We start from the raw sequence: 56,551 nt of genomic DNA, 5'->3' as shown, positions 1-56,551 counted from the left end.
GATCTGGCGTGCCAACAAGGTTTCGACCAAATCACTCAGTTCAGTGCCGGGCATGTCGTGGGAGCTGACACTGACGATCAGAATCGGACTGTCCGCCGGGTTTACCTTGCGCCAGGTCGGCAGACTCGGCATATCGCTCGGCAGTTTGCCGGCAGCGGTATTGATAGCTGCCTGCACTTCCTGCGCAGCCGTATCGATGCTTTTATCGAGGGTGAATTGCAGGGTCAGCAGAGTGGAGCCCAAGGCACTGCTGGAGGTCATCTGAGTCATGCCAGGGATTGCGCTGAACTGCACTTCCAGCGGGGTCGCAATCGACGATGCCATGGTGTCGGGGCTGGCGCCTGGTAACTGTGCGGTCACCTGAATGGTGGGAAACTCAGCCTGTGGCAGTGGGGCGATGGGTAATTTTGGAAAGGCAATCAGCCCGAGCAGCACCAGGGCGAAGGTGAGCAGCAGGGTGGCGACCGGGCGGTCGATGCACCAGGCGGAAATCGAGCCCCGGGATGTCGTCATGGCTGCACCTTGACGTCAGCGGTCTGGATCACTTGGGGTGGTTCTTTGAGAACCTCTATCTTGGCGCCCGCCTTGAGCCGCGACTGACCATCGCTGACCAGCACATCGCCCGCCTGGATGCCCTTGAGAATGTTGCGTTCACTGTCCTGATACACCACTTGCACCGGCACGATTTCAACCTTGTCACCGTTGACGCGGTACACAAAGTGCGAGTCCAGGCCGCGCTGCACCACGCTTGGCGGAACCGCCAGGGCGTTGCGGTCGAGGGCGGTCTGGAGCTTGATCGTCACCAGTTGGCCCGGCCAGAGTTTCTGTGTGCTGTTGCTGAATTCGGCCTTGGCGCGGAGGGTGCCGGTGGTACTGCTGATCTGGTTGTCGATCAGGCTCAGGCGGCCCTGGCCCAGCAGGTCGGCGTTGTCGCCTTCGGTATCGGCACCCAGGTAGGCATCCACGCGGGCGGGATAAGCGGCTGCGATCAGGCCCTGCAACGTCGGTAACATCTGCTGTGGCAGGGAGAATTCGATGCCAATCGGGTCGATCTGGGTGACCGAGAACAGCCCTTGGGCATCGCTCATGCGCAGGAAGTTGCCTTCATCCACACTACGGATACCGACGCGGCCGGTGACGGGCGAGCGAATCTGTGTGTAAGACAGTTGCACCTGGGCCGCGTCGATGGCGGCCTGATTACCCTGTAACGTGGCTTTCAGCTGGTTGACAAGCGCTTGTTGCTGGTCGTAGGTCTGCTTGGAGATACCATCATCAATGCTCAGCTCCTTGTAGCGCTTGAGGTTGACCTGCGCCACGTGCAGTTGCGCCTGGCTTTCGCCCCGTTGTGCCTTGGCCTGGTCGAGGCTGGCACGGATCGAGCGGTCATCGATGCTCGCCAGCAGATCACCAGCCTTGACCAGTTGCCCCTCCTTGACCAGCAATCGAGTGAGGATGCCGTCGATTTGCGGGCGAATGATCACGCTGTGCAACGACAGCACCGAGCCGATTCCGGTCACGTAGCGCGGCAAGTCCTGCTCCACCACCTTCACGACCCTTACCGGCACGGCGGTGGAGGCAACCAGTTTGGGCTTGCCAGGTCGGGTCAGCGCCCAGGCCGCGACAGCCAGAATTGCGAGGACTCCCACGGTCAATACAGTTTTTCTTTTAATGTGCATGCTGTAAGGCGCCAAGGCAGGGGTTGAGGTAGGTGGGAGTATTTATAGCCTGCTGACCCAGTCAGTAAAGTGACCGCTATCTGACAGCTGCGTCAGTTAACTCCTGACCATTCGTACGACGTTGGTCAAAGATCTGAGTCGCACAGGTATACTTCCTATCTATGTGGCCCTTCACCTGGGGCTACATCATTTTCTGCATGCCCCGGAGCTTTCATGAAATCCCCGACACCCCCCTCTGTTGAAGCGGCCGAACTCGTCGATTCGGCCAACGCCGACGGCGTTGAAAAAGCCGAGATCCCGGCGTTCAAGTTTCCCTTCAAACCGGGTGAACTGGGCGGCAGCAAAAGTGACGCCCAGCCCTGGTACAAAAACGGTGCCAAGAACGGCCACACCAAGACCCCTGGCATGGCGCCGCCGGGTACTCGTCGTTCGATGGGTAAACGTTAGGAATAATCTGCAACACGCATTGCAGGATGCTACCTACAGCGCCCGCTGAAATTTCCGCTTGTAGGCCCGCGATCGTTTCTTGAAAGCTTGCACCGCTTCTGTTCTGCCTCGACTTTTTACCGAGGCTGAACAGACGGCGCTCTTTCCGGAAAAGGATGTTTCCTGTGGCCCTGATACAGCTCTGTGTAGCGCTTGCCCTGTTGCTCGCGGTGGATGCCGTTGCTGGCATTGATCAACCGCGACGCGAAATCCGCTTCGCCGTTGCCGCGCAATTCCCCCCCTTCCAGAGCCGTAACCCGAAAGGGCAGTTGGTCGGTCTGAATATCGAGCTGGGCAATGCTTTGTGCCAGGAGTTGAATGCGCGCTGCACCTGGGTCGACCAGGTGTTGGTCGAGAACTTCGAAGACCTTGATGCCCGCCAATTCGATGCAATCATGGGGATCGCGCCCACCCCCAAGCGGCGGCGCTGGGTGAGCTTCAGCGATATCCTCTACCCCTTCACCACGCGCCTGGTCGCGCATCGAACCTCAGGCCTGATGCCAACGACAGCGTCGCTCAAGGGCAAGCGCGTTGGCGTATTGTTGGGCAGCAATCGCGAAGCCTTTGCCCGGTCGCAATGGGCGCGCAACGGGGTGATCATCAAGAGCTTCTGGCTCAACGACGAATTGGTGCGCAGCCTGGTGGCAGGCGATATTGATGCCACTCTGCAGGGCACTGTGGAAATCCGCAACGCCTTGCTCGACACGGTCGCTGGTGCGGATTTCGACTTCCTGGGCCCTGCCGTGTCTGCCGAACTGCTGGGCGAGGGCGTGGCGATTGCACTGCGCAATACCGATACAGCGTTGCGTACTGAGCTTAATCGCGCCCTCGAACACCTTATGCACAACGGCGAGTATCAGCGGATTCTTGCGCCTTATCGGCTGAATGCACCGTGAGCGTCCAACAGGCCCAGCATGCTGGCGTCGCACTGGACGGTGCCAGCCCCAGCCAGTGCGTCACGCAAATCAACGGTCTCGTGTTGAAAGCGCCATCGCTATCGCGGGCAAGCCCGTCTCCCACAGGGGCACGCAGTCTGCTGTGGGAGTCGGGCTTGCCCGCGATGAGGCCGGAACAGTCTAAGCCGCCCGCAACGAAATAAACGCATAGTTGGCCGGCACCTCAGTCGCAACCAGCGCGCCGGCGTCCAGCACCTGTTCGGCGATGTCCAGGCCCGACACATGGAACACCCACTCGCTGGCCACGGGTGGCTGATTCGCTGCGGACTCAAGCGCCTGGCCAAATGCGCCCATGTCCGGCAGGTACGCGGTAAACCCATCCCCCTTGAGCGCCGTGGTCCGTATGCCCAGCAAGGCGCACACCGTTTCCTTGGTCTGCACGTCATCGCGATCGGCCTGACGTGAACGGCGGATCAACTCAGCCAGCTCCAGGTCCATCAACTCACCGCCCACGATCAGCGCAGGGCCCTGTTCCCAGGATTCCGGTGGGCAGTCCTTGGCGGCAGGGTTCAGCGGGATGTGCGGGTTGATCTCCATCGGGTAGATGCGGCACACCAATGGCCGGCGTTCATAGATGCGGCACAGGTTGTCTTCGTCAAGATTCCGGCAGCGTCCGGCGTTGTAGGCGGCAAAGGTGATCGCCACAAACGCCTCGGTGTTACCGCTGGGTACCAACACCGAACGGCGCTCGGCATGTTCGCGTTGCTGCTGGGGCAGGCCCAGGCCATTACCCAGGAACCCTTCCACCAGGACGATGACGTTACCGCCGTCCGCCGCCCACAGGCGGGCCTCGTCGAGTGTCAGGGGCACGTGATGGTCGGTGCAGCATTTACCGCAACCGACGCAGGAAAAGTGAGTGTTCATGGCAGATCTGTCACCAGGCTAGGTCAGAAGGCACGCAGGAACGGTGACGGGTTTTTACCTCTGTTCACCGTTAAGGGACTCTGGAAGCAAGTTATGCGCCAGCGACTGTCAGTCGTCTGCGACCACATCCCGTAGGACAAATACCATGCCCGCGCTTTCATACAGTTGCCGGGCACGCAGGTTGCTCTCCAGCACCTTGAGGTCCACGTAGGGTTCGCCGCGCTGCTTGAATACCTGGAAGCTGTGCAGCAACAACGCACGGCCCACTCCCTGGCCCTGGGCGCAAGGGTGTACGCAAAGGTTCTTGATAAAGGCGCTGGTCCAGCACTGCGCCACGCCGAGAATGCCCTCGCCGTTGCTGGCCACCAGGCACAGCGTGGGGTCGAACTCGGCATCGGTGGTGAATTGGCGCTGCCAGGTTTCCAGGTTGGGAACGCGGCCACCGCCCTGGTCTTGGGTCATGCGCAACACCGCGTGAATCGCCGGGCCGAGGTCTGCGCGGTAATGATCCAACTGTGTATTGGCCGGCCACTGCGGGGCGGGCAGGCTGCGCCTCAGGTCGCGGCGCAGTAGTTGGAAATACTCGGTCACAGACCCTGTTGCGCCACGGTTTGGGCGGCCACTACCAGGCACTTGGTCAGCTCGGGCGAGGAAAACTTGGTCAGCACCGAGTTGGCCCCGGCCAGGCGGGCTTTTTCGCTGTTCATCGCGCTGTCCAGGGAGGTGTGCAGCAACACATACAGGTGCTGGAAGTCCGGGGTTTCACGCAGGGTGCGGGTGAGGGCGTAGCCGTCCATTTCGGACATCTCGATGTCCGACACCACCACATTGATCTGCTCGGCCGTGCCTTGCAGCTCCAGCAGCACATCAATAGCTTCCTTGGCGCTGCGCGCGGTGTGGCAGGTGAGGCCGAGGTTGCGCAGGGTGTGCACCGATTGCTGCAGGGCGACCTGACTGTCGTCGACCACCAGGATCCGCGCATGGCCGAGTACTTCGGCTTCTTCCATGGTCAGGTCGGTAGGCGCCACTTCGACCGGTGCCGGCGCGATACCGTGGATGACTTTTTCGATATCCAGTACCTGCACCAGGCCGCCTTCCACCTGGGTGACCCCGGTGATGAACGCACGGTTACCGCCGGAGCCATAGGGCGGCGGGCGGATGTCGGTGGTCAGGCAATGCACGATCTTGCTCACCGCCTGCACATGCAGGCCCTGCTTGGAACGGCTCACATCCGTGACGATCAGGCAGCCGCCGTTGGGGTCTTCAAGGGGCATTTCGCCTAGGGCACGGCTCAGGTCGATCACTGCCAGCGAGGCACCGCGCAGGGTGGCAATGCCTTTGACGTGCGGGTGAGACTCCGGCAGCTTGGTCAGCGGCGGGCACGGAATGATTTCGCTGACTTTCAGCAGGTTGATGGCCATCAGCTTGCCGCTGCGCAAGGTAAAGAGCAGAAGCGAAAGTGAGTCTGCGCGGGCTTTGGTGGTGGACATAAAAACCTTCTGTGGATCAGGGAGGACGATCTATGGAAGGTTATCGACTTGGGCGCGCCAGGCTTTAACCGTATTTTGTGTGGTACATGGCCCGCTCCCACAGGGGATTTGTGTCAACCCTTCCACACCTGCGGGTTCACCAGGTCCTGCGGACGTTGACCCAGCAGGGCGCTGCGCAGGTTGTCCACCGCACGGTTGGCCATGGCTTCACGGGTTTCATTCGTGGCCGAGCCAATGTGCGGCAGGGTCACGGCATTGCTCAGTTGGAACAGCGGCGACTCGGCCAACGGCTCTTGTTCATACACATCCAGCCCGGCGCCACGGATGCGCTGGGTTTGCAGTGCTTCGATCAGCGCCGGCTCGTCGACCACCGGGCCTCGGGAAATGTTGATCAGGATCGCGCTGGACTTCATCAACCCCAGCTCGCGGGTGCTGATCAGGTGACGGGTCTTGTCGCTCAACGGCACCACCAGGCAGACGAAGTCCGCCTCGGCCAGCAGTTCATCCAGGCTGCGAAATTGCGCGCCCAGTTCCTGCTCCAGCGCCGGCTTGCGGCTGTTGCCGCTGTACAGGACCGGCATGTTGAAACCCAAGCGTCCACGCCGTGCCACGGCCGCGCCGATATTGCCCATGCCGACGATGCCCAGCGTCTTGCCATGCACATCGCAACCGAACAACGGCGCGCCCACGCTGGCTTTCCACTGGCCGGCTTTGGTCCACCCGTCCAACTCGGCCACACGGCGGGCGCTGCTCATCAGCAGGGCGAAGGCCAGGTCGGCGGTGCTTTCGGTGAGGACGTCGGGGGTGTTGGTGAGCATGATCCCGCGCTCGTTGAAGTACGGCACGTCATAGTTGTCGTAACCCACCGACACGCTGGACACCACTTCCAGTTTGCCCGCGCCTTGCAACTGCTCGCGGCCCAGCTTGCGTCCCACGCCGATCAGGCCGTGGGCGTGGGGCAGGGCTTCATTGAATTGAGCGTTGATATCGCCCAGCTTGGGGTTGGGCGCAATCACCTCGAAATCCTGTTGCAGGCGTTCGATCATTTCCGGGGTGACACGGCTGAAGGCGAGGACAGTCTTTTTCATTGCAGGCGGGCTCATCGACTACGGAAGAATGCCAAGCACGCTAACATTCCTGCCAACAATTGTCAGGGCACCGCCGACCTAAAGTGGGCAGGCAAGCTCCCACATTGAATCGGTGTTGCGTGAGAGGACTCAGTTCGCCAACCGAGCGCCGCTGAGGCTGCCACTCAACTCATACGCCACCAACTCCGCCTGGTGCGCCGCCAGAATCTCCGGCAGCGAGCCGCGCAGGTATTCCACCCAGGTTTTGATCTTCGCATCGAGGTACTGGCGCGACGGGTAGATGGCGTACAGGTTCAACTCCTGGGAGCGGTAATTGGGCATCACCCGCACCAGGGTGCCGTTGCGCAAGCCCTCGATGGCCGCATACACCGGCAGCAAGCCGATGCCCATGCCGCTGGTGATCGCGGTTTTCATCGCATCGGCCGAGTTCACCAGAAACGGTGAGGTGTTGATCGCCACGCTTTCCTGGCCTTCGGGGCCGTTGAAGGTCCACTTGTCCAGCTGGATCACCGGGCTGACCAGGCGCAGGCAGGCATGGTTGAGCAGGTCATGGGGGCGATGCGCGCAGCCCTTGGCCTTGACGTAATCCGGCGAGGCGCAGGCGATGCTGTAGGTGATGCCCAGGCGCTGCGACACGAAACCCGAGTCCGGCAGCTCGCTGGCGAGCACGATCGACACGTCATAGCCCTCGTCGAGCAAGTCCGGCACGCGGTTGGCCAGGGTCAGGTCGAAGGTCACGTCCGGGTGGGTACGGCGGTAGCGGGCGATGGCGTCAATCACGAAATGCTGGCCGATGCCGGTCATGGTGTGCACTTTCAGCTGCCCGGAAGGGCGCGCGTGGGCGTCGCTGGCTTCGGCCTCGGCTTCTTCGACGTAGGCCAGGATCTGCTCGCAGCGCAACAAATAACGCTTTCCGGCTTCGGTCAGCGCAATGCGGCGGGTGGTGCGGTTGAGCAAGCGGGTTTGCAGATGGGCCTCAAGGTTGGAGACCGCGCGCGACACGTTGGCCGTGGTGGTATCCAGTTGCACGGCGGCGGCGGTGAAGCTGCCAGCTTCGGCCACGCAACTGAAGGCGCGCATGTTTTGCAAAGTGTCCATGGAGTGTTCTCAAGGGAGATAACAAATTGTGACAGAAAGTTACGCCGTCCAGTGATCCCTACCAACGGATTATCGCTGGAACGGTAACAAAGATTCACAGGAATACCAGCTTATCGTCTCTCATGGCGCCGCCTAGAATTGCGCCACCTCCCTCGCACCACCACCTCAGGAATTCGCTTGCCGTGCCGCGTCGCATCAGCAGAGAGCTGAAGACTCTCATTAACAGAGGGCTGAAGGCTCTCAGTGTTTGCGCTTTATCGTTAGCAATCAGCGGCTGCATCGGAACCGGAGGAATCGCCCCCCAAGGCCAGTCCCTCAACGTCAACAACCTGGCCGCCGACGAAGCGATCCAGAGTGCCGCCAAGGATGCTCATTTTCCCACCGCGCAATGGTGGCAGGCCTACGGCGACCCTCAACTCAACCGCTGGGTCGGCCTCGCCACTCAAAACAACCCGAGCATGGCCATGGCCGCCGCACGCGTACGTGAAGCAAGGGCGATGGCCGGGATTGCCGAGTCAGCCGAGTCGTTGCAGGTCAACAGTGACACCACCCTCAAGCGCCACAACTGGCCGAAGGATCAGTTCTATGGCCCAGGTGAATTGAGTGGCGCCAACACCTGGGACAATAATTCGTCCCTCGGCCTGAGCTATGCCCTCGATCTCTGGGGCCGCGAAAGCAATACCACCGAGCGTGCCGTCGACCTGGCGCATGTGAGCGCCGCCGAAGCACGCCAGGCCCAGCTCGAACTGCAAAATAACGTGGTGCGCGCCTATATCCAGCTGTCATTGCACTACGCCAATCGCGATATCGTCGCGGCCACCCTGGCGCAACAGCAGCAGATTCTCGACCTGGCCAACAAACGCCTGAACGCCGGGATCGGCACGCACTTCGACGTCAGCCAGGCTGAAACCCCGCTGCCGGAAACCCACCGCCAACTTGACGCCCTGGACGAAGAAATTGCCCTGAGCCGTAACCAGCTGGCGGCATTGGCGGGCAAAGGCCCGGGGGAGGGCGTGCAATTGCAACGCCCGACACTGTCCCTGGCCGCACCGCTGACATTACCCTCAAGCCTGCCCGCGCAATTGCTCGGCCAACGCCCGGATGTGGTCGCCAGCCGCTGGCAGGTTGCGGCCCAGGCGCGTGGTATCGATGTGGCCCGCGCCGGCTTTTATCCCAACGTGGACCTGCTCGGCAGCCTCGGCTACGTGGCCACCGGCGGCGGCATGCTAGCGTTCCTGGCGGGCAAGAAATTCAACTACAACGTTGGCCCGGCGATCACCTTGCCGATCTTCGACGGCGGTCGCTTGCGTGCGCAACTGGGTGAGGCCAGTGCCGGTTATGACATCGCGGTGGCGCGCTATAACCAAACCCTGGTGAATGCGCTCAAAGCCATCAGCGATCAATTGATCCGCCGTGAATCGATGGATAAGCAATCCTCTTTCGCCGCGCAATCGGTGGCGTCGGCGCAAAAGACCTACGACATCGCGATGATCGCCTACCAGCGCGGCCTCACCGATTATCTCAATGTGCTCAATGCCCAGACTTTGCTGTTCCGCCAGCAGCAGATTGAGCAACAAGTACTGGCCGCACGCCTGACCACCCATGCCGAACTGGTGACCGCCCTGGGCGGCGGTATCAAGGCCGGCGACGACGTACCGCCAGATACCAAGACCCTCCCGAGCAAGACCCCGGCGGCGCTCGCCGTGTTTGATCACTGAGTAGGATTAGATGACCCCCTTGCCTGCACCGCTGCGCTGGCTGCATTCCCTTGAGTGGCGCCGTGGTTTTTTCGACTGGGCACGCAGCGACGGTGTGACCTGGGTGTATATCTTTAAGGTGCTGATCGCCGCGTTCCTCACGCTGTGGTTGGCCATGCGCCTGGAGCTGCCGCAACCGCGCACGGCAATGATCACCGTGTTTATCGTGATGCAACCGCAGAGCGGCCAGGTGTTTGCCAAGAGTTTCTACCGCTTCCTTGGCACCCTGGCGGGGTCGGCGGTGATGGTGTTGTTGATTGCCCTGTTTGCGCAGAACACCGAGTTGTTTCTCGGCGCGCTGGCGATCTGGGTCGGCGTCTGCACCGCGGGTGCGACGCGCAACCGTAACTTTCGCGCCTACGGGTTTGTACTGGCCGGCTACACGGCGGCGATGGTCGGCTTGCCAGCCCTGGCCCACCCGGACGGCGCCTTTATGGCGGCGGTGTGGCGCGTGCTGGAAATCTCCTTGGGGATTTTGTGTTCCGCGCTGGTCAGCGCGGCGATCCTGCCGCAAACAAGCAGCGCCGCCATGCGCAACGCCTTGTACCAACGTTTTGGCGTGTTCGCGCTGTTTGTCACCGATGGCCTGCGCGGGCGCAGTGAACGCGACGGTTTCGAGGCCAGCAATGTACGCTTTATCGCCGAAGCGATCGGCCTGGAAGGGCTGCGCAGTCTCACCGTGTTTGAAGACCCGCACATGCGCCGGCGCAATGGTCGGCTGAGCCGCCTCAACAGCGAATTCATGAGTATCACCACGCGGTTCAACGCCTTGCACCAGTTGCTTGAACGCCTACGCACCGACGAGGCGGACCACGTGGTAGCGGCAATCAAACCCGGCCTGCAGGATCTTGCCGAAGTGCTCGACGGTTTCTCCGGTCGCGCACTCACCAGCCCTGACGCGGCGCGCCTGGTTAACCAATTGAGCGCCTACAAGGACGGCCTGCCCGCCAAGGTCCGCAGCCTGCGCGCGACCTTCCAGGAACAGAGCCCCAGCGAAGCCGAACAGCTGGATTTTCATACCGCCTACGAGCTGCTTTACCGCTTTGTCGATGACCTGCACAACTACGCGCAAACCCACGCCTCCCTCGCGGATCACAGCCATGCGCGCGAGCAGTGGGACGAAACCTTCATACCGAAAACCAATTGGCTGGCCTGCGCCGCCTCGGGGATTCGTGCGTCATTCATCTTGATCGTGCTCGGCAGCTATTGGGTCGCCACCGCCTGGCCCAGCGGCGCAACCATGACCTTAATCGCGGCGGCCACCGTCGGCTTGTCCGCCGCCACACCCAACCCCAAGCGCATGGCATTCCAGATGGCGTGCGGCACCTTGATCGGTGCGCTGGTGGGTTTTGTCGAAATGTTCTTCGTATTTCCCTTGATCGACGGCTTCCCGCTGCTCTGCGTGATGCTCGCCCCGGTGATCATCTTTGGCGCCTTCCTCGCTTCACGCCCGCAATACGCTGGCGTAGGCGTGGGCCTGCTGATCTTCTTCAGCACCGGCTCGGTGCCGGACAACCTCACGGTCTACAACCCCTACACCTTTATCAACGACTACATCGCCATGGTCATCGGCATGCTGGTGTGCGCGGCGGCGGGGGCGATCATCCTGCCGCCCAACAGTCGCTGGTTGTGGCGCCGCCTGGAGCAGGACCTGCGTGAGCAAGTGGTATACGCGATCAGCGGCAAGCTCAAGGGCCTGGCCTCGAGTTTCGAAAGCCGCACCCGCGACCTGCTGCACCAGGCCTATGGCCTGGCCGTCGGCCAGCCACACGTGCAGCGCGACCTGTTGCGCTGGATGTTCGTGGTGCTGGAAGTCGGCCACGCGATCATCGAGTTGCGCAAGGAACAGGCGATTTTGCCAGTGCACCCGGCGTACGCCGAATCCCAGCCCTGGCGCCAGGCGATCCGCGTGATGGGCCGCTCGCTGGTACGCCTGTTCCTGCAACCCAGCGCGAGCAACCTGGAGCGTGGCCTGATCGCTGTGGACCACGCGATCAGCCGCGTGCAGGCCACCGACGAACCCTTCGCCCCGCACTTTGACACCTCGGCCCTGCGCCGGGTGAAGAGCTATCTGCACTTTATCCGCACCTCGCTTTTGAACCCGCAATCACCACTGGCAGCCCTCGAAGGCGCCACGCAAGGATCTCCGCATGCCCCGTGAAATCGCCTTCCACGGCGTGTACATGCCGACCATGACCCTGATGTTTTTGATCGCGGCCGTGCTGGCCTGGGCGCTGGATCGCTTCCTGGCCGGGTTCGACCTGTACCGTTTTTTCTGGCACCCGGCGTTGCTGCGCCTGAGCCTGTTCGTTTGCCTGTTTGGCGCCCTGGCGCTGACCGTCTACCGTTGAGAATGCCCCGATGAAAAAGTTTTTCAGCCTGCTTGCGACCTTGCTGGTACTGGCCTTGGCGATCTGGATTGGCCGTACGCTGTGGGTGCATTACATGGAGACCCCGTGGACCCGCGACGGCCGCGTGCGTGCGGACATCATCAACGTGGCGGCTGACGTAACGGGTGAAGTGGTCGATGTGCCTGTACGTGATAACCAACGGGTAAAAAAGGGTGACCTGCTGATGCAGATCGACCCCGAGCACTACCGCATTGCGGTCAAGCAGGCGCAATCGCTGGTGGCGTCGCGCAAGGCCACCTGGGAGATGCGCAAGGTCAACGCCCATCGCCGAGCTGACCTGGATGCGCTGGTGATTTCCAAGGAAAACCGCGAAGACGCCAGCAACATCGCTGACTCGGCACTGGCGGATTACCAGCACGCGTTGGCGCAATTGGAAGCGGCCGAACTCAACCTGAAACGCACTCAAGTCGTGGCGGCGGTCGATGGTTATGTCACCAACCTGAATGTGCATCGCGGCGACTACGCCCGCATCGGCGAAGCCAAGATGGCGGTGGTGGATATGAACTCGTTCTGGGTCTACGGGTTCTTCGAAGAAACCAAACTGCCTCACGTCAACGTCGGTGACAAAGCCGACATGCAATTGATGAGCGGCGAGACCCTCAAGGGGCACGTAGAAAGCATCTCGCGCGGCATCTACGACCGTGACAACCCCGAAAGTCGCGAGCTGATTGCCGATGTGAACCCGACCTTCAATTGGGTGCGTTTGGCGCAGCGCGTGCCGGTGCGGATTCACATTGATGAAGTGCCGGAAGGGGTGTTGTTGGCGGCAGGCATTACCTGCACCGTGATTGTTCGAGAGTTGCAGGTCGATTGAGTCTGACTAATACGCGAGTGCTCTGGCCCTCACTTTGCGCCGGCGTCTGACGCGCAACATACCGACGAAGCGGCGATGGTTTTTTGTATTGAGCAACAGTAGGCAGAACAGAGATTGAAACAACGGAAATAGCGCGAACATAGTAACGCGGTGGTTGCCCAGGTAGTCTGCCGCCAGCAAAGCGTTCAGGGCGGCGGCGCCGACAAGTAGAACAGGCCCCAAGCGTAAGCCTGCCGCTACCAGGGTCAAACCAGCGCAAATTATCATTAACAACATCAGGCTCGCCGCTATCGAGTATTCGCTGGGGAGATAATTTATTCGGGAGTAATACGACAGGCTATGTGAAAGGTTGCCTGAGAGACTGACCAAGTTCATGGACACTGCGGTACCCACCGTAAAAGCAAAACGCTGGGTGTAACGACGCACTGTTTGAGGCGCCCGAGTGGGTTCGTTTTTACTGCTCATGGTTGTCAAACTCCTCATATAAGGCGATGACGATTTGGTTGATATTCCCAGAGAGGCTGCTGCCAGTTATCGCAATAACCGCCCCCACTTGATCGGCTAGTTGAATGAGAATATCCCGACGTAGTTGGGGATTGCTGAACCGCTTTGGACGCTTTCCAGCCAATTGCTTCAACCGGATCATTTCGCGAGCATGGCGGGGATTTGCAGGCGCAGAACTTCATGAGTCAGGTTTGCGCGTTCCTGTCGACTCATGCGTCTTAAAATGTCAGTGACGCTGCGGCCTGTGGTGTTTTTGATCGTCATGACGGTTTTTACCGTGACAAACGTCGTGCTGCCCGCGCCCACCAGCGAAATACCGTCCAAGGCTGAAGTCATTGCCTGGTAACAGCTCAGGCTGTCGTAATAATCGTTCTCTGCCGGGTTGGTAAGTTCTTTGTAGGTTCGCCACAGACCGTTGGCACATTGCACACCGCATGCAGCCGCGGCTGTATAAGCAATGTAAGTGATTGCAAGAGTGGAACCCGCACTTAGCGCAGCCGTCGCGATCCCTGCCTTGGCCACGATGATTCCAATCGCGGCCCCACTGCACGCCGGCGCCATTCCCGACGCCTCCTTCCACAGCTGAGACTCTCGCGGTGAACTTGCCGCCAGTTGCGCGTAGTCATCGGCGGTCATCAACACCCCGGCCACCTCCCGCAAAATCACCCGTTTGGGCTTGACGCCACATAACGGTAAAAACTCACGCAGCACCGTCACACGATAATCACTGCCGATATGCACCACCCCGGCCCCGACGATAGCCGGGTCGGCATCGATTGTTCGATAGAGCTTAGGCAAGTCCAGCTGACTGGTCAGTCGCTGGCGGGTCGTGGTGTGCGCATCCGGCGACCGCTTCGCAGGAAATCGCTGGGCATCCTTTCACCTGTGAGTAAACAGAGGTGAAAGAGCCTGGGGATTGGTTAGTTGTAATGCTGTCAGGCATTTCGCTGTTTTTTGTAGGACCCGGCCTGGCAGAGGGGGGGTTGCTGGCAGCGGGGATTACTTGCACGGTGATTGTCGGTGCAGTGCAAAAATGAAGAGGTGGGTCTAGGTAAATAGTGCTTTAAACCTGATTTTTCGTCGGCGCTTTACCCTGAGCATGCTGGTATAGCGGCGGTGGTTCTTTGAGTGGAGGACCAAGATGTAAAGCAGGGATGTGAACAAAGGGAATAAGTTGAACAGCGTCGCCGGGTGATTGGCCAGGTAGCTAATCGCGAGCCAGGTATTAACGATGGCGACGGGTGTGAGTATTCGGAATGCGTGACGCAAGCCTTCAAATAGCATTATCTGACCTGCTAAAAAAATCAGACAAAGTGCCATACCTGTCCCGAAAGAAAACTCAATCGGTAAATGATTGGCCTTTGCGTAATAAGACAAGCTAAGCGCCATGTTGATCGCTATGTTGTTCAGGCTCAGCAGCAGAGCACTGCCCCATGAGGGTAAGAACCGATAGGCGTAACGGCGCCAAATTCGATATTCACGGGAGGGGTCGACGCTATAAGTCATGGTCGGAAAACTCCTCATAGAGACCAATGACTATGTGATTGATATTTCCGGAATAGGTGCTGCCTCCAACGCTCAATGTCGCTCCAACCTGGTCTTTTATTTGAGTGAGAATGCCCAAACGCAATTGGGGGTTGCTGTAGCGTTTGGGTAGCTGCCCCGCCAGCTGCTTCAGGCGAAGCATTTCGCGGGGATGGCGAGGGTTCTGCAGTCGCAGCACTTCGGTCGTTAACTTTGCACGTTCCTGGCGACTCATGCGTCTCAAGATGTCTGTCGAATTACGCCCAGTCGCACGCTTGATGGCCATTACTGTTTTGACGGTAGCGAAGGTGGTGGTACCTGCCCCGACCAATGAAATGCCATCCAGGGCGACGGTCATTGCCTGGTACCAGCTTAGGCTGTCGTAATAGTCGTTTGTGGCGGGATTGGTCAATTCGTTGGCGACTCTCCATGAACCATTGACACACTGGAGGGCACTGGCAGTCGCAGCGCTGTAAGCGACGTAGCTTAATGCAAGGCTGGTACCCGCGCTGAAAGGCGCTGCTGCGATTCCTGATTTCGCAATGATGTAGCCAATTACGGCCCCTCCACAGGAGGTAGCCATCCCCGATGCCTCTCGCCATAGCTGCGATTCACGCGGCGAGCTTGCCGTCAGCTCCGCATAGTCATCGGCAGTCATTATCGGCCCAGCCACCTCCCGCAAAATCACCCGTTTGGGCTTGACGCCACATAACGGTAAAAACTCACGCAGCACCGTCACCTGATAATCACTGCCGATATGCACCACCCCGGCCCCGACGATAGCCGGATCGGCATCGAGTGTTCGATAGAGCTTAGGCAAGTCCAGCTGACTGGTCAGTCGCTGGCGGGTCGTGGTGTGCGCATCCGGCACACCGCTTCGCAAGAAATCGCTGGGCATCCTTTCACCTGTGAGTAAACAGAGGTGAAAGAGCCTGGGGATTGGTTAGTTGTAATGCTGTCAGGCATTTCGCTGTTTCTTGTAGGACCCGGCCTGGCAGTTACCTCATTGCGCTATAAAAGTCTCATGCAAATGCCGCCACAACAGCGCGCCGCTGGCTTGCTTCTCGAACACCACCGTGGCGCGGCGATCGGTCTGGGTGCCGCTGTCGTCGATCTGATGTTCACGATAAGTCACCGTGGCGCCACGTGCATGCCGGTCAATCCCGGTCATCTCGCTCAACGTGATCTTCAACCCTGGACGCATGCCGCCCAAACGGGTGAATAGCGCATTGACCCCGGCCGTATTGACCCGGGTACCGGTCGCCGGTGCAACCATGCTGAACGCCGGCGAGAAACGCGCGAGCAAACTCTGCAAAGTGCCCTCCGGCGCAACGCCGGCAAACCATTGCTCGATCTCGACATGGGTCTGGATCACTTCATCAAAAAAGTCGCTGTAGTCGATCATTACAAACTCCGCTCCAATCCAAAGCGCTTTTTCAAGACGCTCTCTAATAAACCTTTGGGCAGCAGTGCCGCCATCAACGGCAGCGCTCGGCTGCCATTGCCCGAACGCAACAGGCGTGGAGGCTGAGGTTGCTGCACGGCCTTGAGCACCTCGGCCGCGAACTCGCTGGCCGGCGTCGGCTTGTCCTGGGAGGCCTGGCTGCGCGCACGGATGTTGTCGCGCAACGGCCACCACGGCGACTGTTCATTGATCAACAGTTCGGCCTGGGCCCCGGCATTTTTTGCGAAGTGGGTGTTGATTGCGCCAGGCTGGACCTCCATCACGCGCACACCAAACGGTGCCAACTCCATACGCAGCGCATCGCTCAATGCATGCACGGCCGCTTTCGACGCGCAGTAGGCGCCTGCGAAAGGCGTTACCAGTACCCCGGAAACGCTGCCGATATTCACCACCAGGCCCTTACTGCGCCGTAGGGTTGGGAACAACGCCTGGGTCACGCCGACGATGGAGAACACGTTGGTCTCGAATTGGCGCTGCATTGCCTCGGTGCCGCCGTCAAGCAGCGGTCCCATGGCGCCATAGCCAGCGTTGTTGATCAGAACGTCCAGCTCTCCCAATTGCTCGGCCAGGTGCATCAAGGCGACCCGATCGTTGACGTCCAGTTCGACGGCATTGAAGCCAGCGGCGGCGAGAGCGGTGACATCTTCCGGGCGGCGGGCGCTGGCCCACACGGTGTAGCCAGCCGCTTTGAAAGTATCTGCCAGAGCACGGCCAATGCCGCTTGAACATCCGGTGATGAGTACGTTGGGCATGGGTCAGTCCTTTGTCAGTCCGAGAAACTGCCTTGCAGGTGCTCGGCACGAAATGCCAGGGTTTGCGGGCGGTAGCCGGGGCGCAAAGGCGGTGTGGGCAGGCAATCGTCCCAGGTGGCGCCGGCCTGCAACTCACCAGGGCCGCGATAGCGCGGGGCGGCGTAGACATTGTCGGCGAGGTTGACCGTGTCGCCCGGCGCATAAGCGGCGACGCGCCAGCGCAGTTCGGTGAGGGGCACGTCGTTGCCGTTGTTCAGGGTCAGTTTGAGCGGCCGGTCGGCCGGGCATTCTTCGGCGGCGTAGGCAATACGTAATTCCAGGCGGGCCAATTGCGACGCTTCTCGATTGTCCAGCCATACCACCCAAACGGCGACCAAACCCAGGCCGACGGCGGCAGCCAACGACACCGGCAAGGCCTTGGCCGGGTAGCGCAGCAGCAGAATCAACCAAGTGACGATGAGCAGGACGCCGAAGAACATGATGACAACCTCATAAGCAGATAAAACATCCTACCTGCGGGGTGGCCTCGGTGCCTATCGCGGGTATCGGTTTTCGTTTACAGGGAACCTGATAACTCATTTTCTCCACAGAGCCAGCATAGGGAAATACCGACTGACCAGGAGGGTTATCAACCGCAGTCTGATTTAGTGAGAAAAACTATGATTGCAGCAGCCCTTCTTGTGCCGGCCGTCAGCACCGCCCTGGCGTCGGCGGTGACCTCTCTCATCACGGCTCAGCGAGCACCAGCGCCGAATACGGCTGGAGCGTCCAGGCAAACGAACGAAGAGCCGGGTTCACGCCCGTCTGGTCGTATGCAGAATCAGAAGCTTACAAACTTGGGGCAAACCTTGCTGCAAGCGCCTTCAGCAGATCTGCGCAACAGCGGTATGAACGCCCGGCACGCCAAGGGGTTTGGTATTGACATGGGCGGCATGGCCACCCAGGAGGCTGGGCAAAAACTGGCCACCAGCGGTGGGACGTTGTCCAAAGTCCTCGGCGCCGCGATGAGCGTGGGGGGCAAGGTTGTCCAGGAGTGTGATGCCGACACATTCGATCACGCCAGTCGCAGGTAACGGCAATCAAAACCCCGGATTGCGTCTGTTCAGCAGCCGCAAAGCACGACCCGGGTGTGTACGCATTTCCTTTGATACGGGAACCGGTTTCGAGCTTTTTCCCACAGAGTTTGAGCACGGAGTTGCGCGCTTAGCCATGAAGGAACTCAACCGTAGACTTACGAAGTGAGATGTTCTATGACCGTATTAAATACCCTTGCCCCTGTACCGACGCCTTTTGTTTCGCTGGCATCCACGCCAGCGCCTGCGGTGCTGGGAACACCCAATCAAGTGGTCAAGCAGGAGGTCAGCTCGAACGGGTTACCCCGTATGCAAAACCTGGGGCTTACGAATCTGCGCCAGACGCTTATGCAAGGCATCAGCAATCGCGTCAATTCGCATTTTTCAACGGCGCTTCACGTTAAAGATGATTCGAATAACGGCAAGGCCGCAGGGGCCGCCATAACGGTGGCAGGTGCGGCGATGCAGGGGGCTGGCGCGAGAATTGCGACCAGTGGTGGCGCAGGTGCGAAAGTTTTCGGAGGGGCTATGGTCTGGGGCGGTAGGACTATGGAGGAATATGGCAAGAACAAATATGAAGTGGCGGGCGCCAGCACTAACAATACGGGCAATTACAATGCCTATAGCCCGAATAACTGGGGCGGTCGCGCATAGGCTTGAACGGCCTGTGAACTAAAAAGCCCCCGCCCAACCGGCTGCGGATAGGGGACGCAGTCGGCTGGACGGGGGCTTCTTGTACGACTGTTTTACTGCGCGATAGTTTTCACCGACACGCCACGCTCAACTGGCGTCGAGCGGCCGTAGATATCTTCAAACCGCTCGATATCGTCTTCGCCCAAATAGCTGCCCGATTGCACTTCGATGATCTCCAACGGGATCTTGCCTGGGTTGCGCAGGCGATGCACCGAGGCGATCGGGATGTAGGTGGACTGGTTTTCGGTGAGCAGGAACACGTTCTCGTCACAGGTGACTTCGGCCGTGCCGCTGACCACGATCCAGTGTTCGGCGCGGTGGTGGTGCATTTGCAGCGAGAGGCACGCGCCCGGCTTGACCGAAATGTGTTTGACCTGGAAGCGGCCGCCCATGTCCACCGAGTCGTAGGAGCCCCACGGGCGATAGACTTCACAGTGGTTCTGGGTTTCAGTGCGGCCCTGGTCGTTCAGGGTGTTGACCATCTGCTTGACGCCCTGGACCTTGTCCTTGTGGGCAATCATCATCGCGTCCTTGGTTTCAACGACCACGATGTTGTCCAGACCAATCACCGACACCAGTTTGCCGTTGCCGTGGATCATGCAGTTGCGGCTGTCCTGGATCACCACGTCGCCTTTGCTGACGTTGCCGTGGATGTCTTTGTCGTTGACAGCCCACAGCGACGCCCAGCAACCCACGTCGCTCCAGCCGGCGCTCAGCGGCACCACGCAGGCGCGCTGGGTTTTTTCCATCACGGCGTAGTCGATGGAGTTGTCCGGGCAGCAGGCGAAAGTGGCTTCGTCTAAGGACACGGTGTCGGCATCTTGCTCGCTGCGTTCCAGGGTCAGCACGCAGGTGTCGTAGATGTCCGGATCGTGCTTTTTCAGCTCTTCAAGGAAGCGGCTGGCGCGGAACAGGAACATGCCGCTGTTCCAGAAGTAACCGCCGCTTTTGACGAACTCGACGGCACGTTTTTCATCGGGTTTTTCCACGAACTGTTGCACGCGGCTCACGCCTTCGGGCAGTAGCGAATCGGCGGTGGACTTGATGTAGCCATAACCGGTTTCCGGACGGGTCGCCGGCACGCCGAACAACACCATCTCACCACGCTCGGCGGCTACGGTGGCCAGGGCCAGCGCACGTTGCAGGGCTTTCTGGTCGTCGATCACGTGGTCGGCCGGCAGCACCAGCATCAGCTCGTCGCGGCCTTCGTTGACCAGCATCATCGCGGTGAGAGCCACGGCCGGCGCAGTGTTGCGACCGAACGGTTCCATCAGGATGCGCTGGCATTCCAGCTTACGGGTCGCCAGTTGTTCGTTGACGATAAAGCGGTGGTCCTTGTTGCAGACCACGATCGGGGCGTCCATGCCTTCAAACACCAGGCGTTCCAGGGTTTGCTGGAACAGCGTGTGTTCGCCGGTCAGCGCCAGGAATTGTTTAGGGAACTGTTTACGGGAAAGCGGCCAAAGACGTGAGCCGCTACCACCGGAAAGGATTACTGGGATCATGTGTTTCTCCTTGAATCAATTTGGGTCAGAGCTACGAAGGTTTGTCGTTTCACTCTTGTTTTTGTCTCGGTCCGACCAGACTCCTCGGTGCCTGTGGGCGCCGGGCTTGCCCGCGGTGCGAACGACTCGGTTTGTCAGTTACACCGAGGTGATGCCATCGCAGGCAAGCCAGCTCCCACAGGGGAACGGAGTCAGGTCGAAAAATTGATCAGCGGGTCGACACTGGGCGTTTCACCCAGACTGGTGACAGGCTCGAACCGGAACCCGTAACGTACAGCACGGCGGCTTCACCGCGCTCCAGCGTAACTGGCTTCAGGTCGCTGACTTTCTTGTCGCCGTCATACAAGGCCAGGCTCACTTTCACCGGGTTGATTTCGCGCTCGCCGCGGCCTTTGGCAGCCACGGTCTTGACCACGTCGGTCTTGCCGTCAGCGGTTTTCAGGGCCAGGGCCTTGTCGCTGAGGTTCTGCACGCGCACCAGGGACTTCTGCTTATTCTTGAACGGTGGTTCTTCGATCAGCTGTGGCTGGCCGCTGCCGTTGTTGACCAGGGTGTAGTAGTGGTCGGCGGCGAGTTTGACCGGTACGGTCTGGCTGCCCACCTTGGCGCTGTAGTCACCGCCCGGCATGAAGCTGAAATCACTGCTCGCCAGTGGCGCGACGTCGCTCAGGTTGGTGCTGCCAACGGTGGCGCTGACTTCTTGATTGGAGGCGTTGTAGACGCGCACGAAGCTTGAACCTTTCGGTGCGACGGGGCCGTACAAGGCGGCATCACCGGCGAAGGCCGACATCGAAGCGATGCTCATGCCAGCGGCGAGGGCCAAGGTTTTGGCGAGACGACGAGGAGTTGTAGTGAAAGTCATGTGAGTTACCTCTCTTTCAGTTTTGCGCCCGGTCGGGCGTCTCGGATTTTTGATGTTTAACTGGGGTGTTCTGTGCCATGTCTTGTTGGCGCGTACCGGCTTGTTTAAGTTGCGCAACCCACTTGGGGTCGGCATCGCCGATTTCGTTGTTCACGGGCAGATAACGTTCAGGAAACTCCCAGATCAGCACCTGTGGCGGGCTGTTCTTGAAGTCATCGCTTTTGAGGTAGCTGAGCATCGGCAGGATCGGGCCATGGCCGTCTTCGGCGTAGCTGACTACGTCGCTGCCCAGGGCTTGCTTAAGGGCACCGACGAAGTTCCAGTTGGGGTTGGCGCTGTAGCTGGTGCCTACCAGTGCCACCGGGGTTTCGCTGTCGCTGAACAGCGCGTCGTCACCTTTGGTTTCGGCCAGGTGCGTGACGCGTTTTTCCAGCGGCTCTTTAGGTGGCATCAGGTTTTCGAACAGCGGGTCCAGGGGCAGGAACAGGCGCAGGTCGCCTTTGTGCGGCTCGGTTTTCTCAGCTTCGGTGACAAAGCGTTGTGGCTCGCCGCTCAGCGGGGTCTTTTCGGTAATCGTCTTGGCCAACTGCTTGGCGGCAATTTCAGCACCGTCCGGCGTCCAGTGAGTGTCGGTGCGCAGGAACACTTGCTTGCCAGCGAGCTTGGCCTGTTGCAGTGGGCCAAGCAGGTCGGGGGCGATGATCTTGTCGGCGGCGACACGGGCGTGGAAGTCCTGGTACAGGTTGGCGTGGATGCTGGCCGGTTTCACCTCACCCAAGTGTTCCGGGTACAGGCGCACCTTGGCCGGCACGATCGCCATCACCAGTTGAATGCCCTGCGCCTTAAGCTTCTGGCGTACGCCTTCGACCAGCGCGTAGTTGCCTTCAAGGTTCTGGTCTTCGTTGACGGTGGGGTTGAACTCCTCGTCGCTGTACAACCAGTGATCGCGACCCAGTACCACGCCAGGGCGACCTTCATTGAACAGCTTATAGTCCAGCGCTGCCCACAGGTTGGTGCCCAGGCGTTTGATCGGGAACTCTTCGTCGTAGTGTGTCTCGACAGCCTTGGTCCAACGGCCGTTGAGCACGGTCGCGTCGGCATTGGTGCTGAATCCGAAGAAACTGCGCAGCGACCAGGCACCCAGGGCCAGCAGCAGCACCAGGAACAGGCCGATATAGAGGACGCGTAATGAACGGGTCATGGTCGGCTCCCTCAGAATTGGAAGTAAAGGAACGGCGAGAAACTCTGCGCCGACAATTTGAGAATCGACGCCACGAACAACAGCAGCACCGCAGCGCGCATGGCGTAGCGTGGCCAGTCAGCGGTCCAGTAGGCCGGTTGCACGGCGGCATCTTGGCCCACGGTGAAACCGGGCTCGTGGATGCTGCCAGGGTTGTCGCCCGGTACGGCCTTGATCAGGCTCGGGTCGGCTGGCTTGGTCTTCTCGGCAGGGCGATTTGTGTAGAAGTCGCGCAGGCCAAAAAACGCCAGGGTTGCATAGGCCACCACCAGAGTTGCCACTTGCAGGCCGGTGAGGTTGGCGCGGTTGAGTTCCGACAGCGACCACTCGCCAAAGCTGAACATCGCACCGTACATGCGGCCGGCGACGTGCAGGTTCTCGGCGCGGAAGATCACCCAGCCCATTACCACCAGCAGGAAGGTAAAGGCCCACCGCACGGGGTTGAAGCTGCGCGGCGAGGTGTTGAGGCCGATGGCTTTTTCAATCGCCAGCCACATGCCGTGCCAGGCGCCCCACACGATGTAGGTGATGTTCGCACCGTGCCACAGGCCACCGAGCAACATGGTCAGGAACAGGTTGCGGTAGGTGGTCAGCGTGCCTTTACGGTTGCCGCCCAGGGTGATGTACAGGTAGTCACGCAGCCAGGTGGAGAGGCTGATGTGCCAGCGACGCCAGAACTCGGTGATCGACTGGCTGATGTACGGCTGCTTGAAGTTTTCCATGAAGCGGAAACCCATCATCAAGCCCAAACCAATCGCCATGTCGCTGTAGCCGGAGAAGTCGAAGTACAGCTGTGCGGTGTAGGCCAGCGCGCCGAGCCAGGCATCGCCCGTTGTCGGGTTTTGCAGGGCGAAGCAATGATCGGCCACCACCGCCAGGGTGTCGGCGATGAAGACCTTCTTGATGAAACCCTGCATGAACCGCGTGCAGCCCTCGGAGAACTTGTCGAGGGTGTGGGTGCGGTTGTTGAACTGGTCGGCCAGGTCGCGAAAGCGCAACACAGGGCCGGCAATCAAGTGCGGGAAGATCGCCACGAACGCTGCAAAGTCGATGAGGTTGCGCGTGGCCGGGGTGTCGCCGCGATACACGTCGATGATGTAGCTGATGGACTCGAAGATGTAGAACGAGATACCGATCGGCAACAACACGTGGGTCAGGATAAACGGCTCCAGGCCCGCCGACTTCATCATCACATTGATGCTGTCGACGCCGAAGTTGGCGTACTTGAAGTAGCCGAGGATGCACAGGTCGACCACCACGCCCAGCAGCAGCCAGCGCTGGGCCGGCTTGGTGCGCACGCCTGCCGCACCGACCTTGAGGCCGATCCAGTAGTTCCACAGCGTCACCGCTGCGAACAGCGCCAGGAAGTCCACTCGCCACCAGGCGTAGAACACGTAGCTGGCCAGTAGCAGCAGCAGGTTGCGATAGCGTTGCCCGCTCAAGTAATACAAACCGAGAAAGATCGGCAAGAACAGAAACAGGAACACATTGGACGAGAAAACCATCCCGATCTCTCCATGTTTAACAGACAGTCAAGGGCCAGAGCCCCCCCAAACCCCCCCACGAAATTCGGGGGAGGGCGGTACAACAATTTCACTGTCGGAACTGGGTCAGTGTGGGAGCTGGCTTGCCTGCGATAGCGGTGTGTCAGACGACATCAATGTTGCATGTCATATAGCTATCGCGGGCAAGCCCGTTCCCACAGGGGACCGAGTCCGGTCAGGAACCTTTGTCGCCTTTCTCATGCGCCGGGTCGTACACCTTGGTCAGGTCGCCCCCGAGGCGGAACGTCTTGAACGGCTGCATCCCGTGTTTGCGCGCGATCACATCCGGCGCGCAGGTGTAGAGGGTGCAGAACGGCTCAAGCCAGGCATATTTCATGTCTTCCTTGAGGTCCTTCATGTCTTGCTCTTGGCCATTCTTCTGCTCGAAGATTTCCGGGTCTTTCACCCCGGCCAGCACTTTGTCGCCCAGGCGCTTGAGCGCGCTGTTGTTTTCCTGGCGCAGATCAACACCGTTGACCAGGGCAAAACTGGCGATCATTGACAGCGGCGGCAGGGCGTAGTTGTGGTACGACAAGGCGCGTTGCTGGCGTTTCAATTCGTTCGGCAAGAAGCCTTGGTCATCGACCTGGTTGACGCCGACCTTGTATTCCTTGACAGCCCAATCAAACAGGTCGCGGCGGTTGGTGGCGACGGACGTTGCCATCACCGACCAGGCGGCCCAGTAGGAGTGGTTGTTGGTTTTTTCCAGGGGCAGGTTGTCCCAGTCGCTGACTACCTGATCGGCCAGTTTGTTGAACCAGGCTTCGATCAGTTGCGATTCCTGCTGGTGGTTGGCCAGCGGGTGCGAGTCGGAGAACTTCAGGCGCACATAGGCCGAGGCCATGCTGCCCAGCGCCCACTTGCGCATGGATTTGCCGGTGTGGTTGAAGTCCTTGGACATCAATGCATCGGCCTTGGCCCACGATACCAGCCAGTTCAGGGTGCATTCGAGTTGCTCGGGGCGACCGTCGCGCATGAACTGCATCACGCGTTTGCTGGTGTCTTTTTCCAGCTTGGTGATGTCGGCAGTGCTGTCGCGGAAGGCTTTTTCGGATTGCACATTCAGCGTGGAACGCGCCTTGTCGGAGCCTTCGTACTTGCTGCGAAACTGCAACGGCCCGGTGTACGGCGTCGGCATGGTGTCGCAGTTTTTCTTGAAATCGCCAGTCTTGAACGCTTCAATCGGTGCGAAATAGCCTTGTGGTGGACGCAGGGGTGCCGCGGCGTTGACGGAGCCTGCGAACATCGCCAGGCCCAGTAACGTAGGGATCAATAACTTCTGCATAGGTAACCTCATTGCACGCTTATTTCAATGCGTTGATGCGGTTTTTTGACCGCCGCTTGGGAATACGTTGCGTGTGCAAATTTTCGCTTCGACTTTCTGCGCGGCAGCGCCTGCTTCGGGGCCCTGCACTTCCACGGCCAGCAAGTTCTGAGAGGCCCAGTCTTCATCGGTGCGCAGTTCAAAGGCGAAACGCCCGTCTGTATCGGATGTTTCGGGTTTCTCGATCTTGATGTCCTCGTGGCGACCGTTCATGTACCAGAGGGTGGCTTGCAAGGTTTTCACCGACGGGTCGGCAAAGCGGATATCAACCTGATGGTTGGCGTTGCGCAGGTCTTTGTTCGAACTGTTCACCAGCAATTCGTTCTTGCCGGGTTTCAAGGTGGTGCTCGCGGCCATCTGCGCGGTCTTGCCTTCGCAGCCGTTATCGAGCAGGGACATCATCTGGCGATAGATGGTCTCCTGGTCGAGGCGATACAGCGGCGAGAACTCCCAGATCAGAATCTTTGGCGGCGACTTCTGGAATTCGTCGCTGCCCAGGTACTGGAGCATCGAGCCTTCAAGACCACCACCGGGGAAGGCGACGTTGAGGATATCGGCGCCGATTTCCTGTTGCAGGAAGCCGGCGAAGTTGTAGTTCTTGCCGCTGTGACTGGTGCCCACCAGGGTGATCTGCGGGTTGCTCGAATCGCCGAACAGGTCGCCGTCACCGGCTTCGCCCTTCGGCTCGGTGGTGAACTGGTCCATGTACTGGATCGCGTAGCTGGTGCCGCACAGTTGCCCGGCCATGTTATGCAGGGTGCCGGTCTTGCCCATGCGCCCGGAGCGCTTGGTTTCGAATTCGCGCTTGGGAATATCGGCGAATTCAGGCATGGCACGCACTTTGGCGCCGACGATTTTCGCGGTGCGCTGGGCGCCGTACGGGGTCCAGTGCTGGTCGCCACGGAAGTAGAAATCGTGGGCCGGCAGCTCATCCGGCAGTTGCTCGTTGGTCAACGGCGACAGGTCCGGCACCACGTAGCCCATCTTGGCGAAACGGCCAAGCATGGTCTTGTAGTTGGCCAATGCCTTGTCGAAATCGAACTTGGCTTTTTCCTCGGGGTTGAGCTTGTTGCGGTTTACCAGGCCACGGGTCGGCTGGTAGACCACCACCAGTTCCACACCCTTGGACTTGAATGCGTCATGCAGTTGTTGCATGCGCTTGTAGCCGGACGGGGTGGTGTCGAACTCGGTACGCAGATCTTCCTGAGTACGGAACAGCCAGTCGCCCTGGGCTTGTACCAGGGTGGTGAAGTTCTGCTGATAACGTGTGGTGTAGTTGCGCGCATCATGGGCGGCCGGGCACAGGCTGCAGCACGGCTCGGCGGTGAAGGTCGGCGCCTTGATTTCGTCGGCGCGCACGCCCTGGCTGGCCGCGAGCAGGCCGAGGGTCAGACCCGAGAGGCTCAGCAGTTTGATCATGTGTGGGTGCATAAGGGTCATCCTCAGTCCTGCATTTCGGTCTGGCGTTCGACAGGGTCGATCAGCACGGCTTTCTGCTGGCGTACCAGCAGGTCGAGAATCTCTTCCTGGCGATCGCCAAGCACACCGGAAAAGCTGATGCCGCTGGATTTGGTCGGCGCCAGCATCGACACGCGGTACAGCTCGATGCTCAACGGCGAGTCGATGGACAGCGGCCCGCTGCCGTTACCCGCCAGTTCACCGCCGACCACGATCAGCGAGACCTTGGCGTCGAACGGGTCGAGGGCGATGTCGCGGTCGGTGTCGGTCAAATCCTTGATGTGGCCGTAGACGCCGGTCAGGCCGTTGGCCATGGCAGTGTTTTCGTACAGCTTGATGTTCACGCTGTTACGCACGCGGATACCGTGGCGACGGTTAGCAATCACTTTGTTGCCCCACAACAGGTTGTCGCCGCTCTCATAGAGGGTGATGCCGTCGGTGTGGTTACGGTAGATCTCGTTGTCGGCGATCAGGTTGTTCACGCTGTTACGGTCGATCACCAAGCCTGAAAGTTTGTTGTCGTAGCTGCGGTTGTTGAAGATGAAGCTGTCGTTCACTTCACGGGAAATGATGATGCCGTGTTTCTTCTTGGTGCCGTAGACGGTGTTGTCCGCGATGATCAGGCCATGGGAACGGTCGTGGGGGTCAATGCCGTAGACGATGTTGTCTTTGTAGGTATTGCCCTTGATCACGAAGCCCGTGGTCTCGTAGCAGTAGAAGCCGTACCACATGTCCGAGAACTCGGAATCAATGATCCAACCGGTCGGCTCAGGACGCTTGAGCACCTTGGCCATGTTAGGCGTGTACTGGGAAATACTCACCCCGTACGACTTACTGTTGGCGTAGCCGAAGCTGGCCATCTTGGTATTGGAGATGTACGTCTCGGTGCCGCCCCAAGCCAGCAGGAACGGGCGAAATTCCTTGGCCGACCTGAACAGCGCCGGGCCGTTTGCTTTTTCGCTCCAGCCGGTGACTTTAGTGTCACTCACAAACAGCTGGCCATCGTTGATCAGGAACGAACCGGCGTCCTGGGACAAACGCAATTCCTGGGTTTTCTTGTCGATTTCCAGGATGCCTTTGCGCCCGACCACGATCGGCAACTTGGCCAGGAACACGCCCGGCGAAGTTTCGCTCAGGTACTGCTTGGGCACCTTGCCCAGCAGGTCCTTGAGGTTCATGTAGCCGTCATCGACAAAGATCGCCTGGGGAATGCCGTGCTGGCGCACCACCCATTCGGCCATCTTGTTGTCACCGCCAATGAAGTCCTTGAGGGCGTCTTCCTGCATCATGCGACGGATGCTGATCTTGCCCGCTTTGCCACGCACGATCTTCTTTTGCATCGCAGCAGCGGTGTAGCCCGACAGGTCCGGCAGGGCCGGCTTGGCCATTTCCAGCGGCGCGGTCGGCGGGCTGGAAATAGTGTAGGTCTTGGCCTGTTGCAGTTCTTTGGCGATGGTCGGCGCCTTGACCTGCTGCGCGGTATCGGCGAAAGCTGTGGCGCTGGCCATCAGCATCGCGGTCACCAGCAAGCGTTTAGGAATCATTGCGCAGGCTCCCATCAGAACTTCCAAATCACGTCGACAAAGGCGCGATGCATGTACGAGTCAACCTGGCTGCCGTAGGCGTCACCGGGCTTGAACACACCAGCACGCAAACGCACCAGCGCAGACGGCTCATCAATCGACTGGCTGAGCGCGGCCGGCAGCAAGCCGGTCTTGAAGTACTTGGTAACGACCAGGTCCATCTCCTGGCCCAGGTCTTTCTTGCCGTCTTCAAGCGGCAGGGAAGTGCTGGACAGGATCGCGCCGGTCACGTCGTCGGTGTTGTTCTGCACGGCATCGATGCCGTTGCTGCCCACCGGCTTGTTGCCGTCGACACGCCAGAATTTGTGGTACACCAAACTGGCGTCGTAGTCCTCGCGCAACTGCCAGGAACCGAAGAGACTCATGGACTGCATGTTGTTCATTTCGCCACGGAAGGCTTCGCCGAAGCGGTGCACGCGGGACTGGGTGCCGGTCCAGTTCGAACGGTTGCTTTGCAGGCCGTTCTGTTCGTATTCGGCGCTGGCGCGGGCGTAGGCAGCACCCACTTGCCACTGCGGGTCGAGGCGCAGGCGGATACCCAAGTCGGTGGCCCAACCATTCACGTCGTCGCTGCGCTTGGCCTGGTCGGGACGGGTGCCGTCGGCCTTCAAAGCGTTGACCGTGTCACGGTCGCCCTGCATGCCGGTAATGCTCGCCCAATAGTTGACGGTGTTGGTGTTGCGCCAGTTGTACGCGTCGCTGTTGGCTTCGATGCCGAGCCAGGTCAGGTCGCCGTTCTCGCGCTTGTCCAGCGAGTCGGTCGGTTGGCCCGGTTCCGGGTAATCGAGCTTACCGTTGTCATGGGTGTGGTGGCCGCGCAGGCCGATCCATTGGCCCGGCGTCCACTGGTAGGACGCGTCGGCGTACAAGTGCTGACGGTCCTTGTCCTTCGGCGACAGTTCCTTGAGGTCGGTGCGGTATTCGCTGAAGCGTTCGGCAACGCCGACATTGGCCTTGAGCAGGGTGGTGTCGAAGGTCCAGTTCAGCGCTTCGATGTTGGTGTCACGCCATTGGCCGTCGTCATTGCGCAGGCGTTGACGACCCAGCTTGAGGATCTCGCCGGGGTAAGGCGTGAAGCCGCTGTAGCCGACCCAGAACTCGCGCATGGCCAGGTAGTTTTTCTTGGCCTTACGGTCGTTGTTGGTGGTTTGCTGGTTCTGGTCATCGGCCGACTGTTGCAGCGTATCAGTCTCGATGATGTCGCTGGACACCACAGCCTGGCCCATGGCGTAGGCGCTCCACGCACCGCTTTCGCCGTAGATCCAAGGACGCAGGTCGAGGCCGACGCCGTTGACGTCGCCGCCTTTCTGGGTGCCGAGATCGCGGTCATCTTCGGACTGCGCGGTGGCTTTGACTTCCAGGCCGAAGTTCTTGGCTTCGGTCAGCGCGGCCAGGGTCGGGCACGACCACAGCAGGGCGAAGGTCAGGCCGATGCCGGCTTTGACGAATGGGTTGAGCTTCATAGGGATTCCTCGCCGTCTTCTTCTTGCAGGGCGTGCAGTTGCAGCGTGCTCTGGGCCAGGGTGCCGCGTGCGGCCAGTTCCTGTTGCACCAGGCGTTGGCCTTGAGCGCGTTGCTCAGGCGTCAGCGGCGCTTCCAGCTGCGTGGCCAAGTCATTGGCCTCTGGTGTGCCCTGGGCTTTAGCCAATTGGCTGAAGACATAGGCATTCAGTGGGTCGGGCTTGGTGCCCTTGCCTTGAGAAAACAATTGGGCGATGGCGTAGTCGGCACTCTTCTGGCCGTTGCGCGCTGCCGTCAGCAAGTGGTCCAGCGCTTTTTGCGAGTAGACCTTGCCCAGGTAGCCACGGCGGTAGATCTGGCCGAGGTAGTAATCGGCAGCCACTTCGCGGCCTAAGGCGTTCTGAAAGTGTGCTTCGGCCGCCTTGGCGTCTGCCGGCACCCACTTGCCTTCGTAGTAGAGCTTGCCCAGCAACAGCTCGGCGCGCGGCTGATCGGCGGCGCGGCCGTTGTCCAGGTACTTCATCATCTGGTCGACGTCGCCGAGTTCCGGGAAGTCGTAGAGCAGTTGCGCCAGGCTGACCCAGGAAGCCGGGTAGCCAGGCGCGATTTTTTCCAGCAGCGCCTGGGCAGTTTTCTCGTCGGTCTTGCCCAGCGAAGCATCACCCAATACGCGAGCAACACTGTCGATGCGTTGTGCGGTGACGGTGCCACGGCTGTAGCCCGCTTCCATTTGCTTGAGCAGCTCGGCCTGTTTTTCGGGCTCGGCTTTTTTCTGGTAAACCGTGGCCAGCTCGACGTAGCAGATGTCGGTGGTGTTGAGCGCGGCTTTACAAATGCGCTCCACATCATCCAGATGCTGGTCGTAGGTATCCTGGGTGCGATACAGCAGCACCTGGGCCAAGCCGGCTTCCGGATACCCCGCTGCTTGCCACTTGCTGATCTGCTGCTGGGCGTTCACGTTCGCAAAGCTGTGCGGGTATTGCAGGTACAGCATCGCCAGCGGGATTAACGTGTTGCCTTCGCCATTGGCGAAGGCTTTTTTCAGCAGGCCTTCGGCTTCATGGTGCTCGGCTTCGGTGGAGCCGGGCTTGGCCACCAGCAGGCGACCGAGACGAGCCTGGGCACGGGACGAGGTGCCCGCCGCCGCACGGTAAGTGGCTTCAGCCTGTTTGATTTGCGCCGGATCGCGAGTGCCTACCTGGATATCGGCCAGGCCCACTTGGGCCTCGCTGTAACCCAGGTCTGCCAGTTGCTGGTAATTCTGCTGCGCGGTGACGGTGTCGCCACGCTTGAGCGCTTCATTGGCCAGGCGTTGGTCGGGCAGGCCGGCGCAACCGGCGAGGCTGACGGCCAGAGCCAGAGCGCAATACACAGCGGCCGAATGAGATCTGCTCTGTGTGGGAGCTGGCTTGCCTGCGATGCGGGCACCTCGGTGTTGCAGGTGTACCGAGTCGATGCAATCGCGGGCAAACCCGGCTCCCACAGGGGGCTGTGCTGTTCTTGAAATTGGCTTCACAGGCATGTCCTCGCTTACAGACCGTGAGCCATGGCTTTATCGATCAGCCAGTTCAGTGATGGGCCACGGTCGCTGGTCACTTCGACCGGGCGGCCGGCGTAAGTGCTGTCCAGCGGCGCGTCAGGCTTGATCTGCACGCGGATGTCGGAGGACAGGTCGGCACTGTTCAGGCTGGTGCTGCTGACGATGGTGCCAGTGCGCAGTTGTTCTTCGTCGGCCACCTGGAAGCTCACCGGTGTACCTGGGCGAACGTCACCAAACTGGCGATAGGTGAAGCGCGCTTCAACGTTGGCTTGGGCGCCGCGCGGTACCAGTTGGAAGATCACATCGCCTTTGCTGGCGTACTGACCGTCGGCGACCATTTGCTGGGCAACGATGCAGTCGCATGGCGAAGTCAGGGTGCCGGTCATTTGCTTGCCGAACAGCTCCTCAACCTTGGCCGGTTGCAGTTGGTCTTCATCCAGATGGCCCTTGAGCACATCCAGCATGCTGGTGCTGAAGGTGGCCAGTGGTGCACCTTTGGCCGCGATCGCATCACCCTTGAGCAGGCTTTGCACGGTGCCGTCGCGTGGCATGGTCACGTTCATGCCAGGCACGCTGACAATGCCGGCCTGGGCGTGGCTGACGAAGTACATGCCGTAGACCGACTTGAACACAAAGCCGAACGCGGCCAGACCCACCAGGAAGATTGCCAGGCTGAACGTCACGGCGCGCAAGCGACCGAAGGCGCTCATGTTGCTGCCACTGTCCTTGACCTTGCGCGCCTTGGTGAAGTTGTCACGCTGCAGGGTCGCGAGCACGTCGCCCATGGTCACGATGTCACCGGACAAGTGCGAGGTGATCAGGTGGCGCAGGGTGGAAATATCCTGGGCATCGAGGTTCTGGAACTGGCAACCGGTGCGGCCGGTCTGGCGGTCGTAGGAGCGAATCTGCAGCTCCACGTCCATGGCCAGGCCGAGGTTGTCGATGACGAATTGCAGGCGCCCCTTGTGCACTTCACCGATGGTCAGCGGCTGCGTCGCTGTGAACGAGAGGCCGCCGGCGGACAGGTCGTGCACGCGTGCTTCGGTCGGCGTGCGGTCGGTGTTGAAAAAGCGCAGCTTGGCCGGGATTTTGACACGGGCGTGCTGGCGCTGGGCTTCGGATTCGTGGACTACGTTGGCGTTTACTGGACTGTTCATCAGGGCATTTCCTAGAGTTAATTCAGGCTTGGCAGGGTCAGACCATCATCAGCAACACGGCAACGAAGATGCTGCCGGCGGAGAAGGTCATGGTCCGAGACGACCAGGTGTTGAACCAACGTTGAAAGCTGGCCAAATCGCGGGTCAGTTTGGTGTCCTGGCGGGTCCAGGACTGTTGATCAAGGCGGAAGAACACGTAGATCTTCACCAGTGCGCCCATGATCTGGTTGTAATAGAGAATCACCGGGTAGGCCGGGCCGATCTTGTGGCCGGAGCACGACAGCAGCAGGGTCAGGATCAGGCGGGTGATGCCGATCCACAGCAGGTACGCAAGGATGAACGCGCCGCCGTATTTGAAGGTGGCGATGATCGCCACGGTCAGGCCGAGCAGGGACGTCCACATCGACACGCGCTGGTCGAACAGCACCACGCTGGTGAACAAGCCCAGCCGACGCACACCCAGGCCCAGGGCACGGGAGTTCTGGCGCAGGTTGTTGCCGTACCAGCGGAACATCAGCTTGCGGCTGGCCTTGATGAAGCTTTTTTCCGGCGGGTGTTCCACGGTATTGATCGCGGCGTCCGGCACGTAGAACGTGTCGTAACCCAGGCGCATCAGGCTGAACCAGCTGGACTTGTCGTCGCCGGTCAGGAACTTGAAGCGGCCCAGGCGCCAGTGTTGCAGCGAGTCGCTTTCCACATCGGCGATAAAGCCCGGGTCGGTCACTACGCTGGCACGGAACACCGACATACGACCGGTCATGGTCAGTACGCGCTTGGACAGGGCCATGGAGCACATGTTGATGTGGCGTTGGGCGAAGCGCAGTTTGTGCCACTCGCTCATGATGTAGCCGCCGCGCACTTCGCAGAACTCGTTGGTGGTCAGGCCGCCGACATTGCCGAACAGCTGGAACCACGGCACGGTCTTGCGCACGACGCCTTCGGCGAGCACGGTGTCGCCATCGATCACCGCAACCACTGCACGGTCATCCGGCAGGTGGCGGGAGATGGCGCGGAAACCAAAGGCCAGGCCGTCGCGTTTGCCGGTACCGGCGATCCGCACGAAGTCGAGCTTGACGTGCTCCGGTGGGTTCATGCGTTCCCACAAACTCTTCACCAGCAACTCGTCGGACATTTCCACCAGTGAGCAGACCACGGTCGTAGGGAAGCCGCATTCGATGGCTTCGCGAATCACCGAGCTGTAGACCTGGGCAGTGGTCAGCGCATCGATACGGAAGCTGGTGACCATCAGGAACACATGGGAGGGGTCGGCGGCCTTGCCCAGCTTGCGCACTTTACGGCGCAGGTGTGGGTAGACCACGTACAGGAACAGCATGCCGCGAAAGAAATGCGTAGCACCCATCGAGTAGCGCCAGATACCAACGGCGCCAATCAGGAAAATAAAATTCTTCGACTCAGAGTCGAACGTACTCGCCGGCAGCAGCAGGGCGAGTCCCAGCAGCAGGCTCAGGAAGAACAGCCAGCCGGCGGATTGGAGCAGTACGTGTTTTAACTTGGACATGAGCGTCATCCGAAGGTGAAGAAGGCTCCAGGCTGCAAGCGCTGGGGATTGGTACGCTTGCAGCCCGGAACTTGCCGTTGCTGTTACCAGCAAATGCCTTCGGTACGGCCGGTTACGCTGGTGGCTTTGGACATGAAGCCCACCAGGTCAACCACTTGCTTGCCGTGCGGGGCGTTCTGCGCCAGGGCACGGAACTTCTCATCGCGGTTGCCCAGGATGATCACGTCGGAGTTGTTGATCACGTCGTCGAAGTCCGAGTTGAGCAGGGACGACACGTGCGGGATCTTGCCTTCGATGTAGTCTTTGTTCGCGCCGTGGACACGGGCGTACTCGACGTTGCTGTCGTAGATGCTCAGGTCATAACCCTTGCCGATCAGCATTTCGGCCAGCTCTACCAGCGGGCTCTCGCGCAGGTCATCGGTGCCGGCCTTGAAGCTCAGGCCCAGCAGCGCGACTTTGCGTTTGTCGTGGCTGGAAACGATGTCGAAGGCGTTCTGCACCTGAGACTCGTTGCTGCGCATCAGCGAGTTGAGCAGCGGCGCTTCCACGTCAAGGGTGCTGGCGCGGTAGGTGAGGGCGCGCACGTCTTTTGGCAGGCACGAACCGCCGAAGGCGAAGCCTGGGCGCATGTAGTACTGGGACAGGTTGAGGGTCTTGTCCTGGCACACCACTTCCATCACTTCGCGACCGTCGACGCCAACAGCCTTGGCAATGTTGCCGATCTCGTTGGCGAAGGTCACTTTGGCGGCGTGCCACACGTTGCAGGTGTACTTGATCATCTCGGCAACGGCGATGTCCTTGCGGATGATCGGCGCGTCGAGTTCTTCGTACAGCGACTGCAGGACATCGCCGGAGGCTTTGTCGAATTCGCCGATCACGGTCATCGGTGGCAGGTCGTAGTCAGCGATGGCGGTGGATTCACGCAGGAATTCCGGGTTAACCGCAACGCCGAAGTCCACACCGGCTTTTTTGCCAGAGCAGTCTTCGAGGATCGGGATCACCACGTTGGCTACGGTGCCTGGCAAGACGGTGCTACGCACGACCACAGTGTGGCGGGTGGCTTTGTCACGCAGGACCAGGCCGATCTCGCGGCATACCGCTTCGATGTAGTCGAGTTCCAGGTCGCCGTTCTTCTTGCTCGGCGTGCCGACGCAAATCATCGACAGGTCGGTATCGCGGATGGCTTCGGCGAAGTTGGTCGTGCCGCGCAGCCGGCCGGTTTCAATACCCTGGCTCAACAGTTCGCCCAGGCCTGGCTCAACAATCGGCGATTTGCCAGCGTTGATCAGGTCGATCTTATCCTTGGAGATATCTACGCCGACCACTTCGTGGCCACGTGCAGACAGGCAACCGGCACAGACTGCGCCAACGTAACCCAAACCAAATATGCTGATGCGCATCGCATTTACCTCATGTGTCATTGAAGACGGTGTTAATCATGCCAATAATTGGCCGGAGTTCATGTTTGCAAGCGTCACTGATGCCGCGAAAGTTGGGCGAATAGACGCCGACTTATCGCGTACAGGCATGTTAAATAGTGAGTGACTAACTATTGCACTCAAGTTGTGCGCAACGTGGCCTTATTGTTGGGGCCTGCCCTGAAATGCAGCCAGCCTTCCTGGGAGAAGGGCGTGGCGCCAGTGCCACAAGATTTTGATATGGGTTTTTTAACCTTAAATATCAATATCTTGGGTTGTGTCACTGACCCATTAGGGTAAGCACAGCCTTGGCCTCATAGTTCGTGGCAAATCATCCTTGTCGCCGCTCCTAACTAAGCATTTATAAAGTGACCACTCAGTCAAAGTTTAATGTGACAACTTCGATACTCTCCATTGGTCGCCATGTAAGTCATCTCCTACAGAAACAGAGAATTTCGTTACCGGTGGTATGAGCCGTGCGTGTTGACGAAGTTCCGGGCCGCTCATCCTGTTTCCCGAAATTTCTTGAAATGTTAGGCAAGATGGCACTAGTACTATATTGATAGCACTTGCTATTTGGGCCAGTAGTTGTGGGGAGTTGGCGCGCAGAGATAGTTTTGTGCCATCACGCTTTTAAAAAAGTGGTGCCACTACGAAAAAAAAAGACGGATGTCGAGTGAAAGAATTGTTAGACATGCTTCAGGATGTTTTTTGACGCCAAAAATATGACGATCTGGCGTTGGAGTGCGCACGCAAAGGTGGGAGCTGGCTTGCCTGCGATAGCGGTCTATCAGTAACAGATGTACCGACTGATCCACCGCTATCGCAGGCAAGTCGAATCGTCGCACCGCAGCTCCCACATTTGGAGATCAGCGCGTTTGAGGGGGGGGGGAGGGCTTTATTCCGGTGCATGATCGCGCAAGAACACCAGGTTGTCCGGCTTCGACTGCTCTGCATTGAAGCGATACCCCTGCACATCAAACGCTTTGAGCTTTTCCGGGTCGTTGATGCGTTCTTCGATCACAAAGCGGCTCATCATGCCCCGTGCCTTCTTGGCGTAGAAGCTGATGATCTTGTACTGGCCGTTCTTCAGGTCCTTGAACTCGGTGTTGATGATCCGCGCGTTCAGGGCCGTGCGCTTGACCGCCGAGAAGTACTCGTTCGAGGCCAGGTTGAGCAGCACGTCATCACCTTGTTCGGCCAGCGCTTGATTGAGCCATTCGCTGATGCGCGTGCCCCAGAAGGCGTACAGGTCCTTGCCACGGGCGTTGGGCAGTTTGGTGCCCATTTCCAGGCGGTACGGCATCATCAGGTCCAACGGGCGCAACAGGCCATAGAGGCCCGAGAGCATGCGCAGGTGGTCCTGGGCGTAGGTGAAATCGGCATCGCTGAAGGTGTCGGCATTCAGGCCGGTGTAGACATCACCCTTGAACGCTAGCAGTGCCTGTTTGGCGTTGGCGTGGGTGAACGCTGGGGTCCAGCTGCCGAAACGGGCAGCGTTGAGGCCGCCGATCTTGTCGGATACATGCATCAATTCGCTGATTTGCGCCGGGCTGAGGGTGCGCAATTGCTCGATCAGTGCCTGGGAGTGGTCCAGGTACTGCGGCTGGGTGAAGCGCTGGGTCACGGGCGCGGTCTCGAAATCGAGGGTCTTGGCGGGGGAAATCACCATCAGCATGAAGTTGGCTCCTGGAATCGTGGGAGGGATTCTAGGGGCTTGAGCGTTTTGACTCCACCTATGATGGCGATAGGCGCGATCCGCTATGATGGCCGACGACTCTGGAGAGGGAGACCCTGTGTGCGAATAGCGCTTTTATTGTCGGTGTGCCTGCTGTGCCTGAATGTCCAGGCGGCGCCCGTGGATGTGGCCAGCCTGGACCGTGGCACCTGGCCCGAAAAACTCGGCAGCCCGGCGCTGTTCGACGTCGCCTCGCGCGCGGAAATCCTGATGTTCGCCCATAGCCTGTTGGCCAGCGAGAATCAGGATGAAAGCACGCTCAAACAGCGCCTGGGCCTGAAAATCATCAACCTGTCCGCCATCGATGACCTGCGTCGTCAGCTCTGGCAGCGCCTGTTCGAAAACTACACCTTCGCCCAGCAGAGTTGCGAGGAAGATGCCTCGTTCTGCTACCTGGTGGAAGGCATGGACGACCTGCGCGAGCAGGCCGGCAAGTTCGAGGTCAGCAGCGATTCCTTCTATATAGGCTGGGCCGGCCCCAGTCATAGCTTCCATGAACGGTACCTGGATGAGCTGCTGCGCAAGGCTGCGCTGTTTCCACAGATAAGCAGCGAAATCGCGCGGTTTGGTGACCATGAGCGTAATGGCGATGAATTCAACGACCGGCTGTTCCTGCTGACCTTCGACGGCGGCCCGGCCCCGGTCAGCGGCAATACCGACTGGCTCACCGACTACCTGCGCAAGCAAAAGATGAACGCCACTTTCTTTGTCCTCGGCAGCAGCCTGCAAACCCGGGTGGAGCGCAGTTCCGTTGCTGATGTGCAGGCGCTGTACCAGGGCCAGTGCGTGGGCACCCAGGGTTGGCAGTACCGTTCCCACAGTCATTGGGTGGATTGGCAGAGCTCAATCACCCGCAGTGCCTCACTGGCGCAAAACCTGATGCCGGAAAACTACGTGCCTCTCTTCCGTCCGCCCTACGGCCAGCGTCGCGCCGACAGCCAGGGTTTCTTTCAAGCCCAAGGCTTGCAGGTGGCATTGTGGGACATCGATTCCCAGGACGAGCCTGGCAAGCTCAAGGCCGATGAGTCGGCGCAACGGGTGCTGACATTGATGCTGCTGTGGCGCAAAGGTGTGATTGTGTTTCACGACACCCAGGACAAGGCGCGGGTTGCTTTACCCATCCTGCTACAGGCAACGGCACAGAGTGGTCTGGGTTGGCAGGACTGCCGAGAGGCGTTTCGCTGAAGTGCCCGGCCCTGTTGGGTGTGAGGCATTTTTGGGGTGATTTTGTACGGTATTTCGATGCAGGCCGACTTCCGACTTTAACGGGGTACCTGGAGCTCGGCTAGTGCTATTCGTCATCCTGAAAAATAAACTTCAAAAAAGCGTCAAAGTGCTTTTTCCTGTCATGGGTTTTGCGGTATTACGAAGTCAGATCGCCGAAACCTGCAACACAGGTGGCGTCTTACAAGACTCCTCATGTGGGCACTGCGCTTGACGTCACTCAGGTGCAGTCGGTGGTCGAATCGAGGCGCAGCACCGCCCAGGTATTGCGTCGACTGGCTCCCACAAAGGTGACCGAGTATGGATGATCATGGACGTAACCCTTCTTCCGACCAGCCAATCCTTTATGTGCTTGATACCAACGTACTGATCCACGATCCGAACGCACTGCTTAACTTCGAAGAACATCACGTCGCCATCCCGATGATCGTGCTTGAGGAACTCGACAAACTCAAAAGCGGGCCCCACAGCGTTGCCGCCGAATGCCGCCAGGCCATCCGTCTGATCGACAAGACACTGGGCGAAGCATCGCCGGAGGATGTTGAAGTCGGCGTACCAATCCAGCGTGGCAAAAGCGGGCCCAAGGGCTTGCTGTCGATTCTGATGAGCAAGCGCAGCGAGCCCAACAGCCTGCTGCCGGAAAATCTGAACGACAATAAAATCATCAACCAATTGATCGACCTGCACGCCCGCGACAAGAACCTGCGCGTGGTGCTGGTGACCAAAGACATCAATATGCGCCTCAAGGCACGCGCGTGTGGGATCGCTGCCGAGGACTACAGCACTGACCAACTGGTCGACGACGTGTCGATGTTGTCGCGTGGCTATCACACGGTGACCGGCTCCTTCTGGGACCTCGTCAGCAAGGTCGAAACCCGACAGGACCATGGCCGCACCTGGCATCAGGTACAGCTGATCGACAACCTGCCGGCGGTACACATCAATGAATTCATCATCGACGAACAGGGCTTTGTCGGCTGGATCAAAGAAATCCAGGTCGACAAGCTGCTGATTCTCGACCTGCATCAGGAGCCCCTGTTGCATCAGGAGGCCTGGGGCCTGAAACCGCGCGATATCTACCAGAGCCTGGCGCTGTACGCGCTGCTCGACCCGGACATCCACCTGGTCAACCTGACGGGTGCTGCCGGTTCCGGTAAAACCATCCTTGCCTTGGCTGCCGCCATCGAGCAGACCATGGTGACCAAGCGCTATCGCCGCATCATCGCCACCCGCAGCGTGCAGGGCCTGGACCAGGAAATCGGTTTCCTGCCCGGCACCGAGGCGGAAAAAATGGAACCGTGGCTAGGGGCGATCACCGACAACCTCGAAGCCTTGCACATGGATGACGAAAACACCCATGGCAGCGTCGACTACATCCTCAGCAAAGTGCCGTTGCAGTTCAAATCCCTCAACTACATCCGAGGTCGCAGCTTCCAGCAGAGCCTGATTTTGATCGATGAATGCCAGAACCTGACCCCACACCAGATGAAAACCATCATCACCCGTGCCGGCGCCGGTTCCAAAGTGGTGTGCCTGGGCAACCTGGCGCAGATCGACACCCCTTACCTGTCTGCGACCAGCTCCGGGCTGACGTACCTGACGGAACGCTTCAAAGACTTCCCGAACGGCGTGCACATTGCGCTGCAGGGTGTTCCACGTTCGATCCTGGCTGAATACGCAGAGTCGCATCTCTGAGTAGCAAGCTTTAAGCTACAAGCTGCAAGTTGGTCCAGTGAGCTTTTCACTTGCCGCTTGCCGCTTGTAGCTTTTTTGCTGCCTCAAGGAGGCCTCGTGCTAACTCATCTCGATTCCCAAGGTCGCGCCCATATGGTCGACGTCACCGACAAGTCCGTGACGTTCCGTGAGGCGGTGGCCGAAGCGCGCGTGCGCATGTTGCCCGAGACCCTGAAAATGATTGTCGACGGCGCCCATCCCAAGGGCGACGTGTTTGCCGTGGCCCGCATTGCCGGAATCCAGGCCGCGAAAAAAACCAGTGACCTGATCCCTCTGTGCCACCCGTTGATGTTGACGGGCGTCAAGGTTGAATTGAGCGCCGACGGCGCAGACGCGGTGCATATCTTGGCGCGCTGCAAACTCTCCGGCCAGACCGGCGTGGAGATGGAAGCGTTGACCGCCGCCAGCGTCGCGGCATTGACCATCTACGACATGTGCAAGGCCGCGGATCGCGGCATGACCATCGAAAGCATTCGCCTGCTGGAAAAGCTTGGCGGTAAAAGTGGGCACTTCAAGGCGGACCAGCCATGAGCATCAACGTACTGTTTTTTGCGCGTTACAGCGAAGCGGTTGGCCTGGACTCCTTGGAAATGGAAGGCGACTTCGCCACCGTCGATGCGGTGCGCCAGGCGTTGGCCGGTGATCCGGGTTTCGAAGTGCTCAACGAAACCAGCCTGATGTGCGCGCGCAACCAGGAGTTGTGTGGTCTCGACGAGCCATTGCAAGCGGGCGACGAAGTGGCGTTCTTCCCGCCCGTGACGGGAGGCTAAGCATGGCCATTCGTGTGCAGGCCCAAGCGTTTGATCCGGGCGTCGAGGTGAATGCGATGCACGCGGCCAATGTCGGCGTGGGCGCGGTGGTGAGTTTTGTCGGCTACGTGCGCGACTTCAATGACGGCCGCGACGTGTCGGGCATGTTCCTGGAGCACTACCCCGGCATGACCGAAAAGGCCCTGGCCAAGATCGCCGTGGAAGCTGAACAGCGCTGGCCGTTGCTCAAGCTGGAAGTGCTGCACCGCATTGGCGCGCTGGAGCCGGGTGAGCCGATTGTGTTTGTTGCAGCCGCCAGTGCCCATCGCCAGGCGGCGTTTGATGCCTGTGCGTTTGTGATGGACTACCTGAAGACGCGGGCGCCGTTCTGGAAGAAGGAAAACACCCGTGAGGGGCCGCGCTGGGTAGAAGGGCGCAGTAGCGACCATGCAGCCGCTGATCGCTGGAAATAGCACGCCGAACGCAGAACAAAATGTGGGAGCGAGCAAGCCCGCTCCCACATTTTTTACTGCGTTTCAGCCTGGGGGCGTTTACGCTCAACGGCTCGCAGCAAATGCGTCGGCGGCGTCTCGCAACTGATCTTGCGCCCCAACAGCGCCTCGATTGACGGCAACTGGTACGAGTCATCCTCACCCGCAAAACTGATCGACACACCCGCCGCCCCGGCACGGCCGGTACGACCAATGCGGTGCACGTAGTCGTCGGGCACTTCCGGCAAGGTGAAGTTGATCACGTGGCTGATGCCATCAATGTGAATCCCGCGACCCGCCACGTCGGTGGCGACCAATACGCGGATCTTGCCTTCGCGGAAGCCTTCCAGCGTCTTGATGCGTTTGTGCTGCGGCACGTCGCCCGACAGTTGCGCGGCGTTCACACCATCGCGCACCAAGCGCTCTTCGATGCGGCGTACTTCGTCCTTGCGGTTGGCGAATACCATCACGCGCTCCCAACCGTTGTCGTTGACCAGGTTGTAGAGCAGCTTGTACTTGTCGGCACCGGCCACGGCGTAGATGTGCTGCTCGACGTTTTCGCTGGCGACGTTAAGCGCCTCGATCTCGACGATGGACGGGTCAGTGGTCCATTGTTTGGCGAGGTTCATCACGTCTTCGGTGAAGGTCGCGGAGAACAGCAGGGTTTGGCGCTCGGCTTTGGGCGGGGTCTGGCGGATGATCTGACGCACTTGCGGGATAAAGCCCATGTCGAGCATGCGGTCGGCTTCGTCCAGCACCATCACTTCGACCATGTCCAAGTGCACGTCGCCGCGCTGGTTGAAGTCGAGCAGGCGGCCCGGTGTCGCTACCAGGATGTCGCAGTGACGGGCTTCGAGGTGCTTGAGCTGCTTGTCGAAGTCCATGCCACCGACGAACGTCATGACGTTGAGGCCGGTGTACTTGGTCAGGTCGGCGGCGTCCTTGGCGATCTGTACCACCAGCTCCCGGGTTGGGGCGATGATCAGCGCGCGCGGTTCACCCATGTAGCGTTCTTTCGGCGGCGGCGTCTGCAGCAGTTGGGTGATGATCGAAATCAGGAACGCGGCGGTCTTGCCGGTACCGGTCTGGGCGCGGCCGATGGCGTCTTTGCCCGCCAGGGTAAAGCCCAACACCTGCGCCTGGATCGGCGTGCAGTATGGGAACCCCAGGTCCTGGATGGCGTGCATCAGTTCCGGGGCCAGTTTGAAGTCGTGGAAGCGGGTCTTGCCTTCCTGGGGCTCGACGGCGAAGTCTTCGAGTTTCCAGGGGATGACGACCGCCTTTGGTGCGCGTTCGCGGCGAGGCTTGGGAGCCACTGGCGCGGGCGCGGCTGCAGCCGGTGTTGCCTGTTCAGGCGGTGTTACCTTCGGCTGGGCAACGGGTGCTGTCCGGCCGGGTTGTTCACCGTCGTTGCGGCTGCCGGTAATAGAGACAGGAGCACTGGAATCAGGCGCGAGCGGCTCAGCCTCGCTTTTGCCGAACATCTTCTTGAGTGCTTTGAGCACGGTGATCTCATTAATTGGTTAAGGAATGTACGCCGGCCAGTGTAATGCAAGAATCGGGCGCGGCGTAGTGCGTCTGTCATACGGCTACACAAACGGTGGTTTTCAGCCCAGGCGAGCAGTCAACCAGGCACCGATATCACGGATCTCCTCCGGTAACACTTCGTGGCCCATTGGGTATTCCTGCCATGTCACGGTGACACCACGGCTCTTTAAATGCTCGTAGGCGCTGCGGCCCATGGCGTTCTGCACCACTTCATCGTACTGGCCGTGCAGGCACAGCGTTGGAATGCGCTGCTGGCTGGCGGATAACGCCAGCTCATCGCCGAATGTCGGTGCGTAGGTTGAGAGGGCAATAACGCCGCCCAGTGGGCCTTCCCAATTCAGGAATGCGGTATGAAATACCACGGCGCCGCCCTGGGAAAACCCGGCGAGGAAAATCCGCGACGCGTCTATTCCGGTTCTCTTCTGCGCTTCGATCAAATCCGCGACCATTTTGGCCGACACCTCCAGCTCTTCCAGGCTGATCGAGCGGGCCGGGCTCATGGCCTTGATGTCGTACCAACTGGGCATCTCATAGCCGCCATTGATCGTCACCGGACGAGTAGGTGCCTGGGGCAAAACGAAGCGGGTCGTCAGCAAGCTTTCCTGTAACGCCTCGGCCACCGGCAGGAAGTCGTAGCGATCGGCACCCAGGCCATGCAACCAGATTACGCAGGCGTCTGCGGGCTTGGAGGGCTGAAGAATCAAGGGTTCGGTCATGTCTGCTCCATTAATGTGCGCGCGCTCCGATTAAGTGCAACGGAACGGTGCGCGACGGGTTGATCTGTTAAGAAGATGTCGCACGGTTGAATCTTTTGCTATTGACCGTGGGCTGAATCGACTCGGCCTGCACTCTGGTACGGGCCTTGCTAAGTATTCGACGATGTCAGCGCTATCTCAGGACGGTAACACTATCAGTGACTGCCGCTTGTGGGATAGCAACTGGATTGACTGCAACAACCTCATGCCGCTTGACCCTAAAAAAAGCCAACACGGGTCGATATCGCCTCATAAGGGTGCGCTGAGGTTCGAGCTCCGACACAACAAGAGCAACTGGAGGTTTGAATGAAGGTATTGAAATCCACCCTGGCCATCGTTTCCGCGGCGGCTGTACTGGGTGTCAGCGGTTTTGCCCAAGCTGGCGCCACGCTGGACGCCGTGCAGAAGAAAGGCTTTGTGCAATGTGGCGTGAGTGACGGTCTGCCGGGTTTCTCGGTACCGGATGCCAGCGGCAAGATCCTGGGGATCGACGCTGACGTGTGCCGCGCTGTGGCCGCTGCCGTTTTCGGAGACGCGACCAAGGTCAAATTCAGCCAGTTGAACGCCAAGGAGCGTTTCACCGCACTTCAATCGGGCGAAGTCGATATTCTGTCCCGTAACACCACCATGACCAGCTCCCGCGACGCCGGCATGGGCCTGAAATTCCCAGGCTTCATCACTTACTACGACGGCATCGGCTTCCTGGTAAACAAAAAGCTGGGCGTTAAAAGCGCCAAGGAACTGGACGGTGCAACCATCTGCATCCAGGCCGGTACCACAACCGAGCTGAACGTTTCCGACTACTTCCGCGGCAACAACCTCAAATACACCCCGATCACCTTCGACACCTCCGATGAAAGCGCCAAGGCGCTGGAATCCGGTCGTTGCGACGTACTGACCTCCGACAAGTCCCAACTGTTCGCCCAGCGCAGCAAGCTGGCGGCACCGAAAGACTACGTGGTTCTGCCGGAAACTATTTCCAAGGAGCCGCTGGGCCCGGTCGTGCGTAACGGCGACGACGAGTGGCTGGCCATCGTGCGCTGGGTTGGCTACGCCATGCTCAACGCTGAAGAGGCCGGTATCACGTCCAAAAACGTTGAAGCTGAAGCCAAGTCCACCAAGAACCCGGACGTCGCTCGTCTGCTCGGTGCTGACGGCGAATACGGCAAAGACCTGAAAGTGAAGAAAGACTGGGTCGTACAGATCGTCAAGCAAGTCGGTAACTACGGCGAAGTGTTCGAGCGCAACCTCGGCAAGGACACCCCGCTGGAAATCGACCGCGGCCTGAACGCACTGTGGAACGCCGGCGGCATTCAATACGCACCCCCTGTGCGCTGATCGCTGATGGTTCTGTCACCCGGTGGGCCAACTGCCGGGTGATGTTCTGTTCCATTATTTTCGGGGCACTTCATGCAAAATAAAATCGGCGCACCCAAGCAGAAGCTCAGCTTCAGCGATCCCAAAGTGCGTGCGTGGCTCTTCCAGATCATCACGATTGTGGCGGTGGTCTGGCTCGGCTGGTACCTCTTCGACAATACCCAGACCAACATGCAGCACCGGGGCATCACCTCGGGTTTCGACTTTCTTGAACGCAGTGCCGGCTTCGGCATCGCGCAGCATTTGATCGACTACACCGAATCGGACAGCTACGCCCGGGTCTTTGTGATCGGTTTGCTCAACACTTTGCTGGTGACTTTTATCGGCGTGATCCTGGCAACGCTGCTCGGCTTTATTATCGGTGTGGCGCGACTGTCGCCGAACTGGATGATCAACAAACTGGCGACCGTGTATGTGGAAGTGTTCCGCAACATCCCGCCGCTACTGCAGATCCTTTTTTGGTATTTCGCAGTATTTTTGACAATGCCGTTGCCGCGTAACAGCCATAACTTTGCCGATATGTTCTTTATGAGCGCCCGGGGTTTGAATATGCCGGCCGCGCTGGCAGCTGAAGGTTTTTGGCCGTTTGTGGTCAGCGTCGTCGTCGCTATCGTGGCGATCGTGCTGATGGCGCGTTGGGCCAACAAGCGCTTTGAGGCTACCGGCGTACCGTTCCATAAATTCTGGGCGGGCCTGGCGTTGTTCATCGCAATTCCCGCGTTGTGCACCTTGGTTTTTGGCTCACCGCTGCACTGGGAGATGCCTAAATTACAAGGCTTCAACTTTGTCGGTGGCTGGGTATTGATCCCCGAACTGCTGGCGCTGACCCTGGCGCTTACAGTTTATACGGCCGCGTTTATCGCCGAGATCGTGCGTTCGGGTATTCAGTCTGTAAGCCACGGCCAGACCGAAGCCGCGCGTTCCTTGGGCCTACGCCCTGGGCCGACGCTGCGCAAGGTCATCATCCCGCAGGCCCTGCGGGTGATCATTCCGCCACTGACCAGCCAATACCTCAATCTGGCAAAAAACTCATCGTTGGCCGCCGGTATCGGTTACCCGGAAATGGTTTCGTTGTTTGCCGGCACGGTGCTCAACCAGACCGGTCAGGCGATTGAAGTCATGGCCATCACCATGAGCGTGTACCTGGCGATCAGCATCAGCATTTCCCTGCTGATGAACGGGTACAACAAGCGCATTGCGCTGATTGAGCGGTGAGGAAACATCCATGAGTACGCATACGTTCAAACCTGACATGCCGCCGCCGGGCAAGGTATTCGGCCCGATGGCATGGATGCGCGCCAACCTGTTTTCCAGTTGGCTCAACACCCTCCTGACATTGCTGGCGATCTACCTGGTCTATCTAGTGGTACCGCCGCTTTTGCAGTGGTCAATTTTAGACGCGAACTGGATCGGCACTACCCAAGCCGATTGCACCAAAGAGGGCGCCTGTTGGGTGTTTGTCCAACAACGCTTCGGGCAGTTCATGTACGGCTACTACCCCGTCGACCTGCGTTGGCGTGTGGACCTCACCGTTTGGCTGGCGATTGTCGGCGCAGCACCGTTGTTCATTTCGCGGTTCCAGCGTAAGGCTGTCTACGGCCTGAGCTTCTTGGTGCTGTACCCGATCATCGCGTACTACCTGCTGCACGGCGGTATCTTCGGCCTGACTAACGTGCCTGCCAATAAATGGGGCGGCTTGATGCTGACCTTGGTCATCGCCACCGTCGGCATCGCCGGCGCATTGCCGCTGGGCATCGTATTGGCGCTGGGGCGACGTTCGAACATGCCAGCGATTCGTGTGCTCTGCGTAACCTTCATCGAGTTCTGGCGCGGCATACCGTTGATCACCGTGCTGTTCATGGCCTCGGTGATGCTGCCGCTGTTCCTGCCTGAAGGCATGAACTTCGACAAACTGCTGAGGGCGCTGATCGGCGTGATCCTGTTCCAGTCGGCGTACGTGGCGGAAGTGGTGCGCGGCGGCCTGCAGGCGATTCCCAAAGGTCAGTACGAAGCGGCCGCAGCGATGGGCCTGGGTTACTGGCGCAGCATGGGCCTGGTGATTCTGCCGCAAGCCCTGAAGCTGGTCATCCCCGGCATCGTTAACACCTTTATCGCGTTGTTCAAGGACACCAGCCTGGTGATCATCATCGGCCTGTTCGACCTGCTCAACAGCGTCAAGCAAGCCGCCGCTGACCCGAAATGGTTGGGCATGGCCACCGAAGGCTACGTGTTCGCGGCCCTGGTGTTCTGGATTTTCTGTTTTGGTATGTCGCGCTATTCCATTCATTTGGAACACAAGCTCGACACTGGCCACAAGCGTTAGGAGTTGTTGTTATGAGCGAAGCGATCAAACAGCCTGTGAGCCCTGAAGGCATTATCCAGATGCAGGGCGTCAACAAGTGGTACGGCCAGTTCCACGTGTTGAAAGACATCAACCTCGACGTCAAGCAGGGCGAGCGTATCGTGCTGTGCGGCCCGTCGGGTTCGGGCAAGTCCACCACCATCCGTTGCCTCAACCGCTTGGAAGAGCACCAGCAGGGCCGTATTGTGGTCGATGGCGTAGAGCTGACCAACGACCTTAAGCAGATCGAAACGATCCGCCGCGAAGTCGGCATGGTGTTCCAGCATTTCAACCTCTTCCCGCACCTGACCATCCTGCAGAACTGCACGCTGGCGCCGATGTGGGTGCGCAAGATGCCCAAGCGCAAGGCCGAAGAAATCGCCATGCACTATCTTGAGCGCGTGCGTATTCCGGAGCAGGCCCACAAGTTTCCGGGGCAACTGTCCGGCGGCCAGCAACAGCGCGTGGCGATTGCCCGGGCGTTGTGCATGAAGCCAAAAATCATGTTGTTCGATGAACCTACTTCGGCCCTCGATCCGGAGATGGTCAAAGAAGTGCTGGACACCATGATCGGCCTCGCCGAAGACGGCATGACCATGCTCTGCGTGACCCACGAAATGAGCTTCGCCCGTACCGTGGCCAACCGCGTGATCTTCATGGATAAAGGTGAAATCGTCGAACAAGCGCCACCGAACGACTTCTTCGATAACCCGCAAAATGACCGGACCAAGCTGTTCCTGAGCCAGATCCTGCATTGATGCGCGGCGCAAGCTGAACAAAAAACCCGGCCTGGCGCCGGGTTTTTTTGTGTGTTTTCGGCCAATATGCAGCGCTCTTTGCTGGCAGTTGATCAATGAACCTTGAACCCGAGAACCCAATGTCCCCTTCAGAGCACGCCTCGCCCAAGGCCGAGCTTGAACAATGGCTGATCGACGCCGAAGCCGATGATGCCCAGGTGCAGCACGCTCAACCGGTTGTGGGGCGCCCGTGGTTACTGCTGCTGGGCCTGATTCTGGTGGCGTTGAACCTGCGCCCGGCGTTGTCGAGCCTGTCGCCGTTGCTCAGTGACGTCTCTGCAAGCCTGGGCTTGTCGGCGGCCAGCGCCGGCCTGCTGACCACCTTGCCAGTGTTGTGCCTGGGCCTGTTTGCGCCATTGGCGCCGATTCTAGCGCGACGTTTTACCGCCGAACGGGTGGTGTTGGGGATTTTACTGACGTTGGCCGGTGGGATTATTTTGCGCAGTTCATTCGGTCAAGCCGGGCTGTTCGCCGGCAGCCTGGTGGCTGGCGCGAGCATCGGCATCATCGGCGTATTGTTGCCCGGCATCGTCAAGCGTGATTTCGCAAAGCGGGCAGGGGCCATGACCGGCGTCTACACCATGGCTTTGTGCCTGGGGGCGGCGCTGGCGGCCGGCGCCACGGTGCCGTTGAGTCAGTACTTTGGCGACAGTTGGAGCCTTGGCCTGGGTTTCTGGATGCTCCCGGCGCTGTTGGCGGCCCTGTTCTGGTTACCGCAAGTGCGCACCCAACACGGCGCACACCGCGTGGCTTATCGCGTGCGCGGATTGCTGCGCGATCCGCTGGCCTGGCAAGTGACCTTGTACATGGGTTTGCAATCGTCCCTGGCCTATATCGTGTTTGGCTGGTTGCCGTCGATCCTCATTGACCGCGGCCTGAGCGCGACCCAGGCCGGGCTGGTGCTCTCCGGCTCGGTGATCGTGCAGCTGGCAAGCTCCCTGGCTGCGCCCTGGTTGGCCACGCGCGGCAAAGACCAGCGCCTGGCGATTGTATTGGTGATGCTGCTGACCTTGGGTGGCCTGTTCGGCTGTCTGTATGCGCCGCTCGACGGCTTATGGGGCTGGGCGATTTTGCTCGGCCTGGGCCAGGGCGGCACCTTCAGCCTGGCGCTGAGCTTGATCGTGCTGCGCTCGCGCGATTCCCACGTGGCGGCCAACCTGTCGAGCATGGCCCAGGGCATCGGCTATACGCTGGCATCCATGGGGCCGTTGGCGGTGGGCGTCTTGCATGACTGGACCGGTGGCTGGGGAGCCACCGGCTGGGTGTTCGGCGTGATCGGCCTAGGCGCGATCATTGCCGGTTGTGGTGCGGGTCGTGCGCTCTACGTTGGAGTCAGTAGCGAGCGAGTTTGAGTCGTGTTGCCTCAGAGATAACGGACCGTCAGCGTCACCGAACCGTCGATGGCCACCTCGTTGTTGAGGGTCAGGCTGTTGGTGGGGGCGATGGTGGGATAGATCGCCAGTTCCGCGCTGAACACTTGGACTGCAATGGGCACCAACGTCCCCAACGCGGCTACTGAAACTATATTGTTGCGATACAGGTAGCGCTCGTTGTACCACGTTGCACCGCCGTCCTCTGAGCCGACAGTGCGGGCTTCCACACCGTCCGCCAGCGGCCTGATGAGCCGCAGAGACAAGGCGCCGAGCTTCTCGTCGCCGTTGATCAGGCCCAGGCCAAATTCATACGTCTCGTCGTTTTGGAAATGGGAGCCGGCTCGATTGTCTTGGGATTGCAACCCCATCAAGGTCGGCGCGTCGCAGGTGACGGTCATTTGAAGGGCGCGATAGGGGAAAAAGCTCGGCTGGTCTGGGTTGAGGTCCTTGGCGGCAATTTTGCCCAGGTCATACACCCCGCCATTTGACAGCGTGGGCTCGCAAGCGCTTGGCGTAATAAGGCCGCGCACGCTCAGATCGACACTGGAGGCGGCGACGGCCTGGCTGGCGGCGCTCAGCAGCAGGGCGGCGATCAGGGTGTGAAAGGACTTGCTCATGGTGTTACTCCTCACTAGGGAAAGTAGAAGGTCTCAGGGATTTACAGGTACACAACTTCCAGGGTCGCGGAGCCGTCCATTGGCGTTTCCGTACTCAGGTCCAGGTTCTGCCGCGCGTTGATCGTGGCTTCCAGCTTCAGGGTGCTGGTGAGTGTCTGGATCGCCGATGGGCCGGAGGTGCTGCCCACTGCATCGGTGAAACCGAGCAGGCTGCGCGAGCCGATATCGATGGGGTTGAGGTTGGCGGTGCGCCAGGCCAGGCCACCCGTAGTGGACTCGGTGCCGTACACCACGGCGAGGTCGTCGACCACGGTTTGCTTCGGATCAAAACTCACCGAATACACGCCGATTTTGTTGCCGCTGCTGTCCAGCCCCAGCCCGTAAAAAATCTCGCTGTTAACGTGGGCGGTGCCGTCGCGGTTGTCGCGCATGCGCAGGGCGAAGCGCCCGGCGGCGTTGCAGTTGACCGTCAGCGTCAGATACTTGTGCGGCAAGCGGGTGCCGTTGGTGAGGTTGAGGTCATTGCGCGAAATCTTGCCGAAGTCCACCAGCCCGCCGCTGGATAGCAGCGGCGTGCAGGCCATCGGCGTGATCAGGCCCTTGACGGTCAGTTCGACGGTGGAGGCGGCGTGTGCAGTGCCGGATAGAAGGAGCAAAGCAATCAGAATAGTTTTCATGGGAGGGTACCTAGAGGTAGGTGATGTCGAGGGTGGCCGACCCGTCGATGGGGACTTCCCCGGTCAGGGTCAGGGTGTTTGCGGGGGCGATTTTGGGTTCGATCAGCACGTCTGCGGTCAGTCGCTGGATCGGCGCCGGTGCCATACCCGGCGTGCTTATGTCGTGGGTGAATGAGGTGAGGAATGCCGGTGACAGGACTTGCGTTGGCCCCCAACCGGTCGTTCCCACGGAGCCGATGCCATACATCGGGGCACCATCGGCCACGATCGACTCCAAGCTCAACCCCATGCCTCCGACCTTTTCGTTGCCATTGACCAGCCCCAGGCCGAACCTGAGCAAGTTGTCGCTTTCGTAATGAGAGCCTGGACGATTGTCCACGGACCTTATCGCCACCAGCGTCAATGCCTGGCACGTGAGTGTCATTTGCAGGCTCTTGGCCGTAAGGGGCGTCGGTTGATCGACATTCAAGCCCTTGGCGGGGATCTTGCCCAGTTCGTATACGCCGCCATTGGACAGGCCAGGTTCACAGGCGCTGGGGGTGATCTTGCCGTTGACTTTCAGGTCGACGGAGGACCCGGCCTGGGCGAGTGAGCTGCCTGCAAACAGCGACAAAACGGCCAGTGGAATCAGAAGGTTTTTCATGGAGCGCCTCTTAGAGATAGTTGAGTTCGAGCGTGGCAGCGCCGTCGAGGCGCACCTCGCTGCCCAGGTCCAGTGAACCCAACGGTGCAAGCACCGCCTCCAGGCTCGCCGTGGCGCTGAGTTGTTGAATGGCGGCGGGGCCACTGGTGGTCCCGGCGCTCGCGTTGAACCCCAGGTGTCGGCTGGCGCCGATGGCCAAAGGGCTGGCGCTGGCACTGCTCCACGGAGCGTTTACGGTCGGGGAATCGGTACGGTAGAGCTGGGCAAAACTATCGGCGGTGGCGCGCGCGGGATCGAAGATCACCGCGTAGCGTCCGATTTTTTGCCCCTTGGCATCGAGCCCCAGGCCGTAGGTGGTTTCGTCGTTGTGACCGGTCGCTGAGCCCTGGCGGTTGTCCTGCAAACGCAAGGTGAAGGCCGTGGGGGCATCGCACGCGACGCTGACCACCAACGGTCGGTCGGGCAGGGCGGTTTCCTTGTCCATGTGCAAATCCATCACCGACAATTTGCCGAAATCCACCGTGCCGCCGTTGGACAGGCTCGGCGTGCAAGCCGCCGGAGCGAAGCGCGCTTGCAGGCGCAGTTCCCGTGAGCGTCCGGTGCTGATCGCGTCAAACACTCCGCTGGTTTCCCAGGTGACGGCATCGCTGACCCGCGAGGCCTCTTCACTGGCCCAGGCACTCGCCTCAAGCTGCAGCGACAAGCTGCGCCCACTGACCGGCACCCCGGCGCGCATCGGCACGATGCCGTGCTCCGGGCGCCAGCGCAGGGTGGCGCCCGTGCTGAGAGCAGGCTGGCCGCTGCCTGCAAGCAAGCCCAGTTCGACGGCCTGGCCGTCGAGTAACGCATCGCTTGCCCGCAGGCTGTAACTGCCGCGCGAGGTAAACTGAAAACGCTCGGTACCGGCTGCAATACCGCGATAGAACAGGCTCATGTCAGTGGGGGTCGGGCAGTTCAGGGTCAGGCTTAAACGCCGTTCCCCAAGCAGGCGTTCGTCTGCTGGAACCAACGCGATAGCGCGGTTCATCAGTCCGAAATCCAACACGGTTTCGCTTAGGCTCAGCTGGCACTCATCGCCCCAGGCATTGGCGCCCAGTAGCAAGCCAAGCGAGAGCAAGACGGGTTTCAGGCCCATGGTAGAAGTCCTCATGATTGGCACCGCGCCGGCGCGGTTTCGTAGTACACCTGGGGGTCGCCTTTCTCGGGCAGTTCAAAGCTCAGGCGACAGCGGGGTTGGCCGGGGGCACTGATCCATAGCGGGCGACCGTCAAGCACATCGGGCAGGAACACTTGGCTGCCTTCCTGCACCAGCGTCACGAACTCGCCGTCCTCGGTAGTCACGGTGGCGCCACGGGGCAGTGGTTGGCCATCCTTCGTGGTGACGTTGAGCAGTGCACGACGGGTCAGGGCTACGCCAAATTCGACCTTGTCTACCGCGCCACGCCCGACGGAAAGCACGGCCAGGCCATTGCTGATATCAGCGTTGCGCGGCAGCGAGCGGGTGTGCACCTCCACCGGGCTGCGGCCATAGGCGCTGAGTTGCGGCACCACGGCCTGGCCTTGCCAGTCGGTCCACACGGGGCCGCTTGGGGTGCTGACCTTGATCCCGGCCATGTCGCCCACCGACATCACCGCAAATGTTTCGCGTACCGGGTACGGCGAGAACGTCAGGCCATCGCCATGCAGCACCACCCCACCGCGCGCGCCGCCTTGATAGCTGGAGCGCTCGGCGTCGTTGCGGGTGTAGTTGAAGTCCAACTGGCTGTAATAAGGCAAGGCCGAAACACCCACGGACGACTCCACCGCACGGTCGCGGCTGTCGCGTTCCACGCCGACGCGGTAGCTCAGTTGGTCGTTGAGTTGTTCGTTGATGCCCACGCCGAGGCGATGCTCGCCGCCGGCATGACGTGCCCATGCGCGGCCACGGCGGTTTTCACCGAGGGGCACGCTGATGTTCAGGTAGACACTGTCATCGCTTTGCTGGCGGCCGCCGACTTGCCATTCGGCGCTGGCCGATACCGATACCTGACCAAAGCTGGTACCCCATGACGCCAGCGCGCGGCTGCTGTTGTCGCCGGTAAAGGTCGACGAGCGCGAGATCCCTGCACTGAATGCCCCCAGCATAGGATGCGACCAGGATGCCGTGGCACTTTGTTGGTCGCGGTAGCGCGAGCGTTGTTGTTCGCGGGTGTCAGTGGCGTAAGTCGAGTCCTCAAGGTCGCGATAACCCATCGTGCGCCAAGAGCCGGCGGTGGTAATCGCCCAGCTCTCGGTGAGGCGCTGCGACCACGACAGGTCGGTTTGCACGCCGCGTTCATTGCCTGGGCGACTGGCCTGGGCGAGTTGTGTAGAGACTTGAAACTGGCCGTCTTGCCACGGCAACCACCCCAGGTTCAGCCCGGTTGCGCGATAGTCTTCGGCCGCCAGCACCCCGGCGCCGACGCTGACTTGCGGGTGCAGCGCACCGCTCCAGCCGCCACTGACCACCCAGGGTTCAGCACCTTCGCCGTCACCGATTTTACGTAGGCGACCGGCGGCCACCGAGTAACCAGGCGCCGGCAAACCCAGACCTAGCATGGCGGCTGGTACCGTGAAGCGGCGTTCTTCACCCGTGGTTTCCTTGACCGTCACCTCCACGTCGGAGCGGCTGTTAAGGCGTCGCACATCGGTCAGGGAAAACGGCCCGGCGGGCACAACGGTGGAATGAATCAACGTACCGTTCTGGCGGATCTCCACCTGCGCCGGGCTGTTGGCGATGCCGGTGATGGTCGCGCCCTGGTTCTGGTCCTTCAGCGCGGTTTCGGTCAGCACCTGGGCGCCGGTGATTTGCGCACCGGCCAGCACCGGGTTGTAGAGGTTGATCTGTCCTGCCTGGAACACTGCCTGCTGTTTGGCAAAGGTGCGCTGGGCGTAGGCGTCCAGATGGGTCGTGCGCGAGACTTTGTCTTGCCAGGTGCGCACCTGGCGGCTGCGCACGATCCAGTCGCCGGCATTGAAGCCAACCTCGGTATTGGCCGACGCGAAGCGGCTGTTGTCGTCGCCGTACTCGTTTTGCAGGCCGGTGACATCGTAGTTGAGCACGCCGGCATACCCGCCAGTCTGGTAGCCGGAGATATCTTGCACGGCGGGGCGCAAGGCCTCGGTCGGCACGATCAGGGACAGGCTGAGGCTGGCCGGGTCTTGCTCGATCACGGTCTGCGGGTACGTGCTGAGGAAGTCATGGCATTCGGCATTGTCAGCCGGCATTTTCAAGCTGCCTGCGTCCAGCAGCGCCTGGTTGAAACACAACCCGCCCTGGTCGTTGAACACTACGTCGATCCGGCCGCGCCGCTGGCCGTTGACGTTCAGATTGAGGGCATGGCGCCCGGCGGCGAAGCGCGGTGCTTGCAGCAGCAGGTTGGCCAGCGTCGGGTCGATGCCACGCTGGGACAAGGTTTGCGGATCGAACGAACCGGCGACCTCGTCCGCCAATGGTTTGGCCGCTGGCAGGGTGGTCCCGAGGGCCAGCGCCAGGCCCGCCAGCCACCTACGGCGCGCCCGGCGCAGTGAAACGCCAGGCTCGGCTTCGCCGTCGCGATCAGTCATTACTGTGCTCACAAGTCGTACTCAAATAATGGAGGCGTTCCCGTTCCACTCCCTGGCGCGGGCAGGCTCCTGGTGGCCTTCACGGTGAGGCCACTTCGTTATCAGGGCGCCGGGAACCAGTCCTCCCGGCGCTGCGATCAGAGGGTGATCGGTGCTTGGTAGGGTTCCACGGCAAAGCCATAAACGGTGGCCGGTTGCAGCTGCACAGTGCTGGCCGTCGGTTGGCTGGCAGCAACGCTCAAGGTCTCTCCCGGCAGTACGTAAGTGCGTGGCAGCAGCGCCGAACCATCGCCCGGCAGCAGCTTCAATTCCTGGGCCAGACGCACCACGTAGGGCGTCGGGTTATGCACGCTCAGTTGACTGTTTTGCAGGCTCCAGGTCAGCCCGGTCCAGGGCGTGCGGTTGGGTGCCAGGCCTTTGGGATGCAAGATCACTGGCAGGTTCTGGCGCACGGTCACGCCGACCCGCGCATGCCCGGCCTGGCCTGCGGTCTTGCCTTGGGGCATGCCCTCGAAAATGACGCGCATCAGGTGTTGGGTTTGCAACGGTTCGGGGGTTTGCAGGATGAAGCGGATCAACTGACTCTTGGAGGGTTCGACCCGAGACAAGGGTGGGGTAACAAACACTCGCGAAGCGGTGTCTTCAGGAATGTTCTCCAGGGTCACGTGCAATAGCGCCAGCTTCGAATCGGTGTTGGTCACCGACACCGAGGCTTCGCCGTCGGCTTCGTTGACGATCACCACTGAGGTATCCGGCACCATCCCGTCGGCGAGCACCAGCGTTGGGCCCCACAGGGACAACGCTACCGCGCCGAGGTACAGGCAGGCATAACGCACGACGTTGAAGGCCCGTGAGAAAACTGCAAAACAAGGAAGAGGGAACATGACTACAGGTACCTCAGGTCTAGCACGATGGAGCCGTCCAGCGGCACCTCTTGGTCGAGGGTCAGGTAGGCGGCGGCGTTGATCGATGTGTCGATTTGCAAGGTGGCAGTGACCAGGCGGTGGGGTTCCGGGATCAGGGTGCCGGGTGGCGCAAAGCCCATGTAGTTGTCGGGGTAGGCGTTGGGTTCCGGAAACCAGGTCTCGCCCTGATTACTAGAGGCCAGCACCAGCGCGGGCTGGTCGTCAGCCATCACTTCATGGATGGCCAGAGATACCGAGCCGAGGCGCTCATCGGGCGCATGAATGTTGTTGCCCAGGCCGTAATAAAAGCCGGGCCCCACTGACGAATCAGCACGGTTGTCCACGCCTACCAGCACAAACAGCACCGGCTCGTTGCAGCTCACATGCAGGTCCAGTTGCTTGCTGGGCAATCGGGTGAACACGTGTTCATTGAGGGAACGGGCCGGAACCCGCCCATGATCGACAATGCCACTGGGCGATAGCGTCGGCGTGCAGGCACTGGGAATGATGCTGCCGGACAACGTCACCTCCACCGATGAGGCGCACAGGGCAGGGGTAGCGCACAGGCAAAGAAAAGTCGGCATCAAACGGCGTGAGAGCATGTTCATGGTCGGGTGTTGGAGCCTTGGTCAAGGGGCCATCTGTGAAAACGGCGATGGGCGCAAGGCATTGCGTTGCGCCCGCGTGCCATTACAGGTATTTGACGGTCAGGGTGACTGAGCCATCAATGGCCAC

The 56,551-nt window shown here is 60.1% G+C and carries 55 protein-coding genes (2 of these 55 cut by a window edge); 18 read left to right on the top strand and 37 right to left on the bottom strand.

Annotated elements, in window-relative coordinates; all coding sequences use genetic code 11:
• On the bottom strand, positions 1 to 513 hold the 5' end (the start) of the coding sequence (locus AACY30_RS05465; protein ID WP_339539975.1) for a multidrug efflux RND transporter permease subunit. Its footprint begins 2,586 nt before the window's first position; 513 of the gene's 3,099 nt are visible here — the first part of the coding sequence; it begins with the start codon at positions 511 to 513; the stop codon falls past the left edge of the window.
• On the bottom strand, positions 510 to 1,676 hold the full coding sequence (locus AACY30_RS05460; RefSeq protein ID WP_339468531.1) for an efflux RND transporter periplasmic adaptor subunit: 1,167 nt from the start codon (positions 1,674 to 1,676) through the stop codon (positions 510 to 512). The genes AACY30_RS05465 and AACY30_RS05460 overlap by 4 nt, the downstream gene beginning before the upstream one ends.
• 213 nt (positions 1,677 to 1,889) lie before the next feature.
• On the opposite strand from AACY30_RS05460, the gene AACY30_RS05455 reads away from it, so the two are divergent.
• A complete protein-coding gene (locus AACY30_RS05455; protein ID WP_339417613.1) occupies positions 1,890 to 2,123 on the top strand; it encodes a hypothetical protein in 234 nt (77 codons plus the stop codon).
• Between the two features lie 164 nt (positions 2,124 to 2,287).
• The gene (locus tag AACY30_RS05450; RefSeq protein WP_339468533.1) at positions 2,288 to 3,058 is read left to right on the top strand and encodes a transporter substrate-binding domain-containing protein; all 771 of its coding nucleotides are present in this window, start codon (positions 2,288 to 2,290) and stop codon (positions 3,056 to 3,058) included.
• Positions 3,059 to 3,238: 180 nt separating this feature from the next.
• On the opposite strand, the gene AACY30_RS05445 is transcribed toward AACY30_RS05450, so the two are convergent.
• The 5 genes from AACY30_RS05445 to AACY30_RS05425 form a co-directional block, all read right to left on the bottom strand.
• Positions 3,239 to 3,982, bottom strand: a complete 744-nt coding sequence (locus AACY30_RS05445) for a YkgJ family cysteine cluster protein (RefSeq protein WP_339539974.1) — start codon at positions 3,980 to 3,982, stop codon at positions 3,239 to 3,241.
• Positions 3,983 to 4,090: 108 nt separating this feature from the next.
• A complete protein-coding gene (locus tag AACY30_RS05440) occupies positions 4,091 to 4,573 on the bottom strand; it encodes a GNAT family N-acetyltransferase (protein ID WP_339539973.1) in 483 nt (160 codons plus the stop codon).
• On the bottom strand, positions 4,570 to 5,472 hold the full coding sequence (locus AACY30_RS05435; RefSeq protein ID WP_339468536.1) for a chemotaxis protein CheV: 903 nt from the start codon (positions 5,470 to 5,472) through the stop codon (positions 4,570 to 4,572). Before AACY30_RS05435 ends, AACY30_RS05440 begins: the two co-directional genes overlap by 4 nt.
• A 113-nt stretch (positions 5,473 to 5,585) precedes the next feature.
• Complete coding sequence (locus AACY30_RS05430; protein ID WP_339539972.1) at positions 5,586 to 6,560, bottom strand: 2-hydroxyacid dehydrogenase; 975 nt, start codon at positions 6,558 to 6,560, stop codon at positions 5,586 to 5,588.
• A gap of 129 nt (positions 6,561 to 6,689) precedes the next feature.
• The gene (locus AACY30_RS05425) at positions 6,690 to 7,658 is read right to left on the bottom strand and encodes a LysR family transcriptional regulator (RefSeq protein ID WP_186688424.1); all 969 of its coding nucleotides are present in this window, start codon (positions 7,656 to 7,658) and stop codon (positions 6,690 to 6,692) included.
• Between the two features lie 182 nt (positions 7,659 to 7,840).
• On the opposite strand from AACY30_RS05425, the gene AACY30_RS05420 reads away from it, so the two are divergent.
• The 4 genes from AACY30_RS05420 to AACY30_RS05405 are packed head-to-tail and all read left to right on the top strand — an operon-like array spanning position 7,841 to position 12,640.
• A complete protein-coding gene (locus AACY30_RS05420; RefSeq protein WP_339539971.1) occupies positions 7,841 to 9,376 on the top strand; it encodes an efflux transporter outer membrane subunit in 1,536 nt (511 codons plus the stop codon).
• Between the two features lie 10 nt (positions 9,377 to 9,386).
• On the top strand, positions 9,387 to 11,576 hold the full coding sequence (locus AACY30_RS05415; protein ID WP_339539970.1) for an FUSC family protein: 2,190 nt from the start codon (positions 9,387 to 9,389) through the stop codon (positions 11,574 to 11,576).
• Entirely contained in the window at positions 11,566 to 11,766 is a 201-nt protein-coding gene (locus tag AACY30_RS05410; protein ID WP_012722318.1) for a DUF1656 domain-containing protein, read from the top strand. Before AACY30_RS05415 ends, AACY30_RS05410 begins: the two co-directional genes overlap by 11 nt.
• Before the next feature lie 10 nt (positions 11,767 to 11,776).
• Positions 11,777 to 12,640: an HlyD family secretion protein gene (locus tag AACY30_RS05405; protein ID WP_339539969.1), complete on the top strand. Its 864-nt coding sequence runs from the start codon at positions 11,777 to 11,779 to the stop codon at positions 12,638 to 12,640.
• 6 nt (positions 12,641 to 12,646) lie between these two features.
• Here the strand turns inward: AACY30_RS05405 and AACY30_RS05400 are convergent, their stop codons facing one another.
• The 7 genes from AACY30_RS05400 to AACY30_RS05370 form a co-directional block, all read right to left on the bottom strand.
• On the bottom strand, positions 12,647 to 13,105 hold the full coding sequence (locus tag AACY30_RS05400; protein ID WP_339539968.1) for a hypothetical protein: 459 nt from the start codon (positions 13,103 to 13,105) through the stop codon (positions 12,647 to 12,649).
• A gap of 177 nt (positions 13,106 to 13,282) precedes the next feature.
• Positions 13,283 to 13,942, bottom strand: a complete 660-nt coding sequence (locus AACY30_RS05395) for an NAD synthetase (RefSeq protein WP_339539967.1) — start codon at positions 13,940 to 13,942, stop codon at positions 13,283 to 13,285.
• Positions 13,943 to 14,191: 249 nt separating this feature from the next.
• A complete protein-coding gene (locus AACY30_RS05390; protein WP_339417637.1) occupies positions 14,192 to 14,650 on the bottom strand; it encodes a hypothetical protein in 459 nt (152 codons plus the stop codon).
• The gene (locus AACY30_RS05385; RefSeq protein WP_339539966.1) at positions 14,640 to 15,566 is read right to left on the bottom strand and encodes an NAD synthetase; all 927 of its coding nucleotides are present in this window, start codon (positions 15,564 to 15,566) and stop codon (positions 14,640 to 14,642) included. Before AACY30_RS05385 ends, AACY30_RS05390 begins: the two co-directional genes overlap by 11 nt.
• Positions 15,567 to 15,671: 105 nt before the next feature.
• The gene (locus tag AACY30_RS05380) at positions 15,672 to 16,073 is read right to left on the bottom strand and encodes a DUF4440 domain-containing protein (RefSeq protein ID WP_339417640.1); all 402 of its coding nucleotides are present in this window, start codon (positions 16,071 to 16,073) and stop codon (positions 15,672 to 15,674) included.
• Positions 16,073 to 16,885 (bottom strand): SDR family oxidoreductase, encoded by an 813-nt coding sequence (locus AACY30_RS05375; RefSeq protein WP_339539965.1) that lies wholly within the window; start codon positions 16,883 to 16,885, stop codon positions 16,073 to 16,075. Before AACY30_RS05375 ends, AACY30_RS05380 begins: the two co-directional genes overlap by 1 nt.
• A 14-nt stretch (positions 16,886 to 16,899) precedes the next feature.
• Entirely contained in the window at positions 16,900 to 17,364 is a 465-nt protein-coding gene (locus AACY30_RS05370; RefSeq protein WP_339468544.1) for a multidrug transporter, read from the bottom strand.
• Positions 17,365 to 17,721: 357 nt separating this feature from the next.
• On the opposite strand from AACY30_RS05370, the gene AACY30_RS05365 reads away from it, so the two are divergent.
• On the top strand, positions 17,722 to 17,958 hold the full coding sequence (locus tag AACY30_RS05365; protein ID WP_339539964.1) for a hypothetical protein: 237 nt from the start codon (positions 17,722 to 17,724) through the stop codon (positions 17,956 to 17,958).
• 177 nt (positions 17,959 to 18,135) lie between these two features.
• Entirely contained in the window at positions 18,136 to 18,612 is a 477-nt protein-coding gene (locus AACY30_RS05360) for a hypothetical protein (protein WP_339539963.1), read from the top strand.
• 92 nt (positions 18,613 to 18,704) lie between these two features.
• Here the strand turns inward: AACY30_RS05360 and AACY30_RS05355 are convergent, their stop codons facing one another.
• From AACY30_RS05355 to yaaA, 13 genes are all read right to left on the bottom strand, one after another.
• On the bottom strand, positions 18,705 to 20,156 hold the full coding sequence (locus AACY30_RS05355; RefSeq protein ID WP_339417649.1) for a mannose-1-phosphate guanylyltransferase/mannose-6-phosphate isomerase: 1,452 nt from the start codon (positions 20,154 to 20,156) through the stop codon (positions 18,705 to 18,707).
• Between the two features lie 208 nt (positions 20,157 to 20,364).
• Positions 20,365 to 21,018 carry an alginate O-acetyltransferase AlgF gene (locus tag AACY30_RS05350; RefSeq protein WP_339468549.1) on the bottom strand — a complete coding sequence of 218 codons (654 nt, stop codon included), beginning with the start codon at positions 21,016 to 21,018 and terminating at the stop codon, positions 20,365 to 20,367.
• Positions 21,019 to 21,034: 16 nt separating this feature from the next.
• Positions 21,035 to 22,219 (bottom strand): alginate O-acetyltransferase, encoded by a 1,185-nt coding sequence (locus tag AACY30_RS05345; protein WP_339468551.1) that lies wholly within the window; start codon positions 22,217 to 22,219, stop codon positions 21,035 to 21,037.
• 11 nt (positions 22,220 to 22,230) lie between these two features.
• On the bottom strand, positions 22,231 to 23,763 hold the full coding sequence (locus AACY30_RS05340; RefSeq protein ID WP_012722328.1) for an MBOAT family O-acyltransferase: 1,533 nt from the start codon (positions 23,761 to 23,763) through the stop codon (positions 22,231 to 22,233).
• Between the two features lie 214 nt (positions 23,764 to 23,977).
• Positions 23,978 to 25,087 (bottom strand): mannuronate-specific alginate lyase, encoded by a 1,110-nt coding sequence (locus AACY30_RS05335; protein ID WP_339468552.1) that lies wholly within the window; start codon positions 25,085 to 25,087, stop codon positions 23,978 to 23,980.
• Between the two features lie 24 nt (positions 25,088 to 25,111).
• Complete coding sequence (locus AACY30_RS05330) at positions 25,112 to 26,557, bottom strand: alginate O-acetyltransferase (RefSeq protein WP_339468675.1); 1,446 nt, start codon at positions 26,555 to 26,557, stop codon at positions 25,112 to 25,114.
• 11 nt (positions 26,558 to 26,568) lie between these two features.
• Positions 26,569 to 28,143, bottom strand: coding sequence for a mannuronan 5-epimerase AlgG (gene algG, locus AACY30_RS05325; RefSeq protein WP_339468553.1), 1,575 nt, complete (start codon positions 28,141 to 28,143; stop codon positions 26,569 to 26,571).
• Complete coding sequence (locus tag AACY30_RS05320; protein WP_339417658.1) at positions 28,143 to 29,630, bottom strand: alginate export family protein; 1,488 nt, start codon at positions 29,628 to 29,630, stop codon at positions 28,143 to 28,145. Before AACY30_RS05320 ends, algG begins: the two co-directional genes overlap by 1 nt.
• Positions 29,627 to 31,150: an alginate biosynthesis TPR repeat lipoprotein AlgK gene (gene algK / locus AACY30_RS05315; RefSeq protein WP_339468554.1), complete on the bottom strand. Its 1,524-nt coding sequence runs from the start codon at positions 31,148 to 31,150 to the stop codon at positions 29,627 to 29,629. The genes AACY30_RS05320 and algK overlap by 4 nt, the downstream gene beginning before the upstream one ends.
• Positions 31,151 to 31,158: 8 nt before the next feature.
• Positions 31,159 to 32,325 (bottom strand): alginate biosynthesis protein Alg44, encoded by a 1,167-nt coding sequence (locus AACY30_RS05310; protein WP_339468555.1) that lies wholly within the window; start codon positions 32,323 to 32,325, stop codon positions 31,159 to 31,161.
• A gap of 37 nt (positions 32,326 to 32,362) precedes the next feature.
• Positions 32,363 to 33,844 carry a mannuronan synthase gene (gene alg8, locus AACY30_RS05305; RefSeq protein WP_314569913.1) on the bottom strand — a complete coding sequence of 494 codons (1,482 nt, stop codon included), beginning with the start codon at positions 33,842 to 33,844 and terminating at the stop codon, positions 32,363 to 32,365.
• An 83-nt stretch (positions 33,845 to 33,927) separates the two neighbouring features.
• Entirely contained in the window at positions 33,928 to 35,244 is a 1,317-nt protein-coding gene (locus AACY30_RS05300) for a nucleotide sugar dehydrogenase (protein WP_339417661.1), read from the bottom strand.
• Positions 35,245 to 36,160: 916 nt separating this feature from the next.
• Positions 36,161 to 36,940: a peroxide stress protein YaaA gene (yaaA, locus tag AACY30_RS05295; protein ID WP_339468556.1), complete on the bottom strand. Its 780-nt coding sequence runs from the start codon at positions 36,938 to 36,940 to the stop codon at positions 36,161 to 36,163.
• 120 nt (positions 36,941 to 37,060) lie between these two features.
• Between yaaA and AACY30_RS05290 the strand changes: the two genes are divergently transcribed.
• From AACY30_RS05290 to moaE, 5 genes are all read left to right on the top strand, one after another.
• Positions 37,061 to 38,185 carry a polysaccharide deacetylase family protein gene (locus AACY30_RS05290; protein WP_339539962.1) on the top strand — a complete coding sequence of 375 codons (1,125 nt, stop codon included), beginning with the start codon at positions 37,061 to 37,063 and terminating at the stop codon, positions 38,183 to 38,185.
• Positions 38,186 to 38,524: 339 nt separating this feature from the next.
• Positions 38,525 to 39,919: a PhoH family protein gene (locus AACY30_RS05285; protein ID WP_339468560.1), complete on the top strand. Its 1,395-nt coding sequence runs from the start codon at positions 38,525 to 38,527 to the stop codon at positions 39,917 to 39,919.
• A 96-nt stretch (positions 39,920 to 40,015) separates the two neighbouring features.
• Entirely contained in the window at positions 40,016 to 40,489 is a 474-nt protein-coding gene (gene moaC / locus AACY30_RS05280) for a cyclic pyranopterin monophosphate synthase MoaC (RefSeq protein WP_339468562.1), read from the top strand.
• Positions 40,486 to 40,728 carry a molybdopterin converting factor subunit 1 gene (moaD, locus tag AACY30_RS05275; protein ID WP_053131334.1) on the top strand — a complete coding sequence of 81 codons (243 nt, stop codon included), beginning with the start codon at positions 40,486 to 40,488 and terminating at the stop codon, positions 40,726 to 40,728. Before moaC ends, moaD begins: the two co-directional genes overlap by 4 nt.
• Positions 40,729 to 40,730: 2 nt before the next feature.
• Positions 40,731 to 41,180, top strand: coding sequence for a molybdopterin synthase catalytic subunit MoaE (gene moaE, locus AACY30_RS05270; protein ID WP_339539961.1), 450 nt, complete (start codon positions 40,731 to 40,733; stop codon positions 41,178 to 41,180).
• A gap of 53 nt (positions 41,181 to 41,233) precedes the next feature.
• Here moaE and rhlB read toward each other — a convergent pair whose 3' ends face one another.
• Together rhlB and AACY30_RS05260 are read right to left on the bottom strand one after the other, a co-directional pair.
• Positions 41,234 to 42,709, bottom strand: a complete 1,476-nt coding sequence (gene rhlB / locus AACY30_RS05265) for an ATP-dependent RNA helicase RhlB (protein ID WP_339540052.1) — start codon at positions 42,707 to 42,709, stop codon at positions 41,234 to 41,236.
• 96 nt (positions 42,710 to 42,805) lie between these two features.
• Positions 42,806 to 43,462 (bottom strand): alpha/beta hydrolase, encoded by a 657-nt coding sequence (locus AACY30_RS05260; protein WP_339468565.1) that lies wholly within the window; start codon positions 43,460 to 43,462, stop codon positions 42,806 to 42,808.
• Positions 43,463 to 43,807: 345 nt separating this feature from the next.
• On the opposite strand from AACY30_RS05260, the gene AACY30_RS05255 reads away from it, so the two are divergent.
• The 5 genes from AACY30_RS05255 to AACY30_RS05235 all read left to right on the top strand — a co-directional run bounded on the left by AACY30_RS05255 (position 43,808) and on the right by AACY30_RS05235 (position 49,368).
• On the top strand, positions 43,808 to 44,839 hold the full coding sequence (locus tag AACY30_RS05255) for an amino acid ABC transporter substrate-binding protein (RefSeq protein WP_339468566.1): 1,032 nt from the start codon (positions 43,808 to 43,810) through the stop codon (positions 44,837 to 44,839).
• Between the two features lie 72 nt (positions 44,840 to 44,911).
• Positions 44,912 to 46,093, top strand: coding sequence for an amino acid ABC transporter permease (locus AACY30_RS05250; RefSeq protein WP_339468567.1), 1,182 nt, complete (start codon positions 44,912 to 44,914; stop codon positions 46,091 to 46,093).
• Positions 46,094 to 46,103: 10 nt separating this feature from the next.
• Positions 46,104 to 47,201: an amino acid ABC transporter permease gene (locus tag AACY30_RS05245; protein ID WP_339468568.1), complete on the top strand. Its 1,098-nt coding sequence runs from the start codon at positions 46,104 to 46,106 to the stop codon at positions 47,199 to 47,201.
• An 11-nt stretch (positions 47,202 to 47,212) separates the two neighbouring features.
• Complete coding sequence (locus AACY30_RS05240; RefSeq protein WP_339437903.1) at positions 47,213 to 47,977, top strand: amino acid ABC transporter ATP-binding protein; 765 nt, start codon at positions 47,213 to 47,215, stop codon at positions 47,975 to 47,977.
• Between the two features lie 95 nt (positions 47,978 to 48,072).
• Positions 48,073 to 49,368 (top strand): CynX/NimT family MFS transporter, encoded by a 1,296-nt coding sequence (locus AACY30_RS05235; RefSeq protein ID WP_339539960.1) that lies wholly within the window; start codon positions 48,073 to 48,075, stop codon positions 49,366 to 49,368.
• 11 nt (positions 49,369 to 49,379) lie between these two features.
• Here AACY30_RS05235 and AACY30_RS05230 read toward each other — a convergent pair whose 3' ends face one another.
• The 8 genes from AACY30_RS05230 to AACY30_RS05195 form a co-directional block, all read right to left on the bottom strand.
• Positions 49,380 to 50,006 carry a DUF1120 domain-containing protein gene (locus AACY30_RS05230; protein WP_339539959.1) on the bottom strand — a complete coding sequence of 209 codons (627 nt, stop codon included), beginning with the start codon at positions 50,004 to 50,006 and terminating at the stop codon, positions 49,380 to 49,382.
• Positions 50,007 to 50,047: 41 nt separating this feature from the next.
• A complete protein-coding gene (locus AACY30_RS05225; protein ID WP_339539958.1) occupies positions 50,048 to 50,683 on the bottom strand; it encodes a DUF1120 domain-containing protein in 636 nt (211 codons plus the stop codon).
• A gap of 10 nt (positions 50,684 to 50,693) precedes the next feature.
• On the bottom strand, positions 50,694 to 51,326 hold the full coding sequence (locus AACY30_RS05220; RefSeq protein ID WP_339468575.1) for a DUF1120 domain-containing protein: 633 nt from the start codon (positions 51,324 to 51,326) through the stop codon (positions 50,694 to 50,696).
• A gap of 10 nt (positions 51,327 to 51,336) precedes the next feature.
• Positions 51,337 to 52,461, bottom strand: coding sequence for a DUF1120 domain-containing protein (locus AACY30_RS05215; protein ID WP_339468577.1), 1,125 nt, complete (start codon positions 52,459 to 52,461; stop codon positions 51,337 to 51,339).
• An 11-nt stretch (positions 52,462 to 52,472) separates the two neighbouring features.
• On the bottom strand, positions 52,473 to 54,911 hold the full coding sequence (locus AACY30_RS05210) for a fimbria/pilus outer membrane usher protein (protein ID WP_445261415.1): 2,439 nt from the start codon (positions 54,909 to 54,911) through the stop codon (positions 52,473 to 52,475).
• Between the two features lie 137 nt (positions 54,912 to 55,048).
• Positions 55,049 to 55,795, bottom strand: a complete 747-nt coding sequence (locus tag AACY30_RS05205) for a fimbria/pilus chaperone family protein (protein ID WP_339468579.1) — start codon at positions 55,793 to 55,795, stop codon at positions 55,049 to 55,051.
• Positions 55,796 to 55,797: 2 nt separating this feature from the next.
• A complete protein-coding gene (locus tag AACY30_RS05200; protein ID WP_339468580.1) occupies positions 55,798 to 56,424 on the bottom strand; it encodes a DUF1120 domain-containing protein in 627 nt (208 codons plus the stop codon).
• Between the two features lie 82 nt (positions 56,425 to 56,506).
• Positions 56,507 to 56,551, bottom strand: partial view of a DUF1120 domain-containing protein gene (locus AACY30_RS05195; protein WP_339468581.1) — the end only. 579 nt of this gene lie beyond the right edge of the window; the window shows 45 of its 624 coding nt (coding positions 580-624); its start codon lies off the right edge, out of view — the gene reads right to left on this strand; its stop codon occupies positions 56,507 to 56,509.

The sequence above is a fragment of the Pseudomonas sp. RA_5y_Pfl1_P24 genome (assembly GCF_963970945.1).
Taxonomy (GTDB): domain Bacteria; phylum Pseudomonadota; class Gammaproteobacteria; order Pseudomonadales; family Pseudomonadaceae; genus Aquipseudomonas; species Aquipseudomonas tritici.
Note: the sequence above shows the minus strand (reverse complement) of the source record. Positions and strands in the feature narration are given on the sequence as shown.

Bases quoted from the DNA above. Each gene is read 5' to 3' on its own strand.
- AACY30_RS05460 (WP_339468531.1), bottom strand. From the start codon at position 1,676: ATGCACATTAAAAGAAAAACTGTATTGACCGTGGGAGTCCTCGCAATT.
- AACY30_RS05455 (WP_339417613.1), top strand. From the start codon at position 1,890: ATGAAATCCCCGACACCCCCCTCTGTTGAAGCGGCCGAACTCGTCGAT.
- AACY30_RS05445 (WP_339539974.1), bottom strand. From the start codon at position 3,982: ATGAACACTCACTTTTCCTGCGTCGGTTGCGGTAAATGCTGCACCGAC.
- AACY30_RS05435 (WP_339468536.1), bottom strand. From the start codon at position 5,472: ATGTCCACCACCAAAGCCCGCGCAGACTCACTTTCGCTTCTGCTCTTT.
- AACY30_RS05430 (WP_339539972.1), bottom strand. From the start codon at position 6,560: ATGAAAAAGACTGTCCTCGCCTTCAGCCGTGTCACCCCGGAAATGATC.
- AACY30_RS05425 (WP_186688424.1), bottom strand. From the start codon at position 7,658: ATGGACACTTTGCAAAACATGCGCGCCTTCAGTTGCGTGGCCGAAGCT.
- AACY30_RS05415 (WP_339539970.1), top strand. From the start codon at position 9,387: ATGACCCCCTTGCCTGCACCGCTGCGCTGGCTGCATTCCCTTGAGTGG.
- AACY30_RS05410 (WP_012722318.1), top strand. From the start codon at position 11,566: ATGCCCCGTGAAATCGCCTTCCACGGCGTGTACATGCCGACCATGACC.
- AACY30_RS05405 (WP_339539969.1), top strand. From the start codon at position 11,777: ATGAAAAAGTTTTTCAGCCTGCTTGCGACCTTGCTGGTACTGGCCTTG.
- AACY30_RS05400 (WP_339539968.1), bottom strand. From the start codon at position 13,105: ATGAGCAGTAAAAACGAACCCACTCGGGCGCCTCAAACAGTGCGTCGT.
- AACY30_RS05390 (WP_339417637.1), bottom strand. From the start codon at position 14,650: ATGACTTATAGCGTCGACCCCTCCCGTGAATATCGAATTTGGCGCCGT.
- AACY30_RS05385 (WP_339539966.1), bottom strand. From the start codon at position 15,566: ATGCCCAGCGATTTCTTGCGAAGCGGTGTGCCGGATGCGCACACCACG.
- AACY30_RS05380 (WP_339417640.1), bottom strand. From the start codon at position 16,073: ATGATCGACTACAGCGACTTTTTTGATGAAGTGATCCAGACCCATGTC.
- AACY30_RS05375 (WP_339539965.1), bottom strand. From the start codon at position 16,885: ATGCCCAACGTACTCATCACCGGATGTTCAAGCGGCATTGGCCGTGCT.
- AACY30_RS05370 (WP_339468544.1), bottom strand. From the start codon at position 17,364: ATGTTCTTCGGCGTCCTGCTCATCGTCACTTGGTTGATTCTGCTGCTG.
- AACY30_RS05360 (WP_339539963.1), top strand. From the start codon at position 18,136: ATGACCGTATTAAATACCCTTGCCCCTGTACCGACGCCTTTTGTTTCG.
- AACY30_RS05355 (WP_339417649.1), bottom strand. From the start codon at position 20,156: ATGATCCCAGTAATCCTTTCCGGTGGTAGCGGCTCACGTCTTTGGCCG.
- AACY30_RS05350 (WP_339468549.1), bottom strand. From the start codon at position 21,018: ATGACTTTCACTACAACTCCTCGTCGTCTCGCCAAAACCTTGGCCCTC.
- AACY30_RS05345 (WP_339468551.1), bottom strand. From the start codon at position 22,219: ATGACCCGTTCATTACGCGTCCTCTATATCGGCCTGTTCCTGGTGCTG.
- AACY30_RS05340 (WP_012722328.1), bottom strand. From the start codon at position 23,763: ATGGTTTTCTCGTCCAATGTGTTCCTGTTTCTGTTCTTGCCGATCTTT.
- AACY30_RS05335 (WP_339468552.1), bottom strand. From the start codon at position 25,087: ATGCAGAAGTTATTGATCCCTACGTTACTGGGCCTGGCGATGTTCGCA.
- AACY30_RS05330 (WP_339468675.1), bottom strand. From the start codon at position 26,557: ATGCACCCACACATGATCAAACTGCTGAGCCTCTCGGGTCTGACCCTC.
- algG (WP_339468553.1), bottom strand. From the start codon at position 28,143: ATGGGAGCCTGCGCAATGATTCCTAAACGCTTGCTGGTGACCGCGATG.
- AACY30_RS05320 (WP_339417658.1), bottom strand. From the start codon at position 29,630: ATGAAGCTCAACCCATTCGTCAAAGCCGGCATCGGCCTGACCTTCGCC.
- algK (WP_339468554.1), bottom strand. From the start codon at position 31,150: ATGCCTGTGAAGCCAATTTCAAGAACAGCACAGCCCCCTGTGGGAGCC.
- AACY30_RS05310 (WP_339468555.1), bottom strand. From the start codon at position 32,325: ATGAACAGTCCAGTAAACGCCAACGTAGTCCACGAATCCGAAGCCCAG.
- alg8 (WP_314569913.1), bottom strand. From the start codon at position 33,844: ATGTCCAAGTTAAAACACGTACTGCTCCAATCCGCCGGCTGGCTGTTC.
- AACY30_RS05300 (WP_339417661.1), bottom strand. From the start codon at position 35,244: ATGCGCATCAGCATATTTGGTTTGGGTTACGTTGGCGCAGTCTGTGCC.
- yaaA (WP_339468556.1), bottom strand. From the start codon at position 36,940: ATGCTGATGGTGATTTCCCCCGCCAAGACCCTCGATTTCGAGACCGCG.
- AACY30_RS05285 (WP_339468560.1), top strand. From the start codon at position 38,525: ATGGATGATCATGGACGTAACCCTTCTTCCGACCAGCCAATCCTTTAT.
- moaD (WP_053131334.1), top strand. From the start codon at position 40,486: ATGAGCATCAACGTACTGTTTTTTGCGCGTTACAGCGAAGCGGTTGGC.
- moaE (WP_339539961.1), top strand. From the start codon at position 40,731: ATGGCCATTCGTGTGCAGGCCCAAGCGTTTGATCCGGGCGTCGAGGTG.
- AACY30_RS05260 (WP_339468565.1), bottom strand. From the start codon at position 43,462: ATGACCGAACCCTTGATTCTTCAGCCCTCCAAGCCCGCAGACGCCTGC.
- AACY30_RS05255 (WP_339468566.1), top strand. From the start codon at position 43,808: ATGAAGGTATTGAAATCCACCCTGGCCATCGTTTCCGCGGCGGCTGTA.
- AACY30_RS05250 (WP_339468567.1), top strand. From the start codon at position 44,912: ATGCAAAATAAAATCGGCGCACCCAAGCAGAAGCTCAGCTTCAGCGAT.
- AACY30_RS05245 (WP_339468568.1), top strand. From the start codon at position 46,104: ATGAGTACGCATACGTTCAAACCTGACATGCCGCCGCCGGGCAAGGTA.
- AACY30_RS05240 (WP_339437903.1), top strand. From the start codon at position 47,213: ATGAGCGAAGCGATCAAACAGCCTGTGAGCCCTGAAGGCATTATCCAG.
- AACY30_RS05235 (WP_339539960.1), top strand. From the start codon at position 48,073: ATGAACCTTGAACCCGAGAACCCAATGTCCCCTTCAGAGCACGCCTCG.
- AACY30_RS05230 (WP_339539959.1), bottom strand. From the start codon at position 50,006: ATGAGCAAGTCCTTTCACACCCTGATCGCCGCCCTGCTGCTGAGCGCC.
- AACY30_RS05225 (WP_339539958.1), bottom strand. From the start codon at position 50,683: ATGAAAACTATTCTGATTGCTTTGCTCCTTCTATCCGGCACTGCACAC.
- AACY30_RS05220 (WP_339468575.1), bottom strand. From the start codon at position 51,326: ATGAAAAACCTTCTGATTCCACTGGCCGTTTTGTCGCTGTTTGCAGGC.
- AACY30_RS05215 (WP_339468577.1), bottom strand. From the start codon at position 52,461: ATGGGCCTGAAACCCGTCTTGCTCTCGCTTGGCTTGCTACTGGGCGCC.
- AACY30_RS05210 (WP_445261415.1), bottom strand. From the start codon at position 54,911: ATGACTGATCGCGACGGCGAAGCCGAGCCTGGCGTTTCACTGCGCCGG.
- AACY30_RS05205 (WP_339468579.1), bottom strand. From the start codon at position 55,795: ATGTTCCCTCTTCCTTGTTTTGCAGTTTTCTCACGGGCCTTCAACGTC.
- AACY30_RS05200 (WP_339468580.1), bottom strand. From the start codon at position 56,424: ATGAACATGCTCTCACGCCGTTTGATGCCGACTTTTCTTTGCCTGTGC.